Origin of the sequence: Moraxella boevrei DSM 14165 (assembly GCF_000379845.1) — a bacterium.
Lineage (GTDB): Bacteria > Pseudomonadota > Gammaproteobacteria > Pseudomonadales > Moraxellaceae > Faucicola > Faucicola boevrei.
This window is the reverse complement of the sequence record NZ_KB903771.1, coordinates 1-57,224: the sequence shown is the minus strand read 5'-3', so window position 1 is coordinate 57,224 and position 57,224 is coordinate 1. Positions and strand designations below refer to the sequence as shown.

The following is a 57,224-nucleotide window of genomic DNA, read 5'->3' as shown; positions in this document are numbered from 1 at the left end:
ATGGTATTTTGATGATAAGCCGTTTTCGTGAAAATCAATGAATATGTCATCATTAACAAAAGCCCTTAACGGACGATTTTCATTCAAACTTTCAATAACCTTTAACGCCTTTCTTGAATAACTGGGGATATATACATAATCCCCTAATTTGATTTGCTCTTTCATGCTTCACCTTTCTTGTATTTGATAAAAAATCCAAAACCACCCATGTAACTGTTATGGGTAACGATAACATCTACAATCACATAACCCTGTTTAATCAAATCTTCTTGGTCTCTATTCAGACTATTTTGATAACTCTGCTTCAAAAAAAACATTTTCTTACTCCTTTTGGTGGATTTGGCAGTTTTCGCCAATTTGTTACACTGTCAAGATAGACATCACGACAAACATCAAGAATATACTTGCCATTTTGAACAGTTAGATTGTCAGCTTTGGAAAAGCATTTATATTCATCAGAATATACGCCATAAACAACCGTACCATCTTTTAAGATAATATGACAAATTTCTTCATCATTTGGCAATCCATCTTTAACACTAACCCATTTATCGGTAGTACGAATGGACTGTTGAATAACTGCCCCACCCAAAAAGACATTGCCATCACCGACATGATTACAACCAAAAATATGAGTATTTGGCTGTTGATTTGATTGTGATTTATTTTTCTTTTTAAAAAAATTAAACATCTTTCACTCCTTAGGTGGTTGTGGTAGTGGTTGCCAATGGGTTATAAAATCATGATAAAAGTTGAATTTGTTTATCGCTTGACAAAATTCTACAATATCAATTTTTTTAAAATATGAGCCATCGTGAAATTCACGGTCATAGCAAACTAAGTAAAACCCATTTTCACTCGGCAACCGCTCATCTACGCTTATCCAATTACTCATCATCTTCCCCTAGATTTCTACCAACAATAATATTAACGCCAACTCCACTTTCTCTTGAAATATATCTAAATACTAATTTCATCACCTCTGTTAATTCATCATGTGTATCTTTCTCAAGTTCTAACCAAGCTTGTTCAAACTCTGCAATGGCTTTTTTAATAATTTCAATATTCATACCTTTTCCTTAATTTGTCGCTCAAAATAAGCGATTTTTGATTAGCCAATGATTAACAAATTGCTTTGCTAATCATTTCTGTTTTCATTGGTTTTCCCTTTAAAATCAAAACGGAATATCTTGGTCCATCACGCCTGCCTGTGGTACGCTCGCCTGTTGATTAAAACCTTGGTGTGGGGCAGGCGTGCGTTGGTAGGTAGTCGCTTGACTGTTAAAAAACTTATTTGGCATATCGTCCGTCATGTCGTTGTTGTAGCCTTGATTTCTGCTTAATTCGTTATCCACTTTTAACTCGCTATCAACCGATTTTTTAAGCATGGTTTGTGTTAGATGCTCAATATCGTTTGGCGGTTGTTGGGCGTTCATTTCACGGTATGATTGGCGGTTTTCATTAAATGCAACATACAATTCTATTTTTTTGCGTTTTTCACCGTTATAGACTTCAAATTCATCAATAAACAAGCCGACAAATTTTTTACCAATCAATTCTTTAGCATTGATACAGTTAACTTGTATCATCGCTTTGCTATTTTGATCGTATTTTTCAACACTCATTTGCGTTGGTGTTAATACTGTTACGCCACATACGCCCATTAAGGCTTGTAATTGGCGGTGTCCAACTTCATTGACTGAGCCGTCCGCTCTTTGGTAATAATAGCTAAAATAGCCACGCTGTTTATCTTTATTTACCACATCAAAGCTCATGCCTTGTGAGCCTGTTTGTGATTTGACAAATTCGGCTCTGATGATTTTAACTAGCTGTTCGCTGTTGCCTGCGAAAAAGTTGCCATTGGCCCCTGCTTTTAGGGCTTCGGATTGGTTGAAGTGGATTGGTTGAAAGTTCATGCTGTTTCTCCGTTAGTTAAGGGGTTTTTGGGGATTTGGTAGTAGTCGCAAATGGCGTTATCTACCAGTTGTAAATCGTTTGGGATTAGGTCATCGTCAAACATTTCAAACGGTGTTTTTACGGTGGTGTTACCGTCATTTCTTGTTAAAAATTGATTTTGATTGTTTTCAATTTTTGTCTGTAAAACGATAGTAACTAAGCCTTCAGGCGTGATTTTTTCATCAATGAATTTACCCAACGTTTTCATTTTTGTCTTGCCTTCTGTTTCTTGGATATGAGACAAAATGTAGACTCGCTGATACGGCTTCATACCATTGACTGCGGTTAATACAATATCCAAAAATCCTGTATTAATCTCATTAAATTTTTCAAAGCCTTTGGTGGTTGAGTAGCTATAATTGAGCGACATAAAATACTGAAAGTCATCTATCACGATGATAGGGCGTTGTGATTTTTTTAAAATACCAACGATATCCCTTGCGTGATTATTTATGAAAGTTGTAGGTACTTCTGTTTGGCGAAAAGACGGTGGTTTATCAATAGTTTTGATAAGCGTTGTAAGTTTTGGGTCTAAATTTTTTGTACTAAATGTTTTGCCACTACCGCTTTCACCTAGCACCATGGTTACGATTGCCATAATGTTTTCCTTATTTGCACCAAAGAAAGGTTGTAAGGCGGTGGGCGGTTGGTGCGATTACCGCCCTTTCGGTTAATTACGCCTAGCCTTACAAAATGTTAATGCGTTGAAAATCTTTAAGTATTGCTAAAGATTAATGCGATGATTAGGGCAAAAATCACCCAGTTTTTAAAACAGTTTTTGTTTTCTAAAAATTCTATCAATGCGTGGTCGCTTTCGCATGGGGTCAGGCGTTTGCCTTTGGTTAGATATTTGACAAATTCTTGTTGTTCCATGGTTTTTCCTTTTTTTTGGGCGTAAAAAGCCGTTGTTTGTTAAAAGGCTAACAAACAGGTTGGTTTTATGGGGTTAAAGGGTTAAACGATTTTTTGTGGGCATTTCAACAAGTTATCGTGATAGTAGGCTGTTTGTAACTCGCTGACTATCGGGTGAGCTTTGTCGTTTTTGATTTGCGATGGCAATAGTTTTAGTAAATCTCGGCAGTTGTCCTGAATGTCATAATTGATTAGTGCCAGATGTACGCTGACTTTTTCTGCTTTGGCAAAATTTGCCGTGTATAAAAATGGTAGGTATTCATTTTTAACGTGGTTGATGAGAATGGCTGTTTTGGCGAATTGTTTGGCAAGTCGTTCTATCGTTTTTTGCGGTAGTTCTTGGGTTTTTGGTGTTTGTTGTTTTGTTAAGATGATTTCATAGACAAATGCGGTTGCGTCTGCTAGTTGGTGCATGGGTATGCTTTGGATATCGTCCACACCAAACTGGTTGCCGACCATTTTGTAGATGTCTGAACGCAATGTGTTGCCAACTGCGAGTTTATCACAGGCGGTTACTAAGGCTTGGCGTTGGTGGGCGTTGGTTTTTTGGATTGTTGGTTGTCCGACTTCTTTATCCAAGATATCTAACACCCATTGGCGGAATTGTTTTGCTACCGCCGTGCGTGCAAACATGGCGATAAGGTGGCAACCTTTTAATGAAAAAATGCGTGTTTTTTGTAATCCGCCATTTGTTTTTACTTCAGCAATCGTAGTCATTGATGAAGTAAATTCATCTGCATTGCGTTCATAAATTTTGGTAACTGATTGCGTGTCAGCATAATCTAGGGCTTTTGCTAATTCACTAGAAGTTAGCCAAATTTGATTATCTACTTTGATAGGAGTTAAGGTGATGTTCTGGAAAGTTAAAGTACGCATTTTGTTTTACCTTTTTGATAGGGTTAAATTTTCCTAATTTAAATTTAAAAGGGTGGGTCAAATTGACTTATCCTTAAATTAGGAGACCAACGGCTCAAAACCATAAAACAAAAAATGGCGGACTTATTCCCTTGCGGTATTGTATTCGTCGCACCGTCGGTCATAACTTTTCTAAAAAGGCATGCAAATCTATGCCAAAGTGTTTCGGATTAACTTTAGGGCATAAAAATATCACGATGACGGTGTGATGACCGTTTGTTTTATAGGCTTTTGAGACCTTGGGACATATCATAGCAATAAAAAATATGGAAGTCAAGCGTTTTTATGGTGCAAAATTAAAAGATGAAATCCAACGATAACCTTGCAACAAAAAACCAACTAAAATAATAACAACGATTGTACCAATCACGCTGACAACGGCTTCAAAGGCGAGTTGTTGCCAACTTTTGCTTTTGGCAACTTCATATTCTAGGCTTTGCAACTGCGTTTGAATAGGCTGTAAAGTTTGTTTTAGTTGTTCTTGAATTTTTTGATTGGTATTCTCGTTAAGTTGTTCAATAGCATTCTCTAGCGAAAATGATAAAAAATCGCCAACTATTTTATTGGCTTTTAGTTGATAGTGTTCAATACTAGATGGCAGTAGCGAAAGTTGATGAAATTGTGCTAACTGTTCAGGAGTAGGCTCATTACCATTGTTTTGTTGTCTAATTTTTTCTAACCATTCTACTTTGTGTTGTTTGTATAAGCTATAAGCGATAGCCCCTGCTAAATCATTTTCATCTGTTACCAAAATTTGGTAAATCTCGTTATAATGTTTATCCATGTTTATTCACCGATTTTACTGCTTTTGCGTAGGCTTGATTGATTTCTTCACGAGTAGGACGAAAATTTTCAATGGTACGGCGTTGTTCTGGTGTTAGTTGGACATTGGGGCGTTTGCCATTAATAAAGTCTTGTTGTAATTGACGAACGTTTTCAATAGAGAAAGTTAGCATGATTAACTCCTGTCATAGGCTGTATAAATGGCTGTGCGATGATTTATTATAGCATAATGTATTGGAATAATGCTAAAACAACCTAAAAACCAACAACGATTTATGGACGGACACCCATAAACCGTTGTCTATTCGTATCGTGAACTATGCGGTATCTGCCTAAAGTAAGAGTTTAAGGAGTCTTTATCAGATACTGTGGCGGTTATTGAGCCTAGCACACTCACCACTTGTGCTATCCCCTGAAAGAACCACTTATTAAAATAAAAGGGAATGCTGACAATATTCAAACAGCATGGCAAGACTTTACAAAATTACAATCTTTTAATTTAATTTGCTGGGATAAATCCCAGCCTAAAAATTAAAATCTTTTTATAAAAACTATTAAAAAATCTTTATAAAAAGATTGACTGGTTACGCCAGTCAGTCGGATTTTTATCCTAGCCCCATACGGCATTCGCTCTTGCACTTGTCTGTGCCTTTACTACTTGTGGTATGGCAATAGGGTATTATCCGATTTATCCCCTACAATCTGCACTCCGTTTAGGTCTATCCATAACGGCTCGGAAGATACATCTAATTGCGGTTCTCTGCACCGCTTTACAGGTAAGCTACTAACTCACATTGTATCTGCTGTTATTTAATTCAAACAAACTCATCGTTTTGTTTTATGGGATATATTAAAGGTATTCCTTTTTCATGTCAAGAGAAACATTTTATTTTTATTAAAAAATGTTTTCGTATAAAAATATTGACACTTAAGACCTTTATAAATATAATAATACCTATAGCAGGGTGGAGCAGTCTGGTAGCTCATTGGGTTCATAACCCAAAGGTCATTGGTTCAAATCCAATCCCTGCTTCCAGTTTTGTCAAAATGGCGATGAATAATATGCTCCTTGTTTGTTTGTAAAAACATTTTGACAAAAACGCCCTAAATACCCATTTCCCCTATAGTTACACCTAGGACTATTAGGGGCTTTTTTTTGGAACATCTTTTTATCCACGCCCAAAAATCATCAATAATACCCCAAATCCCAACCTGAGATGATAATGATGAATGCTTATATAATTGATGTTTTTTTAGCTTTTTGGGCTTTTTTTAGCTTGTCTTTATTAATTTTTCAAAATGCTAGCTTAATCGCAAGGCTTAATGAGCGAGTGGACAATCATTCTTTTGTGCATTATTTTAACCAAAATGTAAAACTTAGCTTGTATATTAGTTTTTTACCCATGTTTATCTTTGCTTTTTTGGTTTGGCGATTTGCTGAACTGTTGATTTTTGCAAAAATGTGGGGGGCTGGAGCGGTTGGGTTGATTGTGATTATGGGGTTGGCAGGCGTGGCTATGATTTGGTTGTCGGTTTTGATACAGCTTATTTTACGCATGGCGAAAGTGCCAACCAATCCTAAGCTATCAGCGAATATGGGTGGATATCATGATTACAACGGATAAGATTGTTGCGATGATTCATCATTGGTTGGCGACACCTGCCAATGGCTATTTTGCTCAAAGTTATGGCAATGACATCAAAAAACATTTGCTTGTTAATTTGTCAGCTTTTACTGCGGATGAATTTATCCGAAAAATGAAACAAGATATTCCTGTTTTACAGCAATTAAATAGCGACCAATTAAGCATTGTTAGTCAGACGGTTGATTTTGAAAGTGTCAAGGTGTTTATCAAATTGGGTCATATCTTAATTGATGTGGGATTATCAAAAAATAGCAATCTAGGAGATACAGCATATTATGACCCTACAGCGAACTAATCTTAACACCACAATTGAAAATGCGTTAAATGACTATCCAGAGATTGCAGAGCGTTGGCAGGTGGGCGACCCTACGGTTACGGCATTGATGACTGCCATGCGTGAGCTAGTAATTGCGTTAAGCCGTGATAATGAAGTTAATATTATTGAGCCTTTTATAAAATCTAACAATCGCACGATTATGGCGGACGCTATCAATAAGGGGATTTTGCCTGTTGCTACGCCTTGTCAATATCGCTTAGTCATTGAAAATACGGGCGAAAATACCGTTACACTTAATCAAGGGCGGGTTGTGGAAGACGGTACAGGCAGGCAATGGCGATTGTTGTCAGCGATAACGGTTGGTGCAGGAGGGAGCCAAACGGTAGAATGTGAACAGAGCATTATCTACGAACAAAATTTAACCATTGCAGTGAGTGAGCCATTTTATCAGCTGAATATTAGCACAAATAGTGATGAATATATTGCAGGGATTGATGTTGTCAATTTAACGCAAAAATCTAAATTTCATTATAAACCAAAATTTATGAATGCCAAAGCAGGGGATAAGGTTTATACGCTGTTTAGTGATGATTTCGCAGATATTGTGATTATGTTTGGTGATAGTAGTCGTATCGGTCAGACGGTACAGGCAGGTGATGAGTACCGCCTGTATATCACAAAAACCTATGGTTTTGTCGATAATAGCACGTTAAAACAGGCATCTCTCAATGACTTGCTAAGTAATGACGAACGCTATCTTAATCTGTATTTTAGCCCTGATGGCTTGATACGATCAGGGGCAAATCCTTTGACGGTGTCGCAAATGCGATTGTTAGCCAGTTTTCCGTCCACGTATGACCATAATGCGGTGTTTATGGGCAATTTTGATATGTTGGTTCGTTGGCATTTTATGAGCCGTTTTCGCTACATGGCAATCTGGAATGAGACCGTACACGAAAAGTTTTATGGGGCAAATCTTGATAATATCAATCATTTGAATTTAACCGTGGTTGCCAATGAGCCTGCTGAACAAAATTTGTTGATTAATGATATTCAAAAATTGGTGGCAAGGGCGGATAGTTTGTTTGAGGGGCGTGTTAGAGTAAAAGCGGTTGTTGAGCGTCCTTACCAGATTATTATTAATGGTAGTTTGGCAGGTGTGCATGATATTGATAGCGTAAAATCTCAGATTGCAGAATTATTGTTGGCGGCTTTTGGGCGTGGGAGCATTTCTGCAAGCCACCCCAATTATGACGGATTTAACCGACAAGAAATTGCAACGCTTATACGTGAGAAAATCCCTGCGTTTCAGGATAGAATTAGCGATTTTAGCGTACTTGGTGAAGATACGCATACCACGCCGATTAAACCGCATGAATGGGTGTATTTAACAAGAGAGAGCATCAAAATCACATTACAGAGAACCGCTGATACTGGCAGTGCGATGTGGACGTTGTAAGTTAATTTAATTTTTTTTATTTACGGTACTTTGTATATTGTGTTACAATTTGGTAATATTTTAACAAACAAGGTGTGTTTTATGAAATTGCCAATAATAGCTCTAGTCTTTGCTATTTTGCTAACTGGTTGCGATAAATTACCAATCAACAGAGGCGAAACAGCCCAAAATGATGTCGCTAAAAGCATAGAGCAAGAAAATGTAGAAAACCAAGACACTGATATAGAAACACTGGAAGCTAAATTTAAAGAAGAACAAGAAAAATTTAGCCAGGAATTTGGTGAGATAGAGCCAGTTTCTTACAATCCTTGTGTAGATAGTGAATTGGTTAATGGCATTAAACAGGGGATTAAAGATGAGGCAGTAGAGTTGATAAGCTCAAGAATTAAAGTAGAAACCGCTCAACATTTAAGTGAGAATATTTATGGTTCGGATATTACTCTAGGCAACATCTATGATTCTAATGGTGTGTGTGTTGCAACAGCAACCGTGTCATATATTGGCAACAATAAAACCAAAGACAACATGATGCCTGAAATTGTACAATTAATCAATGAAGATATTCAATCAACAGGTGGGTTGTATGATTTATTTAGTGGATCAATGTCTAAGAAAACCTTGGAAAAATTGGGTGTTAATCAGTTTAATATAGACGACTTAAATTCTTTCAAAGGAAATTCTTTTAGTGGGGCAATTCAGTATAGAACCAAAGAGTTTTTGAATGAGAGTGGCGAACAACAAATAGGCTGGCAGGCTCAATGGGATGTTGTGCCGAATATGCTTGCGGTTACTGCGATGTATGATTTAATGTTGCAAAACATTGAAAAAAGCAATGAAAAAATGCAAAAAGAAAAGGTTGAACGAGAGAAACGACAGCTAGAAGTTAGGGAAAAAATATTAAGAAGTTCAGTTAGTAGACACATTGATAGGTATTGGACACCACCAGCAGATTTTAAAGATAGTGTAAAAGTTGATATTACATTTACGCCAGACGGTGAAATTATTAAGCATAAAATACATTCCAATGATGAAGCTGTCATTCAATCTTTACAAGAAGCATTAAGTAAAAGAATACGAATCAATAATGTAACACCAAAACTTACAGAAAATCAAAAAATTACGCTACATTTACAGGGTTCGTAACAGATTGGAACAAACGCTACCCTACCCCTGCCAATTTGCCATAATTAAGATTATTTAGGATAATATTATGGCAATCGGTAAAACACTCACTGCTGAACAACTTACATCACCTATCACGCACAGTCATCTGTATGATGAACTGGAGCGTAGTATGTCGCTTGTATTAGCAGAAATGATTAAAAATCATTTACTTAAAGAAATGAACGATATGTACCATTACGCTACCCCATTTCTGGGTGGAAAAACGGTAGTAGAACGCTTTAGCAAATTACACGGATTGGCGATTTTAAGGCGTGATGACGGTGGTTTGAGTGACAAAATCATGGCGATTATTTTGTCGCAATGGCAAGCGTTGGCAAGTGAACGTGGGTTGGCATTTTTGCAGTTTGTGCTAGATGTGCTTTATCCAAAGCAAAATCAGATTGTGCAACTTTGGCATGATAAAAAAAGAGCCAATGATTATCCGAATTTTTTGTATGAAACTGCCAGTAATCAACGATTTTTAACCAGTCGTATTCGTATTAAATTAAATAGTGATATTAATTTAAATGAATTATCAGAACTCGCTCCAACGTTAAGACGGCTTGTCCCTGCTCATATTGTGCCAGAGATAGCGGTGTATGTTGGGATTGATAACTCAGCAATCGGTATGGCTATGGCGTGTGATAAATATCATGTGGCTGATTTTAGTTGAAGTAAAAAATATTCAGGCTAAACTAGAACGGAACAGCCCCAAAACTATCCTCCCCCCATGTAATAATAAATCCTATCACTAGCAAGATAGGATTTATTGTATGAAGGGTAGTTCACCAACATTAGCCCACTTTAAACGTGAATATGAAACCGCAAAAACACTTGGCACGCCAGCCTTGGCGTGTAATGCGATTTTAATTCCGACAGGCCATGAGCATTTACGCCTACTTATCCAAAACTTTCAACGCCCTATGGTAACCAATAACGATTCAGCTGATATTGACTATGCAGGTGGCTTGGCTGCTCACCGTCCCGGTGTGCCAAAAACCAGTTTTGAAAGCTCAATCACTTGTATTGAAACAGAAAAAGGGGCAATTTCTCAATTTGCTCAAGCTGTGATGAATATGGGTGGTAGTTTAGATAGTTGTCGCATTGTGTTTAATGTATCAGACGGTCAGACCAATACACCGCCGATTGTTTACACGATTTACGATGTGGATTTTACCTTTTCTGATGGCGGCGGTGAGATTGACGCATCTAGCCGTAGTCAGATTTTAACCGTATCTGGCAATATGCGGTATATGTACTTTGGCGAAAATGCGAATATGGGTTCTACGGGGTCAAACGCATTTGACAAAATCAACAGTAAACTAAATGGTGGCAGTACTAATATTGCCTCAACCATTAGTAATATCATTGGTGGATTGGGTGGTAACTCAGGATTCGGAGGATTAGGTGGCTAATGGATTTTGATAAAATCAAACGTGAGAAATACCTTACCCAATACCCAACTGTCAAGGGCAAGCTATCGGAATTTTGTGATAGCTTGTATGACGAGCTTTTAACCAGTGGTTACTCGTTGTTACTTGATGACGTGCAAAATATCGTATTGCAAGAAGTACGATTTTTGGCTGGTTGGTGCAGGCTTGACTGCCAACACAGTGATGATGAACCACCGATAGGTGGATTTAGTTCATTTACGATTGATTTAGACACCGTGTTGTTGGCTGACGAATGGGTAATCATTGAACAAGCGGTACGCTCTCATTGTGATTTGGTCCAGGCAAGGCGTATGGAAGGTTCACAAGCGTTGGGGGTAACGCCTTTTGGTATATCATCATCAGAAGCTTTGCAAAACCATATACAAGCACGAGAAACGATGAAACGTGAAGCATTTCACCATGCCCCTTTTAGTGTGGAATATGATGATTGATTTATACCATAATGACTGTTTGTCGGTTTTGCCGTCTATTCCAGAAAACTCAATAGATTTGGTTTTAACAGATTGTCCGTATAAAATCGTCAGTGGTGGCTGTCGCAAACATATGAAAGGTAATGAAGTTGGTGGAATTTTTGCCAGCCGTAAAACAGAAAAGAGAGATGACTGGAATGAGTACGCTAGTAGTGGAAAGCTATTCAAGCATAATGATATCCAATTTCAGGATTGGATTGGCGAAATTTACCGAGTGCTAAAACATAAATCACATTGTTACATCATGGTAAATAGCCGTAATTTGGCTGAATTGCAAAAACAAGCTGAAAAAGTCGGTTTTACATTCCAAAATCTGTTGATTTGGCATAAAGGCAACGTAACGCCAAATCGTTATTATATGCAAGGATTTGAATGTATTTTAATGTTGCGTAAAGGTGGAGCGAAAACCATTAATCATACTGGCACAAGCAATATTTTAGCCATTCCTAATATTATTGGTAACAAGCAACACCCCACCGAAAAACCTGTAGAACTTATGCAAATCTTGGTGGAAAACTCAACTCAAGTTGGAGAAGTTGTTTTAGACCCATTTATGGGTTGCGGTTCAACTGGGGTTGCTTGCCTAAATAGTGGGCGTGGTTTTATTGGTATTGAAATTGATAAACAATATTTTGATATTGCAGAAAAAAGGTGCTTATCATGATAATTTACACCGAAAATAACCAAGAAATTGGTTCAGATTTGTTGTCGGCGATTTTACGCCATGACCTTGTACCAATTCCTGTAAGCCTTGAAATAACGTGTCGTGCGACAGATGAACTGGTGCAATTACTCGCCGTTGGTAAGGTTTTGACATTGGCGAACGGCATTCATTTAATCATTATCAAATCGCAACATTTTGCCAATCATATTATCAAAGATGGCAAACGCACAGGCTCTATTGCGGTGATTGCGATATTAAAAGGCTGTGAAACTCTGGTGAATGTGGCGAATAAGGCGGTTATTCACGAAAATGTTAGTTTTGGTGAAATCTACCGTAGTTTGGGGGCTAAACTTAAAATAAATGGTGATATCAAGGTGAATAGCTTTACTTGTCTTAACGGTCAGTTGCCAACGGCTCGGATAGCCTTATCACTACAAAAAGAAGGGGCTGTTGTCTGTTATGACCTAAAAAGCCAAAGTATTCACATCAAACGCTTACAAGACTTGTTTCAAGGCAATGCGGTGCTGTATGACCCTAGCAATGTGCAATGGCTCAATAGTACGCAAAGTGATACTTTGTACAATACCAATTATTTATCGTTGGATAATGCGTCATCTGTTGTCGGTCAGGTGAATACTGGTAAGAATATTGACTATATCCCACGCACGGATAACCGAGAATTGCAAAATTTAAGGCGAATTTTGATTACTAAAGGCATTATTATCCGTGCGATTGATGAAAGATTGTCAGCAGGTAATCTATTGTCTATTAATGAACAAAATTATGTGGTATTAACCCATGCCATACGTTTTGATACAGGTAGCATGGGCGGTGGTGCAGTCATGGCGAGTAAAGCGTGGATTGCTCAATTAAATAATTAACGCCCACCGTTTAACATGGTTTCAAGAAACACGATAATTAAAGCGATATAATGTGAAATATAGCGATAAAATACAAACACCAATGGCAAGAATAAGATATATGAAAAAATGACGTAACCCTTGTCATGAATTGATGTGCATAATAAAAAAGGAATCAAAAACGTTACGCCATTTTTTACATAGAAATATAACGCCCTGCGTTTAGGTGAGCTTAACAAATATTGTCGCTGAGATGGTTTTTTTGCCATATTTTATCCCAAAAATAAAAATTTTTGGCTATTATAAAACATTTGATTTGGAAAACAAACGATGAAACCTTATTTTTATCCTGCCAAACTTATAGAATATAACCAAAATGAACGCACTGCACAGGTCCATATTCAAGGATTAACAGACGGCTCTCCAAAGGGATTGACCGCTTTACTGGCTTATCCGATTGGTGATGATGATTTGGACACGGAACGAGAATTATTGAAAGGGGCTGATGTTTGGGTATTTTTTGAAAATGGGGATATGTCCGCCCCTGTAATTGCTTTTTATCGCAGTCATGGAAAGGGTATGGCGGTAAAAGATATCAGACGCATTCGTCAAGAAAATATTGAAGTGCTGGCAAGGTCAAGAATCACACTCAATGCCAAAGATTTGGTAGAAGTCAATGCCGAAAGAGTGGTTATTAACGCTGAAATGGAGTTTAACGGTAATATTACCCACAATGGCGATACTACCCAAAATGGCAATCAAACCACGTCAGGCGTGGTTACAGGTCAGTCTGATGTGGTCGGTGGTGGTAAATCGTTAAACTCACATACTCACGGCGTGTTGTCTAAAGATTATGGCGGTACTAGCCCGCCCAATTAAAAAAAACTGGTTAAAAAACCAGTTTTTTTTTGTGGCAGTGGGGTTTTTCAGGCAATTTTTTGTGGGCATTTCAACAAGTTATCGTGATAGTAGGCTGTTTGTAACTCGCTGACTATCGGGTGAGCGTTGTCGTTTTTGATTTCTGACGGCAATAGTTTGAATAGGTCTTGACAGTTGTCCTGAATGTCATAATTGATTAGTGCCAGATGTACGCTGACTTTTTCTGCTTTGGCAAAATTTGCCGTGTATAAAAATGGTAGGTATTCATTTTTAACGTGGTTGATGAGAATGGCGGTTTTGGCAAATTGACTGGCAAGTCGTTCTATCGTTTTCTGCGGTAGTTCTAGGTTTTTTGGGGTTTGTTGTTTTGCTAAGATGATTTCATAGACAAATGCGGTTGCGTCTGCTAGTTGGTGCATGGGTATGCTTTGGATATCGTCCACACCAAACTGGTTGCCGACCATTTTGTAGATGTCTGAACGCAATGTGTTGCCAACTGCGAGTTTATCACAGGCGGTTACTAAGGCTTGGCGTTGGTGGGCGTTGGTTTTTTTGGGTAAACATGGGATTGCCCCTGTGTTTAGATTGTCAAATGCTCGGATAACTTCAAGGCTAAATTTAGCACTTATCCACATACCATAGCGGATTACCAGTTCACGACAGGCGTAAGTGCCACCTTGTTTGCCTTGTACGGTGTGGTAGGCAACCGTATTTTCTTTTTCCAATTCGGCAATGAGTTCTTTGGTTTCGTCATTACGCATAAAATTACTTGGCTTATGCTTATCTGCACCGCCAGATGATTTGTGTAAATCAGTCAAAGAGAAAAAGCCGTTATGTTGGCTAATTGAAGTGTTTGCAACAATAAGATTTGACATAGTGTATTACCTTTTTCAGTTGGTAGAAAGCCCAAAAGGGCGGATAGGAAGCTGAAAAACCGCTACACTAACGGCGTGTGGTATTGGGTATTTCCACACCTTCCTACCCATAAAAAAGGTAATCGTAAGGATTGGCAATTTTTGTGGGTACAAAAAAAAATCACAAATTTCGCTTGTGATTGGCGAGTGTAAGAAGTTTTTCAGGCTTCGTGTGATTATTCTATAAAAATCAAAATTTATTGTCAAGATATTTTTTGATTTTTTTTAAATGCTCAAATTTGAGCATTTAAGTTTTCTGAAAAATGCCTGTTAGGGTGCTAGGGGTGTTCGTAAGCCGAAGTAAGACGGCTGGGCTTATTCGTGCGATTGCTCGCCTTATCTCACCACCACCCCCAACAAAATTTATGTTGTTGGAATTCCAACATCTTAATTTTTCTAAATGTTGGATTTTCAACATTTTAAATCTTGAAAGGGTTTGCCATTCAATTTATGTTCTGCAAATTTGCAGAGCTTAAATTTTTTGCATTAAAAAACCACGATAACGCTGTGGGGAAACGCTTACTGTTCGGTTACGACACCTTAAATACATAATACAAAATATATGTAGGTTTGTCAATCATTTACCAATAAAAAAATCCGCTCATTTTTGAAGTATGGACGGACTTTTTAAGCGATGATTAATGCTTAGCCAAACTGATTACCAACGGCTAATTTGTCGCACGCTGTTACTAAGGCTTGGCGTTGCTGGGCGTTGGTTTTTTTTGGTTGTCCTTTGTTCCAGTAATTAAACAAGGCTTGGTAGCATTCTTTTTTGTAAGTGATGAGCTTGTCTTTGATTTCGGCTTTGACACGGTTTGTATCTACACCAAATAGCCAACCGTTTAAGTAGTGGATTGGTAGGCATAGCATTTCTTGTAAACCGCCTTTTGTAGGTGCGGTTATGATAACCGTACCTTGTGCAAGTACCTCATCACGATTGATGCGTTGGCGTTGAGCGTCCCAGTTAAGACCAATATTCTCACAAATAGGCTTCATTGCCACATAAGCAATATTGTCTTTTTGTAGGGTGATGAGGGTTTGGTTGTGAAAATTCACGGTTTGGATTTGATTTGTCATAAGACACCTAATGTTTAACATTTTCAGATTTAACCCTAAAAATAGGGCGTTGGGGGGCTGAAAAACCGAACATAGACGGCTGGGATTATTTCCACAAGGGTATTGTATTCTCCGCCCCCCCAACATAAAGGGGTATGCTAAAATGGGGAATTTAGGCAATAAAAAACCGCTAAGACTATCGGGAGCGATGAACCGCTATATTAAGGTTTTCAGACCTTAAATACATAATACCCCATTCCCCACTTCAAGTCAAATATTTTCTTGAATAGCTTGCAACTGCTCAATCAAGACTTGCTTTTCGGCTTGTTTTTGTTCAATCTGTTGGTCCAGTTGTTGCTCCAATTCAGCCAAGTCTGCCAACTGTTGCTTTTGACTCACTCTAGTGCTTTTGTTAGTGGTTTTTCGTGGGGCTTTTTGGCGTGCTAAACTTTTGTTAAATTTATCCTGCCCCAACAAAACCGCCTTACCAACTTCAGCAACCGACTTATTAAATGCTGGCTTGTATTCATTAGAAAAATCGCCTGTACTCACAAAGGCTTTACCATTAATATCAACCCGATAGATATCAGGTTTATCATCAATAATGCGGATATTTAGGGTAACGATTTGCAAATTTTCTAGCGTAATATCAACTGGTAAAACTGATATACCACTAGTACGTTTGATTTTGCCAAAAACGGTTGAAGCGATACGTTGTTTGGTAGTTTTGCTTAATTGCTTGCTAAAATCTTTGATGATTTCAGTTTTTTCGTTGATGTCAGATAATTTCATAAAAAAATCCTTATAAGGTTAAATATATAAGGATTTTAGGCGGTTTTGGTTGGCTGGCGTGGCTGTGTTCCACTATTTACCGAGTTTTCGGTAAAACTCCTTGTTTAAAACCAGTGCTTCTGTTTTAACCGTTTCTACACCAACTTCATGCTCAATCATTAACTCAAGTAAGGCTAATTGATTAATCAAAATCAAACTATGGCTTGGTAGATTGTCTTTATATTCTATCGCTGGGGCGGTGTAATCGCTCGTTGTGATAAAAATGCCATGATGAAATTTTGGGTCAGGTGGAAAAGCACCAACAAAATTGCGTAATTCACGGTTAGAAATCTTGTTTTGATTTTGGTACAGTTTGGCTTGGATATAGTAGGTATGAAGTTCACCATTTGGGAACGTTTGTTTGACAATACCGTCAATACCGCCGTCATTGGTCTTACCCACATGATTACTGACAACTTGACTGTCAGGAGCTTCATTTTTCAAAGATTGTTGCACCACTTCCAAACATAAATGTTCAAATTGTGTTGGTGTTAATTTCATCAATTTTTTGAGAATTGTTGCGTGTGTGGCTTTTTCATAGTCGTTTAGCAAGGTAGCATTGGCGTAGTTGTTCATAAAAACAGACGTTCTACGCATGGTTTCCTTAATCAAAAAGTTGAGTAACGGGTCGCCATTTTCACCATAGCAAACCTTTTGTAAAATTTTTAACTCTTGAAAAGAAACTTTTTCAAATCTATTGAGATTTGCAATATATTCTTTATCATCACTAACCATAGTTTTAATAACGATATTAAAATTATCATTTGCTAACCAAAAAAATATTTTTCCGAATGGGTCAAGTTTAATTAAGTTGTCAGAAGTAACTGTTTGATTAAATGCAACAAAATCTAAAAAATTATCGCTTATAGGGTTGATTAGCAATGGAAAAACATTGTCTTTTACTAATCCCATTGCTGTCATACACAAATTACAAATATCAAGCAATCTAAACAAACAGTTAAAATCATCTTTTGTAACGCCGTTTAATGTTGCTTTATATGTTAGATTGACTTGTTTTTCAGTTAATTTTAAAGCAGTAGTCATTTCTTCAATGTACTTCTTTTCGGTAATGCCGTTTTTGCGGTTGCTAGATGTTTTAACCACTTGGATAGCAGTATTTAATATATCTCCAAAAACAGGAAAGGTTATATTAGTCATCTTTTTGCTCCGCATCAACTTTTGTATCATCTACCACAAGGGTTTTTGTGATATCCCAGTCAGGCACAATTCTAGCCGTCAACATCGCATTATCTATAGTGTGACGCTTGATTGCAATAACAACACCACAAATCAGGGAGCCGACAGGCATAGACTCAGGCTCAAATTCATTGTGTTGTAGCATGGGTTTACCACTTATCCCCATTAATAATCTTCCCACCATTCCCCGTTGGGTTGGCTTGCCAAAATCCAAACACACCAACACCAAATCATTATCCCTAGGTCGAATACACGGCTCAATAATCAATATATCATTCTGCAATAATGCACTCGGGGTTATACCTTGTATATCATAGGGTAGTTTTACGCCAAAGGTATTGCCTGTATGGGGGATAAAAGCCAATATTTTTTGATTGCTATTTAAGATTAAATTAGCAAGTGCGTCTGGGTCAAGGGCGTATTTTACCCCCATATCAATATCCAAAAGGGGCATATCTTTATAATGATTAGCACTGATTGCATCAAGCTCGGCTTGGTCTTGCACTGATACATTTTGAGTTAGATTATTTTGAGTATTGCCGATACCACCAACAATATTACCATAGTTATCCCCATTATGTTGAAGATTAGCACCAGTATTGCTGAACGCTTCGCCCACGCCTGTAGATAACCACATAGGATTAACACCAAATAAATCAGCAAGCTCTACTATTTTAGAGGTGCTTTTGACAAGACCACGCTCTAGCTGACTATATGTACCCTGTGATATCTTTACCTTCTCAACAACATCCATTTGCGTTAAGCGAGCATTCTTCCTAGCCCATTTTAGACGGTCTTTCAACATTGTATAGCCCTCCGAAGAGATAAAAAATTTATTATTATTATAAAGGACAACCTTTCAATATACAATCTTTATTTTACCAAACCACTTAGCAAATAAAAAATCTATTATTTTTATTTAAATTCATTTATAACATTGACATAAAAAACGAATACATATAAAATTCAACCTTATTTGCAAAGGTATACCATTATGATAAAACAACCTAAAAACCCAAACATCGAAAAACTCATAGAGATGTTTGGTAAAAATCAACGAGAGTTAGGAGAAAAAATTGGTGTTACACAGGGAACAATTACAGGGTGGCTGAATAACAGACATGGCGTGAGCATCGTCAACGCTAAAAAAATTGAAAAAATCACCGAAGGCAAAATCAAAGCCGTTGATTTATGCCCTATCATCGAAGAAATAGATTTGTAATATCTACAGGAGTAAACCAATGACCACAAGCCTTAACACCCCCAAACTATCAACCCCCCAGTACCTAGACCAAATCACTATCGGTGATGAATGGTTGACAAAACACAAGCCAAATAGCGACAAACAAACAACTTTACCAAGCCCAAAGCCTTTAAGAAAGCCAAAGAAAGGGGTTTTAAAAAGCCCAAAAAAAGACTTTAAAAATTCTGCTAAGACTGCTTTTCGCGATGAAAAACGAGTTGAACTCATCAAAAAGGCAAAATCAAAATTGCTAAAACTGATGAAAGACGAATTTATTCGTAAGAAAGTCGTTGCTGGTGTGCTGGGTGTAAGCGTTACCACGTTGGACAACTGGACGAAACAATGCAATTTTCCGAAGTCTTATTATGTAAAAACTGTGGTACGCCCACAGGGGCATTATAAGAATTGTGAATTGTTGGAATTTTTAAACAAATATTAAAACCCTTAATAGGGCAAACTATTAAGGGTTCTATTTAACACTCATGGGAGTATCTAAAATGAATATCTCAATATTAAACCAAAAAATACCAACGATGTCAAGTCGTGAAATTGCAAAATTATGCGAAAAAGAGCATAGAAATGTGCTAGCAGACATTCGCAATGTATGTGAACAGCTACAAATAGATGTGCTAAGTTTTCAGCACATCTATATAGATAGCATGAATCGCCAACAAATTGAATATCTTTTGAGTAAAGATATGACCTTGACTTTGGTGAGTGGTTATAACGTCAGAATGCGTCATGCCATCATCACACGCTGGCAAGAACTGGAAAAACAACAGGTAAAACTTCCAAGTAACTATATTGAGGCTTTAGAAAGCTTGCTTGAAAGCGAAAAACAAAAACAAGCCTTGCAAATTGAACTGACAAACGCACAACCAAAAATCAATCACTACAATAAAGTTGTCGAACGCTCCAATTTAGTTAATGCCACCCAAATTGGAGCAAAGCTAGGCGGTATGAGTGCGATAGTGCTTAATCGTCATCTGGACGAATTAGGCGTCTATAACAAAAATGTAAAACGTGGCAGAGTATTCAATGCTTGGTTTGAACAAAAAGGCTACGGTGAAATGAAGCAAACTGAACTGGGATTTGACCAGCCACTTTTTACCCAGAAAGGTCAGGCATGGATTATCGAAAAACTGACAATGGAAGGAGTAGCGTGATGTCTAGCGAAAAAGATGTCAGTATTTGGCTACCAATCTACATTGGGGAGATGTTAAGTATGACAACCAGATTAACCACCGAACAAATCGGTGGACTTTATTTATTAATGTTGGATTATTGGAAAAATGGAGCAATCCCCAATGACAACAAAATCATTGGTGCGATTACTCGCTTGCCAGCCAGTAAAGTCAAGTTGCTAAAAGAAAGCATTTTTGCCACAGGTATTTTTGCTGAGGATGAAGCCAACAATATTATCTATAGCCCATACCTTGATGACAAAAAAAATGAAGCGACTGACAACAAAAAAATGAAATCAGAAAAAGCTAAAAAGGCAGCAGAAGCACGTTGGGGAAATAAAGACAATCAAAGTCCTAATCAAAATGACAATGAAAATTCTGCAATACCAACGCATGATGTAAGCAATGCTAACGCAATGCACAAGCATAACATAAGCAATGCTCAAAGTATGCTTGATGAATGCCCTTTATCGTTATCGTCATCTATTATTAATACTCACTCACAAGCGGGCGAAAACGAAAAATCGCAAAATCAGCAAAGTGAACAAATTCGTTTTGACAGAATGCAAGATATTCAAAATTGGCAAGCACCTAGCTTAGATGAAATGCAACAAACATTACGATTAGCAGGTTCTATAAAGGTACTCAATCAACAGGAATATGATTTAATCGTTAATGATTTTAGAAATCATCATGCTGAACAAGCCTTGATTGGCAAACCTTTGATTACCGAAAATTTACGCAAAGACAAATTGCGTAAATGGATTATGAACGAAAGAACTTTTAGCAACACAGGAAAAACTCATGCAAGCAATCAGCCAACTACTAAAAAACCCACAACCACAGAATACGCAAACCAACTTGGAGCAGGTGTCAGACAATACCTTGACCAACGAGCCGAGCGAACAATTGATACTGGCAATATCCGAGATGTTTTCTGATTGGAAATTGTGGTTTAAAAATAAATTAAACCCTGATGAATGGGGTGTTGAAACCGTCATACTTTGGGCGAGATATCTGACGATAAAAGGCATTACCAAACGACAGTTTGACATGGCAAAAACCTTGAGCATAGAGCTAGATTTTCCACCGAATAATGCCAAAGAGTTTTTGGACCTAGTAAAAAATGATGAGTTTAAACAATTTCCACACGCCAGAACCGCTTATTTGGATGCTTGCCATAACAAATACCCTCATGCAGTTGTGTATGAAACAGCAAATCGTGTGGGTTTTTATGAGTTAAAAACGCAAAGCGAACAGCAGACGTGGAAAATTTGGCTGGCGTGCTATGAACAGGTCTGTACTGAATATTTGGCAGGTAGTCGGTTTGAATTGCCAGTTAGTCAACAAGTTGAATATAAAAATGCGGTGGCGGATGATGATTTTGTGCAGGAGACTATGGCAAAAATTCAGCGGATTTTGGCAGGGTGGTGGTATGAAGCTAAAAAAATATGAATTGAGAATATTTTTTAGGGCCAGTACACAAGAATGGGTTGTTGAGTTTTCTGGTGATTATATTGGAAAGCGTGCAACAACGATGCACCAGACATCACGCTTTCCAAGCCGATTTAAATGGGTTGCTATTCTTAGGTTTTTGATAAGAGTTCCTATTTTGTTGGTTGGTGGCTGTATTTAATTTTAATGGGTAAAGATATGAATGATTTAATTGTGATTATTTATTTTATAGATTTTTTAGCACAGATAAAAACCATTGCAAGTGTGGTAATTGGGATTTTTTCATGTTTTTTATTGATTGGTTTTGCGATGCACTTGATTATTGGTAATGATTTGAGTGATTACATGAAAACCAAAGCACCTGTGATGTTCAATTTTGGGTCTGTTTTTCTGATAGTTTCTGTGGTTTTGTGGGTATTAATACCAAAACAAAATTCAATGTATGTGATGACTGGGCTTTATACAGCCCAAAAAGTAGTAGTATGGAGTGATTCAAAAATAGCAGAACAGGCGTTAAATACCTTAAATGCCAAACTTGCTGAGATTGAAGCTGAAAGCAAGCAAAAAATAAAAGAAATCTCTGAAAAATCAGATGATAAAGACCAAAAATAAGGCGGTTGTATGAGATTTTTAAGCCTATTTAGCGGTATTGAAGCCTGTTCGGTGGCTTGGAAAAAATTAGGTTGGCAATGTGTTGGATTTAGCGAAATTGAACCATTCCCCTGTGCATTATTAGACTATCATTACCCAGATATCCCTAATTTGGGAGATGTTACCAAAATCACAGAAGAGCAAATTAAAGCATTGGGACAAATTGATTTGGTGGTATTTGGCAGTCCATGTACCGATTTGAGTGTGGCTGGCAAGCGACAAGGTCTTAAGGGTCAAGCATCAGGATTATTTTATGACGCAATTAGAATTATTGAATGGGCAAGAAAGCACAATGGTTGCAGGTTTGCATTATGGGAAAATGTCCCAGGAGCATTTAGCTCCAACAAAGGAGCAGACTTTGCGGTGGTGGTTAGACTGCTATCTGGGGGCAGAGATATTGACACCCCCAAAAACGGTTGGGGCAACACGGGCTTTGCGTTGGGCAAAAATGGACTTACCGAATGGCGAGTGCTTGACGCTCAATACTTTGGACTCGCCCAAAGACGCAAGCGTGTGTTTGCTATCACAGATTTTGGAGATTGGACCAATAGACCGCCAATATTACTTGAGCGTGAGAGCTTGTCAGGGGTTACTACAAAGAGCAGAAAAACATCAACACAAAAAGATATCCCCTATGCTCAAAGATATTTTACAAAAGTGGATAGCTCAAAATTTGGATTAAGCGTCTATTGTTTTGAAACACGCTATGACAAAAACCCTATCCGTGAATGTCATGGCTTTGTTGCACCAACTTTAACGGCGGCTATGGGGACTGGTGGTGGTAACATTCCTTTTGCTGCAACGGCTTATGCCTTTTCCACTCGTGGCTTGGCGGTAAAAGAGCAAAAAGAACAATCACCCACATTGACCGCTTGCGACTATAAAGAACCTTTAAGTGTATTTACGATTGCAGGTAATGTAATTGGTCGTGATAACAAACATGGTGGCAATCATTTAGGGTTGTCAGATAACCAAACGTCTTACACGCTCACAACATCAGACCGTCATGCGGTGGCTTATCCAGTAATGGTTAGGCGTTTAACGCCTGTTGAATGTGAGCGTTTAATGGGATTTCCCGATAATTATACACAAATTCCCTATCGTGGTAAATCAGCTGAAGAATGCCCCAACAGTCCACGATATAAAGCATTAGGTAATAGCATGGCAACCAATGTTATGTTATGGATTGGTAAACAGATAGATAAGGTAGTTAGATAAAATGTATATAAGTGAATTAGCATTTATTTTTATGATGGTGGTATTTCTTTTAGTGACTGTTAAATTACTAGATACAATACGACAAATTTCTCAAGATAAAAAAGCTGAGATAAATGACAAAGATAATTCTAATGATGTTAATAATGGTATGAATGAAAAACGCTATTGCAAAGAATGCAAAGATGTTTTGCAGTTTTTTGATAAAGATATTTGCCAAATTTGCAATTTTCAGCAGAAATTAGAGGAAAAAGCATGACACGTTGGCGATTAAAAATACCCAAAGAAGTAAAACAAGCGTTTGGCACCCCTGAAGAAGATGATATTCAAAAAGATATCATCACATGGGCAAAAAATGTTAAATATGGCGAAAAAACCTTAGCAGACTATCTGCACCATTCCCCTAATGGTGGTCTAAGGACAAAAACAGAAGGGGGTAATTTTAAAAAGATGGGAACAAAAGCAGGTTATCCTGACTTAATCCTAGATATCGCAAGACAAGGCTATCACGGGTTGCGGATTGAATTAAAGCGACTAAAGCCTAAAGGCAAAGTAAGTCCAAAACAAAAGCAACGCATTGCGATGTTGAATGAAGAAAACTACAAGGCGGTTGTTTGTTATGGCTATGAAGAAGCGTTGAATGTGCTAAAAGACTATATGTCTATCAAAAAAAATGAACGGTATCAATGGGAGTGTGATTTATGAGCGATGCGTGGTTTGTATTGTTTGTTATTTTATTAACATTTATTTGGACTTTTGTGTTAACAGTCTGGGTGATTGGTGATATTGATAAAAGTTACGCTAGACGTGGTTTTATGGTAATTGATAAGAAAGTTTATAAATTGATTTTGGTGGAGATTAACGATGAAAAAATTAAGAAAGACGGTTAAACGCCAACAACAACAGCGAAAGATTTATTTTTTTGATAGGAAAATTGAAAAATGATTTGTATTACATTTAACAATAGATTAACGCTATTTTCTAAAAAGCAGATGCACTTTATGGGGGATAGAAATCTATCAGATGACCTTAAAGGCGATTTGTTTGTCATAGAAATATTTTTTCTAAAAATTATGTGGTTTAGTGAGAGCAAAGTAGGCAATTTGTTACGATGTTTGTTAAACGTCAATTCTAATCTTGAATGGCATAAAACTGTTAGACTTGTCAAATTAGACGGTACTGCTTATTTTGCATTGGCTGGCGAGTGTGCTAGTGTGGAGCGTAAGCATGATTTACATTGATGATATGGGTAATACAGCCAGAATATCACATAACGATTTTCAAAAAAATTTAGTTTTTTTGAAATGAATAATAATCCGAAAATTCACATTTTACCTTATGCTGAGTTTGTGGAAAGATTTAAATATTTAGCATTGGAAAAACGATGTATAACTTAATAACTATATTAGCATGGCTTATCTATTATGGTGGTGTGATATGGATAACTCACAAACTTTAGATGAACAAGTAGAAGGGCATTAAATTTTATCCGTGCAAAGGCTGACGAATTAGCCAAAGCAAAAGCTGACAGGGTTTATTTGGAAGAATTTCGCAAATCTAAAAAAGCCATGCTGATTCAAGAAGCAAGCGACAAACTAAAAACCGCTCAGGAGCGAGAAAGCTATGCGTATGCACACCCAGAGTATTTACAATTATTGGAGGCGTTGAAAGAAGCGGTTGCGAAAGAAACAAGATTGCAATTTTTGATTAAAGCAAGTGAATTAAAATTTGAACAATGGCGAACTATTCAAGCCAATCGGCGAACCGAATATCATCGCTATGGGAATACATAAGGGGAAAATATGATAAGAGCTAAACGATATTTTACCGATACACAACGTACTCAACGCAAAAAACTATTAGGGGCTAATCTTAAAGTGGCACGAGTTGGTGCTGGCTATACACAAGCTGAAGTTATGGAGCGAGTATGGGGCATTACGAATAATCGCAACCGTATTAGTGAACTTGAAAACGGTCATGTTGATGTTAATATTGAATTGCTCATAATTCTAGCAGATATGTATGGTTGTACGGTGGATTATTTATTGGGGCGGTCTTGTGAACCTATTAATGACATCTATGCCAATCATCTAAACCATATCCTGCTAAATTGTCGTAAATATTTTGAACCTATGATTGAGCAAATGGTAGGGTCTGTTACCGATTTTATGCAAAAAGTTGATAAAGATGAACATATGGATTTGGTGAATACTTGCGAAAAAATAAGAGATTATACCTTAAAGCACAGCGATGATTTAAAAAAATTTGACCCAAATTTTCATCATTTATTACATTATTTAGAATGGAATATTCGTAAGATTGCCACCAAAGAAGCCCAAAAACAAACGCAATTTCAGGCACATATTGACAATATCAATCAAAGAATTGATAGAGAAGATAGGCATCGGTTGTTAGATGAATTAAAAACAGGCTATCAATATAGTTTTCCTTTACCAGAGCCAACCATTGAAGTCGTGGAGTAATTTATGGCAACGCCTGAAGAGATTTGGCAAACAGCTCAAACGATATGGGAAAATACGCCTAATATTACATGGCGTGAACTGGCGGACAAGCTAGCAACCTTATTTGACGGTGTGGAAACGCCGAGCTATTCATCTATCAATCGTAGGGCGAAAAAATATAACTGGCAAAAAACAACCATTCCCAAGGGTGGTAACAAATGCAACAAACACGCAACAGGTGCAACAAGTTGTGAAACAAACTCAACGCAAAACCTTGAAAACAATAAGGAAGACGAGAATGCAACAAGTTTAATTGTTGCAACAGAAGAAACCGAGCAAAAGATTTATGCAGAGCTAGAAAATCTTGTTTTAACCGCTCAAGAAAAAAAGGCAATTATTAGCAAACACCGTAAAAGATTAAAAAAATTGGGTGAATTGTGGGACAATACGGTTGATACCATTGATACCTTGCATTCTTTAGATGTCAAAACAGACGGTGAGACTATTCAACGTGTTATTGTGGTGAGTGAAACACTAAGCCGTACCGTGAATCAATTAACCAATAGCCAAAAGGTCATCGCTGAACAGGAATTTGTTGTATGTGGCATTAGTGTTGATGACTTTAGAGAAAGTGAACATGATAAGCGTCAAGCTAGCCTTGAAGCACTGGCAGGACTAAATGAGTCAGCGTCCATGCAACGTGAAAAGGCTCAACTTGAGATGTTAGAGCGGTTAAGCCGTTTTGAAAAGATTGCCGAAAGTGGTAATTTTGATGAACTGGTTGAAGATAATGAAGATGTTATTATAGAAGATACAGGTGATTTATGAAAAAAATTTTGATAATTAATGGCATAACCATTCGCCAAAATGAAAATGGCTTATTTTCTTTAGTGGACTTGTGTAAAGCGGGCGGTAAAAAGTCAGCAACAAGCTTTATACATAGTATGTGTTCGGTACAAAAAATGCAATCGTTACAATCAAGCGGTATTGATATGTCAAAAATCTATACTGCTAAACAAAACAAGGGGACTTTTATTTGTAAAGAATTGGTAATTTTGTATGCAGAATATATTGGTGGGGATTTTTTAAAACAGATATCCTTATACTTTCCTGATTTAGTAGATAATGACCTGCAAAAAAATCCTAGACCTTATATTCAATCATTGTATGATGCGGTGGAAACAGCTACCATTTATTTGCATTTAAGTCATGTGGTAATTAACACAATGATATGTCAGCGTTTTGATGTATCAAGTTTGAACAGCCTTTCACAAGATAAAATTACGTCTGCGATTGAATATGTACATTGTTTAATTATTCTATCACGCCAAAAAATATAAGGTAAGTGGAACAAGAGCCAAACTCATGACTTAAACCGCCTAGAATTACCCCATTATCAATCATTTGGGATTTTGTATGAGCTTTTTTGGTAAAACATTGGCAAATCTGCTAATCAACCATAGGGAACATTCACATCAAGAACAAACACCAAGTATTCAAGCGGTGAATAAAAACTTTGACGTGTTCACGCAATGGGAATTAGGCACATATCATCATAAAGACACACCTTTACGCACACGAAAACAAATCTACAGCAAATGGCAGTTGATGCAAGCTGACCCACAAATTGCTGAAGCCTTATCACTTCATGTAACGGCGGCGTTGGGCGGGCATGAGACAACTGGGGATATGATTTTTATTTCGCCTAGCGAGTCTGTGCGTGGTAAGGGCTTTCGTGCAAAGACATTACGCAAAAAGGTTGAGATTGAAGCCAAACGCATGACCCCTATTTTAAACCGCAATGCGTTTAGCCTTGCTCGTCAAGCTATCGCTTATGGTGATAGTTATGCAAGGATTTATGTCAATGACAATGGTGTGGCTGATTTAGTCAATAGCGATTATACCGCACCGCCGTTGATTTTACCGTTTGAGCAGGGCGGACGCACGATTGGTTATTTTGTCATGGAAGAAGAAAAATTAGACAAAGCCATTGCTAAATTGGAAGTTCATCAGTTATTGCGTATGAAAATGGCTCGGATTGAGCGTGTACCGCAGGTGTCGTTAGCCAGTTTTACTGATGAGCGATTAATTGGCATTGACAATCAAGCTGATATGCCGATTATGCCGTCTATGGTGGGTGGTTCGTTTTTATATCCTGTAGAACGTGCGTGGGACGATGCCATGATTAGTTTAATGGGGTTAAACAATCAACAAATTGCTGACAGCGTAAAACAAGCCTTTTTAACGGTGAATATGGACGGTATGCCCCCTAATCAACAAAAAAAATACAAGGACGGCTTGGTGAAAACTTTGCAGAATTACCGAGACCAAATTAGGGAAGCGTTCAAAGGTGGAGAAGCTTTATATGGTACAAAATACCATGTATTACCAACGTGGGGGGATAAACAAAACATTCAACCAGTTGGGGATTTATCACAGCGAACCGCTCCACTTAACACAGAAACCTTGATGATTAATTTAAGGCGGATTGCGGGCGGTTTAGGGCTTGATTTATCATTAATCGGTTGGGCGGATATGTTGGCAGGTGGCTTGGGAGATGGTGCAAGTTTTCATACATCCGCCCAAATCATGCGTCGTAGTATGCTAATTCGTCAAGCATTGATTGATAGTTACAACCAGTTAATGTCGCTTCATTGGGGGATTAGATACAATGAGTATTTTTATGACGGTGATTATCCATGGCAATTTGATTTTTATTCCGACCAATCGGCGGCTGCAACAGAAGCGTTAAACAACAAACAAACTCGTATGAATACGGTTGCTTTAATGGCACAATCATTGAGTGCATTGCGAGAGGTTGGATTAAAAAAAGACAGTGTCAGAGTGATTTTAGAAGAAGTTGGCGGATTGGACACCGAACAGGCTGAAAAACTGGCTCAAGATTTAGAAGGTCAGCATGATGATAGTTTACCAATCGGTAGTGATGAAAATAAAGCAGATGATGACTTTGATGACAATGACGATGATGAAGACGATGAGGACTACTGATGAACTGGGGCGATGTAAGCAATGGAATTGGGCTGGCAAGTGCATTTACCAACAATAAACAGTTATCTGAACTGGATAATAAAATTAATCTGATTAATCGTACATTAAATACACAGTCAGCAGGGGCGTTGTCTTTGTCTGAATTGCGACAGGCTTATCAAAGATTATACCCACTGGGTACGATATTGCAATGTAACTATGCGGTGTATTTGACCGATATTTATGGGATTGGCAAAGGGCAAATTCCTTGGTTTTTGGATAGTTTTCCGTTGTCATGGCTGGCGAGTGATGTGGATATTTCGGTTGGGAATGCTGAAAGTGAAAGTTTTCATGCAGGTAGTCATCAGATAAATTATTTGACACAACAATCTAACGATACTATGGACGTAACCTTTATTGACACCAAAAACATGGACATTGCCAATTCCTTTGAGATGTGTAGAAAGTTAGTATTCCCCAAAGACGGTACGGTGAATGAACCGATAAAATACAGTTTTGCTTTAACGGCGGTGATTTTTGATAAAAAACGTACGTTAAGGGTCAATCAAGCGGTATTTGGTAAAAAATGGCTTGTTGCGGTTAAAGAGGCAAATATCAGCCTATCTGCTAGTGGGCGTAGTGAGATTATCAAAACACAAGTTACTTTTCAAAAAATGCGTCCGTATGAGCTGTTTGGTAATCATTAATCGGAACATCACGCCAGCCCCACCTTATTGTTTTGCATAATAGCTAAATCTTTTTACCAAAGGACTTTATTATGCAAATTTTTCAACCACTTGCCCAAAAAGGCAGTCAATTTTCAGTTACTTACCCAGATGGCACAAAAGGCACAAAAACCGCCCGTTATGAAGTGGGCGAAATCAAGGGCAAATACCGTGATATGCTTGCGGTGATAGCTGACACGTCAGGATTTGACGGATTGGGATTTGATAGCACCGTTGGTAGTGCTGATGATAGTTGGCATACAGTCAATCTGTTTACCCAAAATCATCGTTATATTGACACGGTGGCGGTGGCAGGGGCTGATGATAGCGACCATGCGATTTATGTGGCATTAAGCCAGTTTGATTATTTAGAGCCTGATTATGGCAAACTGGTTGCTAATGACCCTGAAAACGGTTTTGACAATTTAGGCTTTAGTGCAGACACAATCCAAAAGCTACTGGATAATTCAAGCCAAAACCAACATTACCTACCCATTATCAGCAAAAAAATGTTGCTTGATGAGCAGAATAAAGCCAGTTTTGATAATGTGGCGTGGGACGGTTTAAACCTTGTATCGCATGGTAGAAGTTTTGATAATTTATACCGTGATATGTTAAAGCACGATACCTTTGGCGAATTAATGGAAGAGTTTAGCTTAAGAGAAGCATTGGCACAACTTGGTGATATTGCCGAGTTGGGTTTTGATAGCTTAATGGACACGCATAACCGTTTACAATTAATGGGCGATAGGCTATATCGTGGATTGGTGAGTGCAGGCGATAAAGAATTACAAGTTACATCATTTAATTTGACCAAACCTTTTAAACGTCAAGGCGTGGCGAATGTGGCTATGGAATTTGGTTTATCAGACGGACAAACGTTTAGTATTTTCTTTAAAAATCCTGATGCCGACCCTGCAAAAATTGGGGCAAATGATGTTATGGTTAGTTGGAAATGGTTGTTAAACAAAAAAGATATCACCGCCGTTGTTCAGCCTGAAAATGGGAAAAATATACAGTTATCACAAGTTGCCATGCGTATGATGAAATTGGCAAAAGCCAACATGAGCCGTTTTGCCAAAGCACAGGCACAAAAGGCGAAAAATGAGCAAGAAATCACAAAAGCTCAGCAAGCGGTTGCTGATAAACAGGCATTGCTTGAAACATTGGACAAGGAAATTGCGGACTTACAGGCTCAGATTGATGTAAAACGCCATGAGCCTAAACAGGCATTTGTGGGTGATGTGGGGGGAAATCAAGATAAAAGCGATGAACCGATTAATTTAACAGGTGATGAGTTTGATTACGAGCAAAACTCACAAGAAATTGATGTATCAAATATTGATACCGATTTAGACAAGTATGGCAAGGACAATAAAACAGCCGTGATAAAATTCTTAAAAACATTACAGGGCAAATATATCAATACACAAATTGGCAAGGTGTTATTCAATAGGGATAGTATTGACGAATTGCCGTTAGGTACAAAAAATAATGATATTAGAGCCAAACTTGTGTTTTATGTACCGCAAACATTAAAAAATGGCGAATATGCAGGCAAAGAAGAATTGAAAAAAGATAGAAAAGATAATTTTGTTGCATTTCATAAATTCATCAATTCTGTGCAAATTGGCGATGAAATGGTTAAACATTGTGTAAAAGTCGGGGAAAGACCGACTGGGGAATTTGTCTTTGTTGCTTATCATAGTCGTGGTTTATATGACAGTATAAACACAAAAAAGCCAGTTTTCGATTCTATCTCCAACAACATGGTTGGTCGTTCACAAACTGGCTTAGATGATATTGTACTAGACGAAGCAGATGATGTCAATGATGACATTATCATTGATGACGATACGCCAAGTTTATTTGACAGTATGATGTTTGATGACATTGCGGACGATACGGACGGCTGGAATATCCAGATTATCAGCATTACACCGATTGCCAACAAAACCAAAGAATTATTTGGTAAAACCAAGCCTGTTAATCGTAAAAAGTTGATTAAGGGTTTAAGATTTATCTATGCTGATGATTTTTCTATGTGGTCAAATGGGCATATTATGGTGAAAGAATCTGTTTCTGATGCGTTAATTTCTCAAGCGGACTATGGTAAGCAAATGCCAGTTTCGCAATTAGAACGTCTTATTCCACCAAAAGCCATTCAGTTACAACTTATAGATTTGGCAACATCAGCGGATAAAAAAGAAACCCAGCTTGCTATTTTAAAGACCGAACAAGGCAATGAAGTGGCAATTGATAAAACTTACCTACAATTTTTTATTAAGGAATTTGGCAATCAGTTGGAATATTGGGGTGATGATATTGATTTTGAGATTAGCAATGGGGGAAATGGCACTAGAAGACCTATCAGTCTGTATAAAGGCGGTGAGTTTATTGGTTTAATTATGCCAACCACACACAACTATATTAAGCATAGCGAACAAGAGCTAAAACAAGATAAACCAGTCATTACAGAGATTGTTAATCCGTATGATGAAAGCCAAGTACAAGAAAAGCTCAAAAATGCCAAGCAAAAATATGAGAACTTTGGCGAAAAAAGCCTAGCCCCACATGAAAAAATGCCTGCCAATGGACAGACGGTTAAACTAGAAAATGCCCGCCAATTTTTACTAGACAAAGTGCTAAAAGGCAAACAAAAGAATGTCATTTTTACCTTTAAAGATGACAAGGGTAATTTAGGGTTTAAAATAGGGGTTGATACGAACGCCAATCGCAGAAAATTGATTGACGCATTTGGTGAAATTGATACTCATAGATTACCTCATGAGCAAGTGGGTGGACAAGCCAATGGGGGCGATATTACCAGTGCTAGAATCCTAGAAAGACTTGGCTATGTGATTGACTACACCGAAAAAGAAACTTTCTACCCTAAAAGTGCCTTACCAATCAAAAATCAATTCTATCAGATTGATTTAAACGGTCATCAGGGAGCGTATTTATTCGTGGGAATTATTAATAAACAGCAGTTAAAAGATGAAGCTGATTTACGCTTTTTGGACTTAGAAAGTGATTATCTGATGAGCATGAAAGCTAGTCGTTATGACGAGCTGATGAATGCGAACAAGATTGTCAAAATTGACGATATGACAACGATTACCGAACTTGTCAATCATAATGCCAAAAAAGAACATTCTATTTATCAAACCCGTGCCAATGGTCAAATCATTAAAGTATTTGCCAAGGGCAATCGTTATCATATTGAACAATATCAAAATGTCAATGACAAAAGCCCTTATACGGTTGAAGTAGATAGTAAATCAGAAGCGGTCAGTGAATTGCAACGGATAAAAAAACATTATCCAGTCTTAAAATTCGTAACTGGCGTGGAAAATCTTTTAGAGTTGACAATAAAAGAGCCAGTAAAGTACAACGAAGCGGTTGAAAACTTGGAAAAAGACTTTTTCAACATGGCAAAAAGATTTGGTTTTAAACGACAGGATATTGAAAAGGAAACTTACAACTTAGACAATGGTGGAAAGGTCAATCAATATGTCATTAATGTATTCTTTGATGATTATCCAGAAGTAACGCTTTACACAGAATATCACTACAATTCATCACAAGGCACAAAAGTAATCAGCCGTATGAGTGATGACGGCGAGTTATGGCTGATTGAAAACGACCCTTTAAAAGGCTTGCAAGATTTTAAGGATTATGTGGAAAAAATTCAAAATCCTTTAGATGAAAGCACGCCTGCCAGTCAAGATGAGAGTCAAATATTAAAAGCTGAACTGCTAAAACTAGGTTTTGTTCAAAATGGCAATGATTTCACCCAGTCGTTTTGGCGTGGTAAATACAATCATAACAACGTTAAATTGATGTTTGGCAATCATGCTTTAAAATTTGAAATTAACCAGTATGATAAAGACAGTGGTAGCTATCCTGTTAATGAAATTATTGATTTTAATAAACTAAATGCCAATGATGTCATCACAACCATTAAAAGATACATCAAAGGTTACAAAGCAAATGGGGCAATAACGAATTATAACAGCGTTAATATGCAAGATGTGGATACCCTAATACAATTAAAACATCAGTTTAACCAATTGGGATTTGACTATGTTACATTGCACGATGGCGGGCGTTTTGGGTTTTATTTAACCATGAAAAAAGACGATATGGATGTAAAAATCACACCAAAAGGCGAAGATGTAGAAGTGGGTGCTTCTAATCAATTTGTTGATGACAAAGAAGTATTTGCTACGACTGATGTTCAAGGCATGGTTGATTTTGTTCAAGAAATGTTGGCATCATCAAAAGAATATCAAGCAGAGCAAGACGAAAAACAAGTATTTAGCGATGATAGCGATAAACTATATGAATATTTAGATAAAGGTTGGTTTGGTGATGGTGATAAAGAAGATTTAAAGCCTATTTTGGACAAATACCGCCATGACCCACGTCTAAGTGAGCAAGTTGCCCAGTGGGAACAACAACATAAAAACTGGTTACAGGAAAATAATATGAATGAAAGTAACTATACTCAATCCGACATTGATTATCTACAATCTATCATCAATGGTACGCTTGACCTAGAAGCGGTGGATATGGATAAAATGATTGAGATTGGCGAAAAAGACGAACACGACCCGATGTATGAACAAGCGTTGCAAATTGTTAGCGATTATTTAGATGAGATAAGCAAGTAAGGGGTGTGAGATGTTGCAAGGTTTAGCAAAAGCAAAAGCATTAAAAGAGTTGCAAATGCTGGTCAAAGACAAGGCGAGCCTAAAAGGGCTTGCTTTGGCAAAAGCATTAAAACGCCAAAATGAGTTGCGGTCAGATTTGGGTATGGGTAAAATCACGCCTGCCAACACTAACCCCAGACAAGAATACGCCGACACCCTATTATTCAACAAAAGCGGTCAAATCCTACTGGCACAGCGTTCTGCCAAAGATGACTTTAAGCCGAATAAATGGTGGATTGTTGGCGGTAAGATTGAACAAGGTGAAACCCCAAAACAAGGAGCTATCCGTGAACTTGCGGAAGAAACGGATGTTAAATTGTCTGATTTGACATTTGTGGAAAAGGTCAATCTATCAACTGGCAGTATTAGCCACCGTTTTGCAGGCGTGGTCAAAGATGACACGCCAATCCACCTTAAAAAAGACGAACTACAAGCCTATGCGTGGGTGAACACCGATAAGCTGGGCGAGTATGAGTTGCTTGGGACTTTGGGGGATTTGCAGAAGTTGGTTGAAAATGGGTTTGATTTGATTAAATTTGAATTTGTGCCTAGCGGAAAAACACCGCTAGACCCAAACGAAATACAGCCTTTGCACATTGACGACCCAAGCAAAACGAAAAAAGCGGTTGAAACATACTTAAAACAGTTTAAGGACAAATATATCACAACCGTTGATGGGAAAAATGTTGTTTTTAATAGCAAAGGGCGTAATCATTTGGCAAATGATGTTGTTTTTGGTGATGAAATGGTAGCACAAGTCATTGAAAAAGTTGCCGAAATATTAACACAAGGCAAGTTTATAGAGCGACAACCATTAACAAAAGTCCGTACGAAAGATGACTATGTTGCTTTTCATAAATACCGCAAATGGGTATTGATTGACAATGCGGAAATTCATTTGCAGGTCAAAGTCGCAGAATTGACGGACGGCAGTTTTGAGATGGGAAATGGCTTAATTGCGTACAGTGCCAAAAATGCAGAATATGAAGATGAGAAAAAGGCGACTACACCACCAGTATCGCCATCTTTTGATGGTTTACTTATAAACAGCGGAGATTGTCGCCTTTTGAACAATAATACCGCATTTGATAAAGTAAGTCAAGAGTATAATCAAATAGGCAATTTGACAGATGAGTATATTTTTATTGAGATTTTGGAAGTAAGACCGCTTGGTGCAACAAATATCAAAAATCAAGCCCCCTTTGACCGCACCCACATTGCCATACCACGCACCAAAACCACCCGCCAAAAAGCTAATAATGAGGCATTTGCTATTTTGGATAAGCTGGACAATGGCGAAATCACGCCTACCGATTTAACCGATGATGATAAACAAATTTTGGCAAAATATAGCGGTAATGGCGGAGCGTTAAAAGGGCGAGACGGCAAAACTGGCTCGGATTATGAATATTACACGCCTAAGGAATTGGCAACAGGAATGTGGGATTTAGCCAAAGAACTCGGCTTTAATGGCGGGCGTGTGCTTGACCCGTGCTGTGGTACTGGGGTATTTACCGCTACCAGTCCCGACAATGTGTTAATGGATAATATTGAACTTGACGAAACATCAGGCAAAATTAGCCAATTGCTCAATGACGGCAACCGTTCAACGACCACCATTAGTCCTTTTGAAAAAATCGTTAATAGCTATGATGACGGTGATGATGATAACGGCTTTGATATGGTGATTACCAATGTGCCATTTGGTGATAACTCAGCTCGTGGGGCGAACAAATTACACGATACCGCTTATCAAGATGCCAGTCTTGATTACTATTTTATCATGCGAACGCTTGAAAAGCTAAAATCAGGTGGTTTAGCGGTGTTAATGACTGCCCCTAGCACTATCACAGGCAAAGGGGCAAAACAAATTGAGTTACGCCAAAAAACAAGCCGTATCGCTGAATTTTTGGGGGCTTATCGCCTACCAAACAGTATGTTTACTGATACTGGGGCAGATGTATCAGTTGATGTAATGGTGTTCAAAAAGTATAACACGCAGATGATTGAAACGATTAACAACCATTATGAAAATGGCAATATTGAATTACTACAACAGGCTGGCGTGTTGTGGGACGATTATTTAAGCGGTCATTACTTTGTTCACCATAAGAAAAATGTATTAGGTACAGAAGTTCAAGCAAAAAATCGCTTTGGTGATGATATTGTAAAGGTCCAATCGGATTTATCACAGGCTGAAATTGCTAAACTATTTAGAAAATTTGATAGTCGTATTAACTGGGAATTGTTAAACACCACGCCAGCCGAAATCACCTATAAAGACGGTGATGTGGTGTATCGTGGCGGTGTGCAGTATATGATGCAAGACGGATTATGGCAATCCCAAACTACCGAAAGTAATGATGATGATGATATATTGTATCAAGATATGTTGTCAAAATTAGATAAATCTATGCGTATCATTGAACATGGTATTGGTTATGATGATGTGGTAGCAATGACAAATTATTTTGCCAAAAAATCTATCAATAGCCAATCGTTAAATGATGTTAAAACCCTACTTAAAAAAGTAAAAAATGATACCGAATGGCAGATTTACCATACATCACAAGCAATCAATGATGTATTGGCTAAACATGGTTTAGAATTTAGCTACCGCACCGAATACCCACTTTTAACCGAGAAAATGCGTGATGTGGTGGTTCTCGCTAAAGGTGGTTATCAAGGTATTATTAGCGTTGCATTAAAAAATATTAAGCTACACTACAACAAAGGTAATTATAGTGATGTTTGGAACGGTAATATTCAGACAGCTGTTGAACAAGATTTAAATATTGTTGGTTCTCTATCAAGCAAGATTGCTCAATTGCAATATAACAACAAGTCAAAATATATCAGTTTGGATAACTTTAAACAAATCGCCCCCGAAATTGATGTTATGGCTGATGATGATTATTTTATTGCATCTGATGGTCAGTCTGTCATTCAAGCCAGTGATTTTTTGGTAGGTAATTTGCAAGAGCGTTTAGATGATTTGGATAAGCAAATTGCTGAAGCAGTAAGTGATGAGATTAAATTAAAGCTCATTCGCCAACGTGCAAAAGCAATTAGCGACTTGCCAGTCATTGATATTCGTAAGATTACTTACGGATTGCGTAACCCACTTATTCCTGCTGAATTTAAGGCTCAATTTTTGCGAACTGTTACATCAATGACGGTTGATGTTGTGCAAAATGACAGTGGTCGTGATGTGGTAAGTATTGACGGTAAAACGGTGAGTAATCAAGATAAAATTGCTAGACGGATTGGGTTGGCGTTAGAAAAAGACCAACGTTTGACATTGGGCGGTATGAAGATAGACGGCTTGGACGAAAAACAAGCCTTAGAATTACTCAATAAAACCTTTAATGAATGGAATGTTCAGTTTAATGCGTGGGTGAAAGCAAATGACCGCCTAATGCAGTTATTAGAAAACAAGGTCAATGACCCCAAAAATCGTTATTTTACCCAAAATGATGATGAAAGCAGTATTGATATTCATGGGCTGGCAAGCCATATCAAATTGCATGGTTATCAAAATGCTTTTGTGCGTAATCAAGGGCGATTATTTGGTGGTATTAATGGTTTTGGTGTAGGGCTTGGTAAAACTCTATCCGCCTTAGCCAGTGTGCAACACGCCCATAATATTGGCTTAAAGAAGAAAACCTTGTTTGTTGTGCCAAAGTCGGTATTGTCAAATTGGCGAAAAGAAGTGATGAATGCTTATAGCAATACCGATGACTGTATTTTTATCGGTTTGCGTGAAAATGGCGAAAATTTTACCGTAAAATCCAGTTTGTTTGATGAAGATTTGCTAAAATGTATCAGTGGGCAATATCGCAAAATCTTTTTGACCTTTGAGGCCTTACAACGCATTAAACTACGAGAAAAAACGGTTGATAGCTATATAAACAGTTTAACCGCATCGGATAATTTGTATCAAGGGGCAAATTCAGAATCTAAAAAAGAAAGCGAACGGGCAAAAGGCGTACTTGCCATCCTGAAAAAAGAATTAACCTACAATGGCAACGCCCCATTCTTAGAAGATATGGGGGTTGATAGCCTTGTGATTGATGAAGCACACGCCTTTAAAAACTCTGCTCAAGCAAAAACGGCTGGTCGCACCAAATACCTAAGTAGTCCAAACTCGTCATCTCGTGGGACAGACGCACAAGCGAAAGCATGGTATATTCGTGGCTTGTCTGTCAATAATGACGGTGTACAAATGCTGACTGCAACACCAGTTACCAATTCGCCACTGGAAGTTTATTCTATGCTTTCGTTGGCAGTTGGGCGTGAACAAACCAACCGTATGCTAGGCGGTATTAATGGGGCGGACGATTTTATTCAATCTACCTGTGTAATTACCAATGAAATCATTGATAAAATTGACGGTACAACTGGTAATGCGGATGTGTTTATGGGTTTAACCAATATCAATATGCTAAAAAGTGCAATTAATCAAGTTACTACCGTTAAAAATGCAGAAGATATCAAAGGAATGTCGGTGGTTATCCCAGAACGAGAAAGTGTTTCAATTGGCGTAAAATTGTCAGGTAGCAGTATTCAAGAGTTAAAAACACTACAAAAAGCCTATATGTCTGCTAAAAGTTTTTTGAAGTCAGGCAACAAGTCTGATTTAACGGCTGAATACAGTGCAATAAAAGCAAAATTCAATGAATCAGATGAGCTACTCGCTCACCCTTTTAACCTGATTCGTAAAATGGAAGTGTTGATTAGTGATGATGATTTTAGCGACAATTGTACATTCTATGATATTGATGAAAATCAATTAAATTTGGTTAAGAAATCAATTGATGAATTTAATAAAAAACCACCCAAAGACACACGAACACGCTTAAGTAGTTATACTCAATCGGAGAATGTGCAAGAGAAATATGATGATGACGGTTCAATTAAAGAATATGAAGTTGTGGTGAATGCGGATGTTATCGTACATAAAGGGCGAAATCGCATTATGCTTGATAGCATGGATTATCATATTCAACAGCGATTTGAAGGTATTTGCGAAAAAATGGGCGTGAAGCTTGATGTAACCATTTCTGCCAAAATTTCAGCGTTATTAGAAAACATCAAAGCAGAAATGACGAATAAACGTGGTAAAAGAAAAGACGGTACGACTTCTAACATTGTCAAACAAATCATCTTTTGCGACCATTTACATTTACACAGTAAGATTGTACGGCTTTTGGTGGATAAATGCGGTATTGCCAAACAAAAAATAGCCATTATCACAGGTCAGGTCAATAGTGAAGCGGACGAAATCATTGATGTACAAAATGGCTTTAATGCCATGGACGATGAAAACGTTTATCAAATTGTGCTTGCCAATAAAAAAGCAGAAGTTGGCATTAATCTACAAATCGGCACGCAAGCCATTCACCATTTAACCACAGGCTGGACACCTGATAGCTTAGAACAGCGTAATGGGCGTGGTGCTAGACAAGGCAATCATACCGAAAGTGTGAAAATTTATTATTATGATGCTGATGGCACGTTTGATAGTTTCAAACGTGAAATGATTAACAAAAAAGATGAATGGATTAGTGATTTATTGCAGGGCGATAAACAGGTAATTGAAGTGGCTGGCGAGTTATCTAAAGATGACCAAAACGCACTCATTGAAAGTATTGGTGATGAAGACGCTATTCAAAAATATTTGGCCCAGCGTGATGAAGCTGAAAAACAGCACCGCTTGGATATGGCAAAGCTTGATCAACGTATTAATATGAACACCATTGTAGCTCAACAAGATGTTTTGAAAAAAACATACCAAAGTGAGGTTGAAGCCCTTATCAAAAAATACTTAACTGACAAGCCAGCCAAACAACTGGTACAACAAGGTGTTATCAATAAAAAAGACGGCTCGGTTACACCAATTTTGCAGTTTAATGGCAAGCAGAAAGAAGCCTTTAATGTATTTAAAGAAGGGCTTGAGAAGGTGCTTGATTTGTTTGATTTAGGGCGTTCGGCATTCATCTCAACAGACATTGATGAATTAGCAATGCACCTGATTAACGACAATGCTTACAGCTTGGGAACGACAAAAAAATTAGGACTGGGTAGTGGTGGTTATGATTATGTCGCAACAATTATCCGTTCACTGGTTGGTGGTTATGATAATTATTCTTTGGTTAAAGGTGATAGAAGAACAAGTGATTTACTTGATAAAAATACAGAATTTTACGATGAGTTTATGCACAGACAAGAAATGGCTCAAAAACTTATCGATCAGTCAATTCAAGCCATTGATGAAGTTGCACAAACACAGGGTGGATACCCTATAGGAAGCGGACAAAAAATTGCAGATAAAACGGCTGTTGTGGTTGGTAATGTGTTTTTAGAAATTGGCGATATCCTTATCAGTAATGACAATGGTCGTATTTATGTGGTAACGAATACTGATATCGGTAAGGCATGGGGTAAAGGTATTTATAAAAACGGTGAGCGTGTTTTTAGTACATCAGAAGTCTTGAATGCTTATGAAGTATCTGATAAATATGGTGCCATTGAAGAGCAAGCCATTAGTAATTTTACACTTATTCAACAAAATGATAATCGTTATCTGGATTTACTTAAACAAATGGCTGAATTTGAAGATACTTGGTCTGTGGAACATAATCAACCTATTGATACTTATAGCAGTATTTTATCGCAAGTTGTTGAATTTAAAAATAAGGCACTCTCTTATTCGGTATCAGCCCCGCACAACTATTATGTAGAAGCGTTTGATTTTTCATTTGGTTATTTATTGGGTGGCTCTTGGCTTAAAAATGATACGCCATTTATGCAGTGGTATCATCAAGAATTGCAAAAAAACAATATTAGTTATGATAAAGATACCGAAAAGTATAATTTGCCAATTTCCATTAACAAAACTGCTAAGACGTGGGTAAGTGTTACGAGTGGCTTTATTTCAACCTTGATTGCAGTTTCAAAAGCCAATCAATTGGCATTGGAAGAAAGTGATGTTAAAAAGATTTTTCAGTTGTTGGGAGCGAATACATTTGATTTTGTGCGTGAAGTGTTAGATTTGCAGGGATTTGAAGCCCAGATAGCCAGTTTAAAATCAGATATTATAGCAGGTAAGGTGCAATCGGATGGTAGTTTCAATTGGGCCTATCAAGAAGTGTTAGCAATTGCTGAAAAAAATCTTAAGGTTAAGGTTCATCTTAAAGGCTATGGATTGTTCAATAATGCTACCTTGTTGAACTATGTAGAAGAAGTGCAAGATGTTAAACATGGCGAAATACAAAAGCCTAGCAGTGCAGATATTTTAGTGTCTTTAGAAGAAATAGACGGCGATACGATTTTGGTATTTTATAGTGGTAGTGAAAAACTGCTAGACTATAAAGATGACATTAAAGATTACGCAGTTAAACATGGTGATAAGGTATTTGCTTTCAAAGGTAGAAAAATACCGTATGCCTACAATGCTCAAGACAATCATTCTTGGAGTGTACAGTCAAAAGTTATTAAAAAATTAATTGATGCAAAACCGTCTTTTAAAAAAGCGATAGAAACCAAGGCGATTACATTCAAAGTAAAAAGTTAATTAATATATGACGGTTGTGCCTAGTATAGCACAACCGCCAATTGATAAGGAAAAACCATGAGATATCAATATTTATTTAGCCGTGAACAAATGCAAACAATGACGGATAAAACACGTCAGTCTTATGAAAAAAACCGCAAAGATGACACGCCGTTTTTTGAGTTTGTGCTAAAAACGCTTTATGAGCGTATCAAAAGCGACCCTATCCGCTACCGTGCGTTTGGCATGTACTGGTGGGCGGTCAAAGCGATTTTTATTAAACATGGGCTTGATTTTGGTATTGTTAATTTTGGACAAGATAGCGATAATGAAATCAAAGAATTATATCGTTGCACGACCGATGAGCAAACGTTGGTTATCGCAGATAGTTTTTGGTGGGATATGTATCAGTCGTATATCAAAGGCAATAATGAGTACGAACTTGATAATCAAGGCGGTATTTACATTTTGCGTGATGATGAAATGGAAAGCTTGATAATGGAACGCTAAGCGGTTTAATCGGTGAATTTGCTATAATCATTACAAAACTTTGTAAGGATTTTTTATGAAAAACACACCAGAAGCCACGCTTGCAACCCAATATATCACCGCCTACAACACCGACGGCGGTATATGGGGACAGGCAGGACTAAACCGAAACTTACTCGCCAAAATAGAACCTGTTCATAACCAACATTTAGAAAAAGCGGATAATCGTATCGTTTTTGGTATCTTTGAAAACGCTGAATTTAGCCTTGAAAATCAGTATTCTACCCCTTTTGAAAACTCAAATCCTGAAGGGCGTATGCCCAATCTCATGGGTATGATACAGTCAGGGCAGATTGTCATGCAAGCGGGTGAGTTTTTAAACGCAGGCAGTCCAGAAGTGGAAAATCCCAACGAAGCCAAAACCCCACAAGCCAAAGAAGGCTTGTTAGGCGATTTAGTCGGTCAATTAGGCGAGTTACAAGGGCGTTCATCGTTTACCAAATTAAATAGCGAGCAAATTTACACCTCATCGCATTCGGTCAGAATTAGTGCAACCCTGATTTTATCGGCTTGGCAAGATGCCAAAGTTGAAGTAGAAAACGCCCTACAAGCCTTACAAGAATGGACAGTGCCTATTGCCTTGTCTGAAAATGGCTTATTGGTGAATATGGCAGGTGAAAAGTCGTTAAAAGGCTTGTTTCCGTCTGTTATTCCTGTGTCGGTGAATTTATCCTATGGCGGTAAGCTATATACAGACTTGATAATAGAAAGTCTTTCAGCTCCAATGACAGCTCCTATGAATGCCAATGGCGATAGAATTACGGTCAAGGTTCAAATCAACTTTTTATCTCAACAGGCATGGGATAGAAGTGATGTGCAAGCCCTTTATGCTTGACAAATGGGTTTTCTTGGGATAGGATAGGATTGTATCAATCATACCAATTTGGAGTAATTAATTGCATACCCATGAAAATATTCAAATCGTTTATGACGCCAACAAGGCAAAAATCAATTTGAATAAACACAAAGTAAGTTTTGATGAAGCTAAAATGGCTTTATTTGACCCAAATGCCCTTGTTCAAGAAGATAATGACCATGATGAACCTAGATTTGTGTTAATTGGTATGGCAAATCGTCTATTGGTTGTGGTCTATTGTTACTATGATGATGAAAATTTCATTCGCATTATTTCGGCACGTTTGCCAACTAAAAAGGAACGACAAGTCTATGAGTAATGACAATACAGATGAAATGAAAGTTGAGTATGATTTTAGCAATGCTAAACGTGCTACCCAAATTCCACATCTTAACCGTTTAAGACAACAAAAAGTTTTAGATGACGATGTGGCGTTTTGGTTAGCAAGCCAAGACAGTAGCGTTAAAGAACGTATTAATCAGATGATACGTCAGGTTATGGCTATTCAGCAAGTCGCTTATTGAAGTATTGGAACATACGAAGTAATCATACCCACCCCATTTTACAATATCCTAAATTTATTTTAGGATATTTTTTATGTTTAACAGCCTACCCATTCAATTACGCCATGAGCAGATTTACCTAAAAGAGCTACAAATTGGGCAAATCATAGAAATGGCGAAAATTCCACAAGAACTAAACGAATTACGCATGAATTCATTTTTGGCTTATACCTGTCAAGATGACAGTATTGCCATGCGTTTAACCGTGCAAGAACGCTATTATATTTTGCTCAATTATTTAGCGATTAGCAACAATGACTATATGATAAATACCGATGTTAGCGAGTTTTTTATCAAGGCTAAAACCGCCCCTGATATGGCTTCTGTGAATGGGGTTTATGTCAGTCAGCTACTGGGTAGTCATGCAATTTTGCTACAAAGTAAATGTGAAAATATTTACGAATGGCTGGCAGGCAAGATAGCTTGTCAGTTGTCTGGGGATTTGACCCACTTTTTTGGTGATGAACAAAACCCTGTGATTTGGGAGCATTTGCCAACAGACAATCAAGACACCCTAGAGAATGTATTTCGCAGTCGTTTTGAGATGATTAACCGCTTGACAGACAGTCTATTTAGCCAATTAACCGATATTTATTATCAAGGCTGTGAAAAGTTACGCCATTTGGTGGATATCAGCGTGGATAATGACGGCATTACCTTGCTTGGCAATTCACAAAATCAAGGGGGTGGCGATATTCATATCGCACGATTTCGTCCCACTACTGCATTATCAGACATCTCAAAACGACTTAGCCAACTCATTGCTGAATGAATGCCTTGAGATAATGGAACATACCAATGCCACGCTGTTGGACTGTCTTACAATGCCAATATCATTTATCAAAGATTATAAAACTTCTACCGCCTTTAAATACCGTAAAAAAGCGTTGCAAAACGAAGTTCTTTATAAAGAACAGCTGATAAAACGCATGGATATGATGATTAAAGGGCTTTATCGGTAGGGTTTGGGAGTGAATATGTATCAATTACAACTGTTTGATTTTGACAAACAAACTGTATTAAAAGTGTTTAACCAAAAACCAACTTCTAATGAATTGCGTTTGGCATTGGGTGATTTTGCTGAGCATACCGATGTGTTATTACAAAAACATGAAGCGGTGGTAACAACAGGCGTTTGGCTAAAATTAGTGGAGGTTAACCATGACTGACCATTCAACCAATCGGATTGAACAAAAATTAGACAAGGTACAGGTGGATTTAGCCCAGCTAAATCTAAACTTAGCGGAACTTCGGGCGATTAATTTACGCCACGATGAGTTAAGCCGTGACAATAGCCAAAAAATTGAATCCCTAGAGCGTAGTAATCATGAAATGCAAGGGGCGATTCGTTTGGGTAAATTTATCACTCTGTTTATGTTGTCTTGCGTGGTTGGTGTGATTGGCTGGGTGGTCAATCGTGAGCAAAATAAAGATAACTACGCCACTATGCTAAAAGAACAAATCTTGGATAATCGGCATAGCAATGAGCTACAAAACGAGCGTATTCATGATTTGGCGGTCAAACTTGATGAAATAAAGCGAGAAGCCAGATGAAAGACTTATTAAATTCGCATTTTGTTTTAACAATTTGTTTTGCGACCATGGCATTTTTGATGGTGTCAGGGCTGTATTTTTTAGAAATCCCCAAAGAAAATGTCAATTTAATCAATGTAGCTTTAGGGGTTGTGTTGGGTTGGGTGTCTAGTCCAATTAATTTTTATTTTGGTAAAACTGATAAAAGGAAAAACGATGAGCAAGAAATTAACTGATGAACAAATCCGCCAAATTGCCAGTGATAATGGCTTAGAATTTGCCATTTTAAAGGCGGTGGTTGAAGTAGAAGCAGGCGGTAGCGGTTTTATTCTTGATGAAAAGTCTAAAGCCCTTGTGCCTAAGATTTTATTTGAGCCACACGTTTTTTACAGGCTTTTGGGCAATAAAAAATTGATTAGCATTCGCAATGATTGTATGGCAAAACAGCCAAAACTGTGTTATGCCAAATGGGGGGCTTATCCTTATGGTAAAACCCATGAACAGCACGCTAGATTGGCGATTGCAAGCAGTTTTCACCGTGAAACCGCCCTTGAAAGTTGTAGTTGGGGCTTGGGGCAGGTCATGGGTCATCATTGGCAGACTTTGGGCTATGATAGTTTGCAAGAGTTTATCAATGCCATGTATCAAGACGAGATGAGTCAGATTGATTGCATGGTGCGTTTTATCAAGAAAAACGGTTTATTGCCAAAACTACAAAAAAAGGATTGGAAAGGCTTTGCTAAAGGTTATAACGGTGCAGGCTATGCCAAAAATGCTTATGATGTGAAATTGGCAAATGCTTATCGTAAATATGCATAAGGAACATATTTCTGCCTTGATTGTCAATCATGCCAAAATAGCATTTATTTTTAGGATTGGTTTATGCTAAATTATGACAGTCAAGGCTTTATTTTGGGGATTAATCGTGTTGAGAAACAAACCAAAATCGTATACGATGATACCCAAAAAATCATTGAAATTCTAAGTCATGGCGGTAAAAAACGCCAACAACAATTACAACAAACTGAACAAATTATCCAAAAAGTTAATCAAAATAACAGACAATCTTCAAGTAATAACAGACACGCCAGCCAAAATGCAAGTCGCAATAGTTTGGTACAACAACGTGTTGCAAGACAACAAACAAGATTTCGCCCTGAACAAAACCGCCTTCAGCAAAATACCCAAGATAGCCAATTTGAAAAAGCTGATAAAGCACGCCAGTTTTTTTCACGGCTCAATCATGCCTTAAAACAGCAATTAGAAAATAACATAGATAGCCAAAATATAGACCCCTTGCTAGACAGTGTGAATGAAGTCAAAGGCGTGCTATCGCCTATGGGTAAAATGTTTGGATTCATGTTTAAGGCAGGAGCTTGGACAAAAAATAAACTCTTTGCCAATAAAAAGCGTGAGCCGTTATCCAATGCTGAAGAGCGTCATCAAGCCAATGTGGAAGAGCAGTTAGAAAGGATAGAAAATAACCGTTCTGGTGGTTTTCGCTTAAATCCGTTTATGAAAATGTTTGGCAAAATGGGTAGAATGTTGTGGGGTGGATTGGCAGGCGTGGGGGTTTTTGCCTTAAAGCATGGTAAATCTTTATTAAAGAAATTAGGCGGTACTCGTGCTTTAGGCGTATTAGGAACATTTATCGGTGCTGGCAATTTGGCAATGGACTGGGATAAATTATCTGACAGAGAAAAATCTCGTGGTGTTGGTGGTTTATTGGGTGGTGTTGGTGGTGCTGGTATTGGGGCGTTGATTGGTTCGGTGATTTTTCCCGGTATTGGTACGGCAGTTGGCGGTTTCATTGGTGGCTGGCTTGGCTCAAAGAGCGGTGCAGTTTTGGGCGAGTATGCCCTACCCCATATCAAAAACTGGGTGGATAGTTTAATCAGTTTTGATTTACCAAAACAGTTGTTAGCAAAATTTAGCAATGGTTTATCCGATTTATTCAAAGGCTCAAAAACGGCATTGTCGTGGTTGTATGATAGCTTTTTATCAGTAATTGATAAGATTAAACAAAAAATTACTGAATGGATTGAGAAAGGGCAAAATTTTTTGGATACAGTTGCAGACGGTGCGTCATCACTTTGGGGTGATTTCAAAAATGCGTTGGGGTTTGGTGGGGATTTTAACAAGGTAACATGGCGTGTGGATTTTGGCTCAAAAATGACTTACACCCATGATGATGTTACCTATAAAATGGGGGGTAATGGCAATGGCGTGATTGATTGTTCACGTTGGGTCGCAAAGGTGAATCAAGATACGGTGAAACAAATTAGTCAAATTTTAGGCAAGCCAAAAGCGGACAAGGCGAAGATTTTCGCAGGCACAGCGTCTGAGATTATCCGAACCGAAAAAGAAAAAGGGCGTTTAGTTGCCCATAAAAAAGGTTGGCAGGACTTGGATTTAAGCAAACTACAAGCAGGTATGATAATTGGTGAAAGTCGTGGCAAGCACGCTGTTGGACGTTTTGGTAATATTGGACATATTGTAACCATTATTGACGAAAATGGCGAAAAATATGTCTCTGAAAGTACCAGTGCCAAAGGGGCGGACGGCAAAAGCGGTGTTAGAAAAACAAAATTAAATGACTATGTTAAAAATTTAAACAATAGAAAATTTGATGTGTATGTGGTAGACCCCTATCAAGATATCCGAGCCGAATTAGCAATCGCTCAAAAGTCACCTGAACAACCAAAACAAGAAAACAATCGCAATATTCAAACAAATAATATTTTTAGGTCAAATTCTGTCAATCAAACCACCATTCAAAACACACAACAAACGAACAATCAAGCGATTGTTGCAACAAACAATTATTTATCAAATAATTTATTGCAAAATCAAAACAATTTATCAAACAATCAAACAAAACTACCGATTTCTGTTATCAATGCTACTGGATTACAAGGCTCTACCACCACTCCAACTAACATTAAAACCGCTCAAGCACCTAAGCTAAAAACCACCAATTTGCCAAAACCACCCACCATACCGCAAACCACGACAAAACAAAAATCGCAAACATTGGTCGCAAACAATCAACCATTAGCGAGCAATGACAGGGGGTTGGCTCATGCGGTTAGTGGATTGAGTAATGATAGACAATATGGCTAAAGGATAAAAATATGCAAAATTTAAATTATGACCCACAAGGTTTTATTATTGGTTTACAACGTGTTGAACGGCAAACCAGCTTACTGCATGATGACACCCAAACCATTATTCGGATTTTATCGGCACAAGCACAAACAAGCCAAACCCAATTACAAGGCATCAATCAACGACTAGGGCAGTTAAACCAAACCACAAGAATAAGAAATCAACGTAACCGACAAACTTCTATTGTTGATGAACAAACATCAAGGCAAAGCAATAGACATTTGCCAGCCCCTGCTCGTGAAATTGGTAATACAACAAATACACCCGTTAGACAAAATCAAAACCGCCAAAACACGCCAACAGAGCGACTGCGTGATAGCAATGGGCGATTTACATCACAGGCTGAAGAAGTGAGTTTTATCCAAAAATTATCCGATACGGTGGCTAAAAATGTGGCTGATGTGGGCGTTGATGATAGAAACCTTGACCCATTGGTGGAAAGTATGCACGAAGTCTATGATACCGTGAAACCTATGGGCAAAATGTTGGGGCTGATGTGGCGTATGGGGGCTTGGACAAAAAATAAGTTATTTGCTAGAAAGCGTAATGAACCACTTCCACAGGCTCAAGACCGACATAACAGAACGGTTGAAGAGCATTTAGAAAATATCGCCAACAACGGCAGGCGTGGCGGTTTGTTGGGGTTATTGGCAAAAATGCTTATGGGTGGTTTAGGCGTGCTTATGGCAGGTGGTAAGGGGGTTTTTAAACTGCTTAAAAAGGGTGGTAAAGGTTTAGGCATTTTGGGGACGTTATTTGGCGTATCAAATCTTGCTTATGGTTGGGATAATAAAAGCCATGAAGAAAAATCATCTGGCATAGGTGCGGTTGGTGGTGGGGTCGCAGGGGCTATGGCAGGGGCGAGTATTGGCTCGGTTATTTTGCCAGGTGTTGGCACGGTGGTCGGTGGCTTGTTGGGTGGATGGCTAGGGTCTGAAGGTGGTGAAGCGTTAGGCAAAACCGCAAGCCCCTATCTTGAGCGTTGGACAAATGGGCTAACCAATTATAACCTTGCTGATAAAATGCAAAAAGCCTTTATATTTGGGTTAAATCCATTTTTTAGTGGAGCAAGTGCGATTTTTGAGTGGGTAAAAACCAAAGCCAAAGATTTGTTTAACATTAACTTGGGCGATGCAACGAGTGGGGCTATTCCGAGTGGTGATTTTAACGCTGAATATAGCCAAAACCCAAACGATACAGGTGATAGCACAGGTGGTAAACCAAACAATGTTGCCGTTTATGAAGCTTATAGAAAAGCAGGGTTAAGCCATGAGCAAGCACTGGGTATTACGGCTGAAGTTGGGCGTGAAGGTGATTTTGCAAACAAAAATATTTTTGGCTATCATACCGATGCCGCTAAAGATAAAAATGGTAATAATATTACAAACATTGGTATGTTGTCTTGGAATAGAGAAAGAGCGGATAGACTTAAGGCACATTTAAACACAAAAGGCTTGTTACAAAATGGTAAAATGGTGCAGTCACAAGCGACTATTGACGCTATGGCTGAATTTTCTGTATCTGAAATGAAAGGTGCTTATAAAGGCAAATTAGGCAATTTTTGGGCAAATCCACACGATAATCCAGAGAATTATGCGAAAGAACTTGGTAAAAACTATGTCGGTTGGGCTTATGGTCAAAATAAATTGCGTGGCGGTGCAAGTTTTGACTGGAAGTCGCATGACAATCGCAGACGTGGACATTTAAACAAAACTGCAAGCATGGTTACTGGAAAATCAATCACTTCAAACCAAAAAAACAACAATCAATCCAACAAATTACAACAACTTGCCAGCCAAAGCAATCGTTTTGGTAATAATCGTGTGGTGATTGGTGATAGTATTGGCGTGCAATACAATCAAGTGCATGGCTCAGACAAATCAACGGCGGTCAATGGACAAAACCCTAGCCAAGTGTTAGGGCAAATTCAGTCATTAATCAAGGCAGGAGCGATTAACAAAAACACCCAAGTGGTGTTATCAAGTGGATTGTCTAATGCGATGAATGCTAAAAATTCACTGGATTTGGTTAAACAACAGTTACAAACTTTACAAAAGACAGGGGCAAATGTGCGACTATTGGGCGTTGCGGATAATTTTAACAATAATACAAAATTAGGCTCTCTTACCAACAAAGAATTACAGACCTACGCCCAAGCCTATGGTGCAACGTTTGAAGGCGGTTTTAATTATAATCCAAGCGATAAATACAAAGCCCACCCAGCCAATCGTTATTTTGACGGCAAAGGGTGGAAATCAATAGCTCAGGCAAAAGCCCCCAATGTGTCAGCCGTCAATATCCCAAAACCGCCAAGCATTACCCAAAAACTATCAACCGAAAAAAGCGATAGCATAACCGCTAGCAGTCAAAGCCAAATTCCGCAAAATGTCAGCGATAAAAGTTTGGCGTATGCCATTACAGGCGGTTTGGGTGGTGAGCGGTTTTTAGGTTAAGTTTAAAATATTGGGGTCTTTGTTGATTAAGTTCATCAAAACAATGGCTGTCCCTGTTGGCTTTCTGCGACCTTGCTCCCAGTTTTGCAAGGTTTTAAAACTGATTTTTAATTTGTTGGCAAAATCAATTTGTGAAAGCCCTGTTTTTTTACGAATTTCCTTCACATCTGGTATTTCTACTTCATAAGTAAAAACACGACTAGGGGTGGTTTCGCCTTTGGCGATGCTTAGGGCTTCTTCTAATGAAGCCTTTAAATCATTGAAAAATTCATTATTGCTCATTTTGTATATTCTCTTTAATCGCTGTTGTTAATTTTAATAAGATAGATTTTTCTTCATCGGATAAGGTTGTTTGTTTGGATTTTGGATAGGCAAGAAGCATATAAATACGCCCTTTACTATCCACATAAAAATATATAATCCGCAAACCACCACTTTTGCCACGATTGCCAATGGCAAAGCGTGTTTTTCTAACGCCACCTGTGCCAATAACGATATCACCTTGTTCAGGTTCATTCATTAGACTATCTTGTAATTGTGAATATTCATCATCAGTAATCAAACTTTTGATTTGTTTGGTGAACAAGCTGGTTTCTATAAACTGTAATAGGCGTTTCATCGTCTTTCCTTTTTTTGCTAATTTTATACGCCTTTGGCGTGCTTGTCAATTAGGAACATTGCATAAACTTTCACAAAATCCCCTTTAAACTAGCATTCATTAAAGTTTAAAGGGGATTTTTTTATGTCAAGAAAAACCAAAGCCATAACCTATAACATCAAAGAACGTGGGCGAAAATACAACGGTCAAGACCGCTCCAATGTTGATGTTTTATCCATGGTTGATGCCATTAACTCAAAAGCCGTGCAAGAATTGGTTGCAACGGGCGATTTGTACGGTTATTACGGTCATGAAGTGCGTATGTTACATGGCATGAATCCGCCAGATACCGTGTTTACCGATGACGGACGAGAAATTCGCATTGCCCCTGCTATTCGCACCGTTGAACTCATTGCTGATAAAAACGGTAATGTTACCCACCGTGAAGAGTTTTTAGAAAATGAAACTGGTGAATATGCTTATCAACAATATAAGGCTGGCGTGGGTGGGTTTAGTACCGCCGTGATGTTTAAGCCGTCAGCCAGTGGCATGAGACAGGTGAATGGTTTTTATGGGTTTGATTATGTCAGAAACCCAAATTACCACACCAACAAAGGATTTGGGGCGTTTGACGGCTTGATGTTTGACAGTTTACAAAATCCGACTGATGAACAATTGATGTTAAAAAATGCTTTAGAGCAAAGTCTTATCGCTCAGTACGATAGTATTTATCAGGTCATAAATAGCAAACAAGATATCCAAACCGCCACGCAAATGATTGATTTTTATCAAAAAGAAGCCCTAGCCAGCCAACAGCAGTTAATGGACTATATGAACCGCCAACAACGATTAGCCCAAAAACGACAAAACCGCCAAGAGCAATTATTAGACAGTCTAATTTGTCCGTCTGCTCCTTTTTCGCAATTTTTGGACGAAGTTAAGGCGTTTGATAACATTGGTTTACATCAGATAAATCAAACACCTGATAAACAACTGCCAGAGAAACATATAGATTACAGCGGTTTGTCAAAGATTTTTGGGGGTTATTGATGAACGATAGATACACCAAATCCAGTCTTGAATGTATTCAAATGGCGTGGGCATTATGCTTGCGAGATTTTCGCCAGTGGTGCAAACCTGAAGGTCAGGCGGTTTATCGTTGGAAAACCGCTCCGTTAGAACAGGCGATTTTGGCGTGTCGCTCTAATATGATTGACGATAGCCAAGCCATGTTAAAAGCGTGGGAAGAAAACCAAAATAGCCAAAGTCAAACTCGCTCGGCTTTTATCCCTGTAATGACAACCGCCGTAGCCCCCATTCAAACACCGCCTGAATACGACCAAGTCGTTGGGCGGTCTGCATGGCTTGATGTCATAATCCCGCATGACCCAGAAAACCGAGTCGCACAGCTTAGAGCCATACCGTCTGCTTTGCGTTGTCAAATTGCCTTTTTTTGCCCTGATGTGCATGGGGCAATGATGATTTCTAACCAGTTGTGTGCTTATTTTCGCCATGAAAGCAAGCGTACCTTTGAAGTGGCGTTTGAGTTGGGGTTTGTGGGTGATAAAAAACTCATTGATAATTGGGAATTTCGGGTGCTAGATAATAGCCTTTATCCTGATACCGCTGGTGAATACCAAAATTTAACCATTGTTACGGTGGATTGTACCATTATGGGCGATATTCCGATTATGACAGGGCTTGACGGTGCATGGGATAATGACACGGACACAGGCGAAGTGGGTACACCTGAAAAATGGCAAGACATACCACCTAGCACGGATATTACACCGAAAAAACCAACCAATCCGTTTAAGCCGATTGATTCAGGAGCAACGGTGAATAATCCCTTTAAGCCAGTTACAGGCGAAAAAGCGACAAATACCGAGTTAAATGCAATGGTGATTGAAGCGGATATTTATCCTGATAATCAGCGTATTAAGGCGGATAAACAAAGTAAAGAAATCAGCATTGAAAATTTGCCAAAGGATAAGCCATGAGTGAAAACATTGTTGTGATTGATAGCCGTTGTGCAGGTTATATGGGTGAGCCTGTGCGAATGATTGCGGTAACCATGGCGGATAGCGGTAAAATTTTGGTAGAAAAACAAGCCAATTATCATGAGCCAGTTATCCCAAAAGACAATACCTTGGTGGTAACCGACACACCAAAAGTGTTTTCGCATTGGTCTTTGGCGTTTGATGAAAAAAAACATTTAAAAGAAGTGTTGCAAATATTTTTGGAAGTAAAACGCTCTAATCTTTTGGTGATTAATGATGATATCAGAATGTATAACCCAAGCGATTTTTTACAGACAAAAAAGGTGGGCGAAACAGGTCAGGAATTGGAATTTGACACGTCCATTAATAATGGACACATTGCCATTGTGTTGGCGGTTTGGGGGGCGTATATGGCAAGGCAGGGCTTTATGCTAACCCATGAACAAACCACAGATGACGGCGATGATGATTGGTTAGTACCGTTTAGTGTGTAGGTGTTTTCATGCTAGAAGATTTAAAAACCTTACCTGCATGGTATGAATTTTGTAAACGCTATCGTTATGATATTACACGCTTTGCCGTTGAAGTGCTTAACATGACCGAAGAAGCAGGACAAGCCGTTACTCCACAACAAGAAATGTTATTTACCAGTATTCAAGTACCCGGTAGTAGAACAACGGTGGCGTCTGGTCATGGGACAGGTAAAAGCCGCTCGGCTGGTATTGTCGCCCTGTGGCATTTATTGTGCTTTGATGACAGTATTATGATGTTTACCGCTCCTCAAATCGGACAATTACGTACCGTTGTTTGGAAAGAGATTAGCATTTGTTTGGAGCGATTGCGAAATGGCGTGTGGGGCTGGCTTGCTAATTATATGGCAGTATTTAGCGAAAAAGTATATATCAAAGGCTATGAAAAGACTTGGTTTGTGTTTGCCCAAACCGCCCCAAAACATCAGCCAACCAACATTGCAGGTCAGCATGGCGATAACTACATGGTCTGGGCGGACGAAGCGTGTGGTATTGATAACGCTGTTATGGAAGTGGCAATCGGTGCTTTGACCCATAAAGATAATAAAGCGGTCTTAACCAGTCAGCCCGCTCGTGGCACAGGATTTTTTTATGATACGCATCATAAATTAAGCCATAAAAATGGCGGTAAATGGATTGCGTTAAAATTCAATGGGGAATTATCCCCCATTGTTAGCACCGATAAATTGATTGAAGCCTTATATCAATATGGTGATAGAAATTCACCTGGTTATTTAATCCGTATCCGTGGCGAGTTTCCAGAATTAAAGGGCGAGTTTTTAATCACCCGTTCCGAATTTCAACAAATGCTTGCAATTAAGCAATGTATCAATACCGATGATCGTTTTGGTTATATTATTACGGTGGACGTTGGCGGTGGCGTTGGGCGTGATAGTAGCGTGATTACGCTTGCTAAAATCGTGGATAAGGTTGTCAAAGGGCGTGTAGAGCGTTTTGTGGAAGTACTGGATATTCCGCTTGTGTCAAGCCAAGCCCAGATTAACCAATTAAAAGCCAAAATTTATGATTTACTAGACACCTATCCAGGGGCAATGCTGGTGATTGACCCCATTGGTAGCGGTGCAGGTCTTTGCCAAACGTTAAAAGCAGAAGGCGTGTATTTTACCGAAGTACATTGGGGTGTGTCCTGTTTTAAAAATGCCAATCGCTTGTATTATCTGAACAAACGCTCACACGCCTATGTGAGTTTGGCAAAAGCCATTCAAAAAGGATATTTTTGCCTATCGCAAAAGGTCCAATCGCATTATGGCATCAAAAATCAAATTGAAGAACAAGCGATTAAACTGCCTTATGTGTTTGATGATAAAGCCCGCTGGAAAATGCTATCTAAAAAAGATATGCGAAAACAAGGCATCTCATCACCTGATATTTTAGACACCTTTGCCTTTTGCTTTTTGGAATACGTCAATTATGCCCCTGCCGATAGTGATATGATAGATACTAAGCAAAAAGATAGCCAAGAATGGGATGTTTTAAAAGCAGTTGCCCATGATATATAATCAAAAGATAAGGTGAACGATGACACACATAACGCTACATGCCCCCAAGAATAATTATGAGTCGGTTGGCACACTTAAAATCGGTACAGGCATTCATGCTAAAACACAGATGCTAAATCCAATCGCAAGTTATGAAGCCACCTATGACGCTCACACAAAAACGCTTTACGCCTTTGTCGGTTATGCCGAAGATGTCGGCGTGCATGAAATCGGCGGTTACGACAATATAGGTAATCTTATTTTTATGCTCAGTCACACTGTCGATCAAGTGCATCATCAAGCCCTGTTGCGACTACAAAAAGACACACTATATCTGTTAAAAATCAGTTTGGCGGATAGAATGCCTGTGTTATCGCTTGAAGAATATAAAAATACCGTACTGCCCCATATTAGTAATATCGTTATGGAGCTTGCTAAACAACGTGAAAGCACCCAAAATCCCAGTTATGCCATTATCAGTTAAAGGATAGTTATGTCAAATCCTATTTTATTTAAACTCACAGATGCAGGCAAAAATGCCTTACTTGACGATGCCAACACAGGTCTAACGTTGCGATTAACCCATGTTGGTATCGGACAGGGTAAATACACACCCACGAGCGATAAAATCGCCTTAGATAGCGAAATCAGCCGTCATACGATTACCGCAGGTGGGATTGAGCCTGCTAGCCATACCTTACGATTTAGCACCACACTGTATGCAGACACCGAAACCGAAGTGTGGGAGATTGGGGTGTTTGATGAAAACAATATTTTATTTGCCGTAGCGAGCCGTACCGACAAGCCGTTATTAAAGGTGTATCCTGACGTGGCGTTTGTTGGCTCATTTGGCTTAACGGTTGATGCGTTGGATATCAGCCATGTTCAGGTGGTAGCCGACCCTAACGGAGCTATGGCAGTGGCACTCATGCAACAGCATTTAGCCCATGCTGACCCACACCCACAATATGCGTTGCGTAGTTTGCTTGATGAAGTAAGCAATACGGTGATTAAAAAATTGCAACAACAAGTAGAGCAACTAAAAATCCCAATTGGCGGACTATTTATTACCGAACATCATTATGAAAACAGCCAAGCCATTTATGACGAGCTTGGCTATGGCAACTGGATACGCACCGCCCAAGGCAAGGCAATTGTCGGACAAAATATCAAAGCCACCGACTGGACAGCCCAGCTTGGGGCGACGCACAACTATGCGACAGGCGATGACGTGCGACAAGCTCAAGTGTTTGCGGTGTGGCAACGTGTGCCTGATGACTATTTACCGCCAACTTATCGTGTGTATTGGACATCGGACGAGCAGGGCAATAACCAAACTAGCCAAATCAACGAAGGGCAAAAGGCGTTTTTGTGGGCGGACGTTGCAAATCTCTCCACGCCACAGCCGATCGGGGGTGTGATAAATGGTGATAAGCAAAGTAGCATTAGCATTGCAGGTGGACGTTTTAACTTTCCTGAAAAGATTGACAATGGCAAAACCAAATTGGGCGAGTTTGCTCCAACGGCTATTAGCAAAGACATGACGATTAGCATGGGGATTAGTCTGCCTAATGATGAGCAGGTTTTGGCAGAATTAAGTGTTAAAAATGATGTGGGGAATGATTTCTATGGCGATATTCACATTTCTTTGGACTATCGTGTACAAGGTATGGGGGATGAGATATGGAAAGAACATAGCCAAAAGATAGGTGGTTGGACAACAGTACACCCTATTTTTAGCAAAACAGATGAAAGAAACTTAGCCCAAGCACTTGAATATGATAGTAACAATAAACGTTATTTAGTATTAAAAACTCTGCAAAAAGCATGGGTGGCAGATGAAAT

Annotated in this window: 66 protein-coding genes and 1 tRNA gene (1 of these 67 running past the window's edge); 48 read left to right on the top strand and 19 right to left on the bottom strand. The window is 38.4% G+C overall.

From position 1 onward, the window contains the following. The 11 genes from A3G3_RS0101430 to A3G3_RS0101380 form a co-directional block, all read right to left on the bottom strand. Positions 1-165 carry the 5' portion of a hypothetical protein gene (locus A3G3_RS0101430; RefSeq protein ID WP_019518762.1) on the bottom strand. Its footprint begins 126 nt before the window's first position, so only the first 165 of its 291 coding nucleotides appear in the window; its start codon is at positions 163-165; its stop codon lies off the left edge, out of view. Continuing rightward, positions 162-317 carry a hypothetical protein gene (locus tag A3G3_RS14425; protein WP_019518761.1) on the bottom strand — a complete coding sequence of 52 codons (156 nt, stop codon included), beginning with the start codon at positions 315-317 and terminating at the stop codon, positions 162-164. Before A3G3_RS14425 ends, A3G3_RS0101430 begins: the two co-directional genes overlap by 4 nt. Beyond that, positions 305-691, bottom strand: a complete 387-nt coding sequence (locus A3G3_RS0101420) for a DUF551 domain-containing protein (protein ID WP_019518760.1) — start codon at positions 689-691, stop codon at positions 305-307. Before A3G3_RS0101420 ends, A3G3_RS14425 begins: the two co-directional genes overlap by 13 nt. Before the next feature lie 3 nt (positions 692-694). After that, on the bottom strand, positions 695-895 hold the full coding sequence (locus A3G3_RS0101415) for a DUF551 domain-containing protein (RefSeq protein ID WP_019518759.1): 201 nt from the start codon (positions 893-895) through the stop codon (positions 695-697). Beyond that, positions 888-1,070 (bottom strand): hypothetical protein, encoded by a 183-nt coding sequence (locus A3G3_RS0101410; protein ID WP_019518758.1) that lies wholly within the window; start codon positions 1,068-1,070, stop codon positions 888-890. The genes A3G3_RS0101415 and A3G3_RS0101410 overlap by 8 nt, the downstream gene beginning before the upstream one ends. 105 nt (positions 1,071-1,175) lie before the next feature. Next, complete coding sequence (locus A3G3_RS0101405) at positions 1,176-1,916, bottom strand: hypothetical protein (RefSeq protein WP_019518757.1); 741 nt, start codon at positions 1,914-1,916, stop codon at positions 1,176-1,178. Continuing rightward, positions 1,913-2,554: an ATP-binding protein gene (locus tag A3G3_RS0101400; RefSeq protein ID WP_019518756.1), complete on the bottom strand. Its 642-nt coding sequence runs from the start codon at positions 2,552-2,554 to the stop codon at positions 1,913-1,915. The genes A3G3_RS0101405 and A3G3_RS0101400 overlap by 4 nt, the downstream gene beginning before the upstream one ends. A 116-nt stretch (positions 2,555-2,670) precedes the next feature. Continuing rightward, positions 2,671-2,829: a hypothetical protein gene (locus tag A3G3_RS14420; RefSeq protein ID WP_019518755.1), complete on the bottom strand. Its 159-nt coding sequence runs from the start codon at positions 2,827-2,829 to the stop codon at positions 2,671-2,673. An 81-nt stretch (positions 2,830-2,910) separates the two neighbouring features. Beyond that, positions 2,911-3,744, bottom strand: coding sequence for a BRO-N domain-containing protein (locus tag A3G3_RS13895; RefSeq protein WP_019518754.1), 834 nt, complete (start codon positions 3,742-3,744; stop codon positions 2,911-2,913). A 322-nt stretch (positions 3,745-4,066) separates the two neighbouring features. Then, positions 4,067-4,567 (bottom strand): hypothetical protein, encoded by a 501-nt coding sequence (locus tag A3G3_RS0101385; RefSeq protein ID WP_019518753.1) that lies wholly within the window; start codon positions 4,565-4,567, stop codon positions 4,067-4,069. After that, positions 4,560-4,739: a hypothetical protein gene (locus A3G3_RS0101380; RefSeq protein WP_019518752.1), complete on the bottom strand. Its 180-nt coding sequence runs from the start codon at positions 4,737-4,739 to the stop codon at positions 4,560-4,562. Before A3G3_RS0101380 ends, A3G3_RS0101385 begins: the two co-directional genes overlap by 8 nt. A 786-nt stretch (positions 4,740-5,525) precedes the next feature. Here A3G3_RS0101380 and A3G3_RS0101375 point away from each other — a divergent pair. The 10 genes from A3G3_RS0101375 to A3G3_RS0101330 all read left to right on the top strand — a co-directional run bounded on the left by A3G3_RS0101375 (position 5,526) and on the right by A3G3_RS0101330 (position 12,581). Then, positions 5,526-5,602 (top strand) — tRNA-Met (locus tag A3G3_RS0101375). Between the two features lie 241 nt (positions 5,603-5,843). Beyond that, the gene (locus tag A3G3_RS0101370) at positions 5,844-6,191 is read left to right on the top strand and encodes a M48 family metalloprotease (RefSeq protein ID WP_156802066.1); all 348 of its coding nucleotides are present in this window, start codon (positions 5,844-5,846) and stop codon (positions 6,189-6,191) included. Beyond that, entirely contained in the window at positions 6,175-6,507 is a 333-nt protein-coding gene (locus A3G3_RS0101365) for a hypothetical protein (protein WP_019518750.1), read from the top strand. Before A3G3_RS0101370 ends, A3G3_RS0101365 begins: the two co-directional genes overlap by 17 nt. Then, positions 6,488-7,948, top strand: coding sequence for a hypothetical protein (locus A3G3_RS0101360; RefSeq protein ID WP_019518749.1), 1,461 nt, complete (start codon positions 6,488-6,490; stop codon positions 7,946-7,948). The genes A3G3_RS0101365 and A3G3_RS0101360 overlap by 20 nt, the downstream gene beginning before the upstream one ends. A gap of 81 nt (positions 7,949-8,029) precedes the next feature. Beyond that, entirely contained in the window at positions 8,030-9,091 is a 1,062-nt protein-coding gene (locus A3G3_RS0101355) for an energy transducer TonB (protein WP_019518748.1), read from the top strand. A gap of 67 nt (positions 9,092-9,158) precedes the next feature. Beyond that, entirely contained in the window at positions 9,159-9,785 is a 627-nt protein-coding gene (locus A3G3_RS12910) for a hypothetical protein (protein ID WP_019518747.1), read from the top strand. Between the two features lie 100 nt (positions 9,786-9,885). Further along, positions 9,886-10,527 (top strand): hypothetical protein, encoded by a 642-nt coding sequence (locus tag A3G3_RS12905; protein ID WP_019518746.1) that lies wholly within the window; start codon positions 9,886-9,888, stop codon positions 10,525-10,527. After that, entirely contained in the window at positions 10,527-10,997 is a 471-nt protein-coding gene (locus A3G3_RS12900) for a hypothetical protein (protein ID WP_019518745.1), read from the top strand. The genes A3G3_RS12905 and A3G3_RS12900 overlap by 1 nt, the downstream gene beginning before the upstream one ends. Then, positions 10,990-11,700: a DNA-methyltransferase gene (locus A3G3_RS12895; protein ID WP_019518744.1), complete on the top strand. Its 711-nt coding sequence runs from the start codon at positions 10,990-10,992 to the stop codon at positions 11,698-11,700. The genes A3G3_RS12900 and A3G3_RS12895 overlap by 8 nt, the downstream gene beginning before the upstream one ends. Next, entirely contained in the window at positions 11,697-12,581 is an 885-nt protein-coding gene (locus tag A3G3_RS0101330) for a hypothetical protein (protein ID WP_019518743.1), read from the top strand. Before A3G3_RS12895 ends, A3G3_RS0101330 begins: the two co-directional genes overlap by 4 nt. Here the strand turns inward: A3G3_RS0101330 and A3G3_RS0101325 are convergent. Continuing rightward, positions 12,578-12,829, bottom strand: coding sequence for a hypothetical protein (locus tag A3G3_RS0101325; protein WP_019518742.1), 252 nt, complete (start codon positions 12,827-12,829; stop codon positions 12,578-12,580). The genes A3G3_RS0101330 and A3G3_RS0101325 overlap by 4 nt on opposite strands. Positions 12,830-12,890: 61 nt before the next feature. On the opposite strand from A3G3_RS0101325, the gene A3G3_RS0101315 reads away from it, so the two are divergent. Further along, on the top strand, positions 12,891-13,439 hold the full coding sequence (locus tag A3G3_RS0101315) for a hypothetical protein (protein ID WP_019518741.1): 549 nt from the start codon (positions 12,891-12,893) through the stop codon (positions 13,437-13,439). Between the two features lie 47 nt (positions 13,440-13,486). Here A3G3_RS0101315 and A3G3_RS13890 read toward each other — a convergent pair whose 3' ends face one another. From A3G3_RS13890 to A3G3_RS13885, 5 genes are all read right to left on the bottom strand, one after another. Further along, positions 13,487-14,314: a KilA-N domain-containing protein gene (locus tag A3G3_RS13890; RefSeq protein ID WP_019518740.1), complete on the bottom strand. Its 828-nt coding sequence runs from the start codon at positions 14,312-14,314 to the stop codon at positions 13,487-13,489. Positions 14,315-14,998: 684 nt separating this feature from the next. After that, positions 14,999-15,430 carry a phage antirepressor N-terminal domain-containing protein gene (locus A3G3_RS12885; protein WP_019518739.1) on the bottom strand — a complete coding sequence of 144 codons (432 nt, stop codon included), beginning with the start codon at positions 15,428-15,430 and terminating at the stop codon, positions 14,999-15,001. A 249-nt stretch (positions 15,431-15,679) separates the two neighbouring features. Next, positions 15,680-16,201: a hypothetical protein gene (locus A3G3_RS0101300; protein WP_019518738.1), complete on the bottom strand. Its 522-nt coding sequence runs from the start codon at positions 16,199-16,201 to the stop codon at positions 15,680-15,682. A gap of 72 nt (positions 16,202-16,273) precedes the next feature. Next, complete coding sequence (locus A3G3_RS0101295; RefSeq protein ID WP_019518737.1) at positions 16,274-17,398, bottom strand: restriction endonuclease; 1,125 nt, start codon at positions 17,396-17,398, stop codon at positions 16,274-16,276. Then, positions 17,391-18,242 carry a helix-turn-helix domain-containing protein gene (locus A3G3_RS13885; RefSeq protein WP_019518736.1) on the bottom strand — a complete coding sequence of 284 codons (852 nt, stop codon included), beginning with the start codon at positions 18,240-18,242 and terminating at the stop codon, positions 17,391-17,393. The genes A3G3_RS0101295 and A3G3_RS13885 overlap by 8 nt, the downstream gene beginning before the upstream one ends. 189 nt (positions 18,243-18,431) lie before the next feature. Between A3G3_RS13885 and A3G3_RS0101285 the strand changes: the two genes are divergently transcribed. The 31 genes from A3G3_RS0101285 to A3G3_RS0101130 all read left to right on the top strand — a co-directional run bounded on the left by A3G3_RS0101285 (position 18,432) and on the right by A3G3_RS0101130 (position 50,752). Continuing rightward, the gene (locus A3G3_RS0101285; RefSeq protein ID WP_019518735.1) at positions 18,432-18,659 is read left to right on the top strand and encodes a transcriptional regulator; all 228 of its coding nucleotides are present in this window, start codon (positions 18,432-18,434) and stop codon (positions 18,657-18,659) included. A 19-nt stretch (positions 18,660-18,678) separates the two neighbouring features. Beyond that, the gene (locus tag A3G3_RS0101280; protein WP_019518734.1) at positions 18,679-19,119 is read left to right on the top strand and encodes a helix-turn-helix transcriptional regulator; all 441 of its coding nucleotides are present in this window, start codon (positions 18,679-18,681) and stop codon (positions 19,117-19,119) included. 58 nt (positions 19,120-19,177) lie between these two features. Further along, on the top strand, positions 19,178-19,846 hold the full coding sequence (locus A3G3_RS0101275; protein ID WP_019518733.1) for a Rha family transcriptional regulator: 669 nt from the start codon (positions 19,178-19,180) through the stop codon (positions 19,844-19,846). Continuing rightward, the gene (locus A3G3_RS13880) at positions 19,807-20,805 is read left to right on the top strand and encodes a DUF1376 domain-containing protein (protein WP_156802065.1); all 999 of its coding nucleotides are present in this window, start codon (positions 19,807-19,809) and stop codon (positions 20,803-20,805) included. Before A3G3_RS0101275 ends, A3G3_RS13880 begins: the two co-directional genes overlap by 40 nt. Further along, positions 20,735-21,319 carry a hypothetical protein gene (locus A3G3_RS14580; protein ID WP_169333190.1) on the top strand — a complete coding sequence of 195 codons (585 nt, stop codon included), beginning with the start codon at positions 20,735-20,737 and terminating at the stop codon, positions 21,317-21,319. The genes A3G3_RS13880 and A3G3_RS14580 overlap by 71 nt, the downstream gene beginning before the upstream one ends. 198 nt (positions 21,320-21,517) lie before the next feature. Continuing rightward, positions 21,518-21,931, top strand: coding sequence for a hypothetical protein (locus A3G3_RS0101255; RefSeq protein ID WP_019518729.1), 414 nt, complete (start codon positions 21,518-21,520; stop codon positions 21,929-21,931). 9 nt (positions 21,932-21,940) lie between these two features. Next, positions 21,941-23,188: a DNA cytosine methyltransferase gene (locus A3G3_RS0101250; protein ID WP_019518728.1), complete on the top strand. Its 1,248-nt coding sequence runs from the start codon at positions 21,941-21,943 to the stop codon at positions 23,186-23,188. Position 23,189: 1 nt separating this feature from the next. Beyond that, a complete protein-coding gene (locus tag A3G3_RS0101245; RefSeq protein ID WP_019518727.1) occupies positions 23,190-23,444 on the top strand; it encodes a hypothetical protein in 255 nt (84 codons plus the stop codon). Next, positions 23,441-23,890 (top strand): VRR-NUC domain-containing protein, encoded by a 450-nt coding sequence (locus A3G3_RS12870; RefSeq protein WP_019518726.1) that lies wholly within the window; start codon positions 23,441-23,443, stop codon positions 23,888-23,890. The genes A3G3_RS0101245 and A3G3_RS12870 overlap by 4 nt, the downstream gene beginning before the upstream one ends. Beyond that, the gene (locus A3G3_RS0101235) at positions 23,887-24,075 is read left to right on the top strand and encodes a hypothetical protein (protein ID WP_019518725.1); all 189 of its coding nucleotides are present in this window, start codon (positions 23,887-23,889) and stop codon (positions 24,073-24,075) included. Before A3G3_RS12870 ends, A3G3_RS0101235 begins: the two co-directional genes overlap by 4 nt. 111 nt (positions 24,076-24,186) lie before the next feature. Beyond that, positions 24,187-24,426 carry a hypothetical protein gene (locus tag A3G3_RS0101230; protein ID WP_156802064.1) on the top strand — a complete coding sequence of 80 codons (240 nt, stop codon included), beginning with the start codon at positions 24,187-24,189 and terminating at the stop codon, positions 24,424-24,426. Positions 24,427-24,723: 297 nt separating this feature from the next. Beyond that, complete coding sequence (locus A3G3_RS0101225; RefSeq protein ID WP_019518723.1) at positions 24,724-24,978, top strand: hypothetical protein; 255 nt, start codon at positions 24,724-24,726, stop codon at positions 24,976-24,978. A 9-nt stretch (positions 24,979-24,987) separates the two neighbouring features. Beyond that, positions 24,988-25,668 (top strand): helix-turn-helix domain-containing protein, encoded by a 681-nt coding sequence (locus A3G3_RS0101220; protein WP_019518722.1) that lies wholly within the window; start codon positions 24,988-24,990, stop codon positions 25,666-25,668. A 3-nt stretch (positions 25,669-25,671) separates the two neighbouring features. After that, positions 25,672-26,475: a hypothetical protein gene (locus tag A3G3_RS0101215; protein ID WP_019518721.1), complete on the top strand. Its 804-nt coding sequence runs from the start codon at positions 25,672-25,674 to the stop codon at positions 26,473-26,475. Next, positions 26,472-26,987: a KilA-N domain-containing protein gene (locus A3G3_RS0101210; RefSeq protein WP_019518720.1), complete on the top strand. Its 516-nt coding sequence runs from the start codon at positions 26,472-26,474 to the stop codon at positions 26,985-26,987. The genes A3G3_RS0101215 and A3G3_RS0101210 overlap by 4 nt, the downstream gene beginning before the upstream one ends. A 76-nt stretch (positions 26,988-27,063) precedes the next feature. Next, a complete protein-coding gene (locus A3G3_RS0101205; protein WP_019518719.1) occupies positions 27,064-28,656 on the top strand; it encodes a hypothetical protein in 1,593 nt (530 codons plus the stop codon). Then, positions 28,656-29,342, top strand: a complete 687-nt coding sequence (locus A3G3_RS12865) for a hypothetical protein (RefSeq protein WP_019518718.1) — start codon at positions 28,656-28,658, stop codon at positions 29,340-29,342. Before A3G3_RS0101205 ends, A3G3_RS12865 begins: the two co-directional genes overlap by 1 nt. A gap of 71 nt (positions 29,343-29,413) precedes the next feature. Further along, on the top strand, positions 29,414-34,036 hold the full coding sequence (locus A3G3_RS0101195; protein WP_019518717.1) for a defense against restriction DarA-related protein: 4,623 nt from the start codon (positions 29,414-29,416) through the stop codon (positions 34,034-34,036). A gap of 10 nt (positions 34,037-34,046) precedes the next feature. Continuing rightward, a complete protein-coding gene (locus tag A3G3_RS0101190; protein WP_019518716.1) occupies positions 34,047-41,651 on the top strand; it encodes an NUDIX domain-containing protein in 7,605 nt (2,534 codons plus the stop codon). A 57-nt stretch (positions 41,652-41,708) separates the two neighbouring features. Continuing rightward, entirely contained in the window at positions 41,709-42,140 is a 432-nt protein-coding gene (locus A3G3_RS0101185; RefSeq protein ID WP_019518715.1) for a hypothetical protein, read from the top strand. Positions 42,141-42,195: 55 nt separating this feature from the next. Further along, entirely contained in the window at positions 42,196-43,014 is an 819-nt protein-coding gene (locus A3G3_RS0101180) for a hypothetical protein (RefSeq protein ID WP_019518714.1), read from the top strand. A 61-nt stretch (positions 43,015-43,075) separates the two neighbouring features. Then, positions 43,076-43,354 (top strand): BrnT family toxin, encoded by a 279-nt coding sequence (locus tag A3G3_RS0101175; RefSeq protein ID WP_019518713.1) that lies wholly within the window; start codon positions 43,076-43,078, stop codon positions 43,352-43,354. Next, positions 43,347-43,559 (top strand): hypothetical protein, encoded by a 213-nt coding sequence (locus tag A3G3_RS0101170; RefSeq protein ID WP_019518712.1) that lies wholly within the window; start codon positions 43,347-43,349, stop codon positions 43,557-43,559. Before A3G3_RS0101175 ends, A3G3_RS0101170 begins: the two co-directional genes overlap by 8 nt. Before the next feature lie 73 nt (positions 43,560-43,632). After that, positions 43,633-44,370 (top strand): hypothetical protein, encoded by a 738-nt coding sequence (locus A3G3_RS0101165; protein ID WP_019518711.1) that lies wholly within the window; start codon positions 43,633-43,635, stop codon positions 44,368-44,370. A 13-nt stretch (positions 44,371-44,383) separates the two neighbouring features. Beyond that, positions 44,384-44,560 carry a hypothetical protein gene (locus tag A3G3_RS14415; protein ID WP_019518710.1) on the top strand — a complete coding sequence of 59 codons (177 nt, stop codon included), beginning with the start codon at positions 44,384-44,386 and terminating at the stop codon, positions 44,558-44,560. 15 nt (positions 44,561-44,575) lie between these two features. Then, positions 44,576-44,767 (top strand): hypothetical protein, encoded by a 192-nt coding sequence (locus tag A3G3_RS0101155; protein ID WP_019518709.1) that lies wholly within the window; start codon positions 44,576-44,578, stop codon positions 44,765-44,767. Further along, on the top strand, positions 44,760-45,152 hold the full coding sequence (locus A3G3_RS0101150) for a hypothetical protein (RefSeq protein WP_019518708.1): 393 nt from the start codon (positions 44,760-44,762) through the stop codon (positions 45,150-45,152). Before A3G3_RS0101155 ends, A3G3_RS0101150 begins: the two co-directional genes overlap by 8 nt. Continuing rightward, positions 45,149-45,367, top strand: a complete 219-nt coding sequence (locus A3G3_RS0101145; RefSeq protein ID WP_019518707.1) for a hypothetical protein — start codon at positions 45,149-45,151, stop codon at positions 45,365-45,367. Before A3G3_RS0101150 ends, A3G3_RS0101145 begins: the two co-directional genes overlap by 4 nt. Further along, positions 45,348-45,950, top strand: coding sequence for an N-acetylmuramidase family protein (locus A3G3_RS0101140; RefSeq protein WP_019518706.1), 603 nt, complete (start codon positions 45,348-45,350; stop codon positions 45,948-45,950). The genes A3G3_RS0101145 and A3G3_RS0101140 overlap by 20 nt, the downstream gene beginning before the upstream one ends. A gap of 63 nt (positions 45,951-46,013) precedes the next feature. After that, positions 46,014-48,254 carry a hypothetical protein gene (locus A3G3_RS13875; protein ID WP_019518705.1) on the top strand — a complete coding sequence of 747 codons (2,241 nt, stop codon included), beginning with the start codon at positions 46,014-46,016 and terminating at the stop codon, positions 48,252-48,254. 11 nt (positions 48,255-48,265) lie between these two features. After that, positions 48,266-50,752, top strand: coding sequence for a hypothetical protein (locus tag A3G3_RS0101130; protein ID WP_019518704.1), 2,487 nt, complete (start codon positions 48,266-48,268; stop codon positions 50,750-50,752). Here A3G3_RS0101130 and nadS read toward each other — a convergent pair. After that, positions 50,744-51,034: a NadS family protein gene (gene nadS, locus A3G3_RS0101125; RefSeq protein WP_019518703.1), complete on the bottom strand. Its 291-nt coding sequence runs from the start codon at positions 51,032-51,034 to the stop codon at positions 50,744-50,746. The genes A3G3_RS0101130 and nadS overlap by 9 nt on opposite strands. Continuing rightward, positions 51,024-51,371, bottom strand: a complete 348-nt coding sequence (locus A3G3_RS0101120) for a type II toxin-antitoxin system RelE/ParE family toxin (RefSeq protein WP_019518702.1) — start codon at positions 51,369-51,371, stop codon at positions 51,024-51,026. The genes nadS and A3G3_RS0101120 overlap by 11 nt, the downstream gene beginning before the upstream one ends. Positions 51,372-51,494: 123 nt before the next feature. Here A3G3_RS0101120 and A3G3_RS12855 point away from each other — a divergent pair, with 123 nt between their 5' ends. The 6 genes from A3G3_RS12855 to A3G3_RS13870 form a co-directional block, all read left to right on the top strand. Then, positions 51,495-52,400: a hypothetical protein gene (locus A3G3_RS12855; protein ID WP_019518701.1), complete on the top strand. Its 906-nt coding sequence runs from the start codon at positions 51,495-51,497 to the stop codon at positions 52,398-52,400. Beyond that, entirely contained in the window at positions 52,400-53,350 is a 951-nt protein-coding gene (locus A3G3_RS12850; RefSeq protein ID WP_019518700.1) for a hypothetical protein, read from the top strand. The genes A3G3_RS12855 and A3G3_RS12850 overlap by 1 nt, the downstream gene beginning before the upstream one ends. Continuing rightward, positions 53,347-53,844, top strand: coding sequence for a hypothetical protein (locus tag A3G3_RS0101105; RefSeq protein WP_019518699.1), 498 nt, complete (start codon positions 53,347-53,349; stop codon positions 53,842-53,844). The genes A3G3_RS12850 and A3G3_RS0101105 overlap by 4 nt, the downstream gene beginning before the upstream one ends. An 8-nt stretch (positions 53,845-53,852) precedes the next feature. After that, positions 53,853-55,400: a hypothetical protein gene (locus tag A3G3_RS0101100; RefSeq protein WP_019518698.1), complete on the top strand. Its 1,548-nt coding sequence runs from the start codon at positions 53,853-53,855 to the stop codon at positions 55,398-55,400. Between the two features lie 19 nt (positions 55,401-55,419). Beyond that, positions 55,420-55,863, top strand: a complete 444-nt coding sequence (locus A3G3_RS0101095; protein WP_019518697.1) for a hypothetical protein — start codon at positions 55,420-55,422, stop codon at positions 55,861-55,863. A gap of 9 nt (positions 55,864-55,872) precedes the next feature. Next, positions 55,873-57,224, top strand: a 1,352-nt coding sequence (locus A3G3_RS13870; RefSeq protein ID WP_211207535.1) for a phage tail-collar fiber domain-containing protein, incomplete at its 3' end; no start/stop codon positions are given.

Excerpts from the sequence above, each read along its gene's own strand:
- A3G3_RS14425 (WP_019518761.1), bottom strand. The coding sequence starts at position 317 with ATGTTTTTTTTGAAGCAGAGTTATCAAAATAGTCTGAATAGAGACCAA.
- A3G3_RS0101420 (WP_019518760.1), bottom strand. The coding sequence starts at position 691 with ATGTTTAATTTTTTTAAAAAGAAAAATAAATCACAATCAAATCAACAG.
- A3G3_RS0101415 (WP_019518759.1), bottom strand. The coding sequence starts at position 895 with ATGAGTAATTGGATAAGCGTAGATGAGCGGTTGCCGAGTGAAAATGGG.
- A3G3_RS0101410 (WP_019518758.1), bottom strand. The coding sequence starts at position 1,070 with ATGAATATTGAAATTATTAAAAAAGCCATTGCAGAGTTTGAACAAGCT.
- A3G3_RS0101405 (WP_019518757.1), bottom strand. The coding sequence starts at position 1,916 with ATGAACTTTCAACCAATCCACTTCAACCAATCCGAAGCCCTAAAAGCA.
- A3G3_RS0101400 (WP_019518756.1), bottom strand. The coding sequence starts at position 2,554 with ATGGCAATCGTAACCATGGTGCTAGGTGAAAGCGGTAGTGGCAAAACA.
- A3G3_RS14420 (WP_019518755.1), bottom strand. The coding sequence starts at position 2,829 with ATGGAACAACAAGAATTTGTCAAATATCTAACCAAAGGCAAACGCCTG.
- A3G3_RS13895 (WP_019518754.1), bottom strand. The coding sequence starts at position 3,744 with ATGCGTACTTTAACTTTCCAGAACATCACCTTAACTCCTATCAAAGTA.
- A3G3_RS0101385 (WP_019518753.1), bottom strand. The coding sequence starts at position 4,567 with ATGGATAAACATTATAACGAGATTTACCAAATTTTGGTAACAGATGAA.
- A3G3_RS0101380 (WP_019518752.1), bottom strand. The coding sequence starts at position 4,739 with ATGCTAACTTTCTCTATTGAAAACGTTCGTCAATTACAACAAGACTTT.
- A3G3_RS0101365 (WP_019518750.1), top strand. The coding sequence starts at position 6,175 with ATGATTACAACGGATAAGATTGTTGCGATGATTCATCATTGGTTGGCG.
- A3G3_RS0101360 (WP_019518749.1), top strand. The coding sequence starts at position 6,488 with ATGACCCTACAGCGAACTAATCTTAACACCACAATTGAAAATGCGTTA.
- A3G3_RS0101355 (WP_019518748.1), top strand. The coding sequence starts at position 8,030 with ATGAAATTGCCAATAATAGCTCTAGTCTTTGCTATTTTGCTAACTGGT.
- A3G3_RS12910 (WP_019518747.1), top strand. The coding sequence starts at position 9,159 with ATGGCAATCGGTAAAACACTCACTGCTGAACAACTTACATCACCTATC.
- A3G3_RS12905 (WP_019518746.1), top strand. The coding sequence starts at position 9,886 with ATGAAGGGTAGTTCACCAACATTAGCCCACTTTAAACGTGAATATGAA.
- A3G3_RS12900 (WP_019518745.1), top strand. The coding sequence starts at position 10,527 with ATGGATTTTGATAAAATCAAACGTGAGAAATACCTTACCCAATACCCA.
- A3G3_RS12895 (WP_019518744.1), top strand. The coding sequence starts at position 10,990 with ATGATTGATTTATACCATAATGACTGTTTGTCGGTTTTGCCGTCTATT.
- A3G3_RS0101330 (WP_019518743.1), top strand. The coding sequence starts at position 11,697 with ATGATAATTTACACCGAAAATAACCAAGAAATTGGTTCAGATTTGTTG.
- A3G3_RS0101325 (WP_019518742.1), bottom strand. The coding sequence starts at position 12,829 with ATGGCAAAAAAACCATCTCAGCGACAATATTTGTTAAGCTCACCTAAA.
- A3G3_RS0101315 (WP_019518741.1), top strand. The coding sequence starts at position 12,891 with ATGAAACCTTATTTTTATCCTGCCAAACTTATAGAATATAACCAAAAT.
- A3G3_RS13890 (WP_019518740.1), bottom strand. The coding sequence starts at position 14,314 with ATGTCAAATCTTATTGTTGCAAACACTTCAATTAGCCAACATAACGGC.
- A3G3_RS12885 (WP_019518739.1), bottom strand. The coding sequence starts at position 15,430 with ATGACAAATCAAATCCAAACCGTGAATTTTCACAACCAAACCCTCATC.
- A3G3_RS0101300 (WP_019518738.1), bottom strand. The coding sequence starts at position 16,201 with ATGAAATTATCTGACATCAACGAAAAAACTGAAATCATCAAAGATTTT.
- A3G3_RS0101295 (WP_019518737.1), bottom strand. The coding sequence starts at position 17,398 with ATGACTAATATAACCTTTCCTGTTTTTGGAGATATATTAAATACTGCT.
- A3G3_RS13885 (WP_019518736.1), bottom strand. The coding sequence starts at position 18,242 with ATGTTGAAAGACCGTCTAAAATGGGCTAGGAAGAATGCTCGCTTAACG.
- A3G3_RS0101285 (WP_019518735.1), top strand. The coding sequence starts at position 18,432 with ATGATAAAACAACCTAAAAACCCAAACATCGAAAAACTCATAGAGATG.
- A3G3_RS0101280 (WP_019518734.1), top strand. The coding sequence starts at position 18,679 with ATGACCACAAGCCTTAACACCCCCAAACTATCAACCCCCCAGTACCTA.
- A3G3_RS0101275 (WP_019518733.1), top strand. The coding sequence starts at position 19,178 with ATGAATATCTCAATATTAAACCAAAAAATACCAACGATGTCAAGTCGT.
- A3G3_RS13880 (WP_156802065.1), top strand. The coding sequence starts at position 19,807 with ATGGATTATCGAAAAACTGACAATGGAAGGAGTAGCGTGATGTCTAGC.
- A3G3_RS0101255 (WP_019518729.1), top strand. The coding sequence starts at position 21,518 with ATGAATGATTTAATTGTGATTATTTATTTTATAGATTTTTTAGCACAG.
- A3G3_RS0101250 (WP_019518728.1), top strand. The coding sequence starts at position 21,941 with ATGAGATTTTTAAGCCTATTTAGCGGTATTGAAGCCTGTTCGGTGGCT.
- A3G3_RS0101245 (WP_019518727.1), top strand. The coding sequence starts at position 23,190 with ATGTATATAAGTGAATTAGCATTTATTTTTATGATGGTGGTATTTCTT.
- A3G3_RS12870 (WP_019518726.1), top strand. The coding sequence starts at position 23,441 with ATGACACGTTGGCGATTAAAAATACCCAAAGAAGTAAAACAAGCGTTT.
- A3G3_RS0101235 (WP_019518725.1), top strand. The coding sequence starts at position 23,887 with ATGAGCGATGCGTGGTTTGTATTGTTTGTTATTTTATTAACATTTATT.
- A3G3_RS0101230 (WP_156802064.1), top strand. The coding sequence starts at position 24,187 with ATGGGGGATAGAAATCTATCAGATGACCTTAAAGGCGATTTGTTTGTC.
- A3G3_RS0101220 (WP_019518722.1), top strand. The coding sequence starts at position 24,988 with ATGATAAGAGCTAAACGATATTTTACCGATACACAACGTACTCAACGC.
- A3G3_RS0101215 (WP_019518721.1), top strand. The coding sequence starts at position 25,672 with ATGGCAACGCCTGAAGAGATTTGGCAAACAGCTCAAACGATATGGGAA.
- A3G3_RS0101210 (WP_019518720.1), top strand. The coding sequence starts at position 26,472 with ATGAAAAAAATTTTGATAATTAATGGCATAACCATTCGCCAAAATGAA.
- A3G3_RS0101205 (WP_019518719.1), top strand. The coding sequence starts at position 27,064 with ATGAGCTTTTTTGGTAAAACATTGGCAAATCTGCTAATCAACCATAGG.
- A3G3_RS12865 (WP_019518718.1), top strand. The coding sequence starts at position 28,656 with ATGAACTGGGGCGATGTAAGCAATGGAATTGGGCTGGCAAGTGCATTT.
- A3G3_RS0101195 (WP_019518717.1), top strand. The coding sequence starts at position 29,414 with ATGCAAATTTTTCAACCACTTGCCCAAAAAGGCAGTCAATTTTCAGTT.
- A3G3_RS0101190 (WP_019518716.1), top strand. The coding sequence starts at position 34,047 with ATGTTGCAAGGTTTAGCAAAAGCAAAAGCATTAAAAGAGTTGCAAATG.
- A3G3_RS0101185 (WP_019518715.1), top strand. The coding sequence starts at position 41,709 with ATGAGATATCAATATTTATTTAGCCGTGAACAAATGCAAACAATGACG.
- A3G3_RS0101180 (WP_019518714.1), top strand. The coding sequence starts at position 42,196 with ATGAAAAACACACCAGAAGCCACGCTTGCAACCCAATATATCACCGCC.
- A3G3_RS0101170 (WP_019518712.1), top strand. The coding sequence starts at position 43,347 with ATGAGTAATGACAATACAGATGAAATGAAAGTTGAGTATGATTTTAGC.
- A3G3_RS0101165 (WP_019518711.1), top strand. The coding sequence starts at position 43,633 with ATGTTTAACAGCCTACCCATTCAATTACGCCATGAGCAGATTTACCTA.
- A3G3_RS14415 (WP_019518710.1), top strand. The coding sequence starts at position 44,384 with ATGGAACATACCAATGCCACGCTGTTGGACTGTCTTACAATGCCAATA.
- A3G3_RS0101155 (WP_019518709.1), top strand. The coding sequence starts at position 44,576 with ATGTATCAATTACAACTGTTTGATTTTGACAAACAAACTGTATTAAAA.
- A3G3_RS0101150 (WP_019518708.1), top strand. The coding sequence starts at position 44,760 with ATGACTGACCATTCAACCAATCGGATTGAACAAAAATTAGACAAGGTA.
- A3G3_RS0101145 (WP_019518707.1), top strand. The coding sequence starts at position 45,149 with ATGAAAGACTTATTAAATTCGCATTTTGTTTTAACAATTTGTTTTGCG.
- A3G3_RS0101140 (WP_019518706.1), top strand. The coding sequence starts at position 45,348 with ATGAGCAAGAAATTAACTGATGAACAAATCCGCCAAATTGCCAGTGAT.
- A3G3_RS13875 (WP_019518705.1), top strand. The coding sequence starts at position 46,014 with ATGCTAAATTATGACAGTCAAGGCTTTATTTTGGGGATTAATCGTGTT.
- A3G3_RS0101130 (WP_019518704.1), top strand. The coding sequence starts at position 48,266 with ATGCAAAATTTAAATTATGACCCACAAGGTTTTATTATTGGTTTACAA.
- nadS (WP_019518703.1), bottom strand. The coding sequence starts at position 51,034 with ATGAGCAATAATGAATTTTTCAATGATTTAAAGGCTTCATTAGAAGAA.
- A3G3_RS0101120 (WP_019518702.1), bottom strand. The coding sequence starts at position 51,371 with ATGAAACGCCTATTACAGTTTATAGAAACCAGCTTGTTCACCAAACAA.
- A3G3_RS12855 (WP_019518701.1), top strand. The coding sequence starts at position 51,495 with ATGTCAAGAAAAACCAAAGCCATAACCTATAACATCAAAGAACGTGGG.
- A3G3_RS12850 (WP_019518700.1), top strand. The coding sequence starts at position 52,400 with ATGAACGATAGATACACCAAATCCAGTCTTGAATGTATTCAAATGGCG.
- A3G3_RS0101105 (WP_019518699.1), top strand. The coding sequence starts at position 53,347 with ATGAGTGAAAACATTGTTGTGATTGATAGCCGTTGTGCAGGTTATATG.
- A3G3_RS0101100 (WP_019518698.1), top strand. The coding sequence starts at position 53,853 with ATGCTAGAAGATTTAAAAACCTTACCTGCATGGTATGAATTTTGTAAA.
- A3G3_RS0101095 (WP_019518697.1), top strand. The coding sequence starts at position 55,420 with ATGACACACATAACGCTACATGCCCCCAAGAATAATTATGAGTCGGTT.